The sequence below is a fragment of the Pseudomonas sp. YNh genome (assembly GCF_037993085.1).
Taxonomy (GTDB): domain Bacteria; phylum Pseudomonadota; class Gammaproteobacteria; order Pseudomonadales; family Pseudomonadaceae; genus Aquipseudomonas; species Aquipseudomonas putida.
This window is the reverse complement of sequence record NZ_JBBMRJ010000001.1, coordinates 170,742-228,412: the sequence shown is the minus strand read 5'-3', so window position 1 is coordinate 228,412 and position 57,671 is coordinate 170,742. Positions and strand designations below refer to the sequence as shown.

At 61.7% G+C, this 57,671-nt stretch carries 51 protein-coding genes (2 of these 51 cut by a window edge); 40 read left to right on the top strand and 11 right to left on the bottom strand.

The window, feature by feature from the left end; all coding sequences use genetic code 11:
- From WF331_RS01005 to WF331_RS00995, 3 genes are all read right to left on the bottom strand, one after another.
- A protein-coding gene (locus WF331_RS01005; RefSeq protein WP_080889181.1) for an amino acid permease crosses the window boundary here: on the bottom strand, positions 1–965 show its 5' portion. It extends 445 nt beyond the left edge of the window; the window shows 965 of its 1,410 coding nt (coding positions 1–965); its start codon is at positions 963–965; the stop codon falls past the left edge of the window.
- Between the two features lie 89 nt (positions 966–1,054).
- Positions 1,055–1,309, bottom strand: coding sequence for a hypothetical protein (locus WF331_RS01000; protein WP_041167645.1), 255 nt, complete (start codon positions 1,307–1,309; stop codon positions 1,055–1,057).
- On the bottom strand, positions 1,278–1,802 hold the full coding sequence (locus tag WF331_RS00995) for a hypothetical protein (protein WP_016498503.1): 525 nt from the start codon (positions 1,800–1,802) through the stop codon (positions 1,278–1,280). The genes WF331_RS01000 and WF331_RS00995 overlap by 32 nt, the downstream gene beginning before the upstream one ends.
- 215 nt (positions 1,803–2,017) lie before the next feature.
- Between WF331_RS00995 and WF331_RS00990 the strand changes: the two genes are divergently transcribed.
- Positions 2,018–3,016 carry a sensor domain-containing diguanylate cyclase gene (locus tag WF331_RS00990; protein WP_284359715.1) on the top strand — a complete coding sequence of 333 codons (999 nt, stop codon included), beginning with the start codon at positions 2,018–2,020 and terminating at the stop codon, positions 3,014–3,016.
- A gap of 115 nt (positions 3,017–3,131) precedes the next feature.
- On the opposite strand, the gene lpdA is transcribed toward WF331_RS00990, so the two are convergent.
- From lpdA to WF331_RS00970, 4 genes are read right to left on the bottom strand one after another with little or no spacing between them, the layout of a single operon-like run.
- Positions 3,132–4,511, bottom strand: a complete 1,380-nt coding sequence (gene lpdA, locus WF331_RS00985; RefSeq protein WP_084967278.1) for a dihydrolipoyl dehydrogenase — start codon at positions 4,509–4,511, stop codon at positions 3,132–3,134.
- A 2-nt stretch (positions 4,512–4,513) separates the two neighbouring features.
- Positions 4,514–5,785: a dihydrolipoamide acetyltransferase family protein gene (locus WF331_RS00980; protein ID WP_016498506.1), complete on the bottom strand. Its 1,272-nt coding sequence runs from the start codon at positions 5,783–5,785 to the stop codon at positions 4,514–4,516.
- Positions 5,786–6,844, bottom strand: a complete 1,059-nt coding sequence (locus WF331_RS00975) for an alpha-ketoacid dehydrogenase subunit beta (protein WP_016488476.1) — start codon at positions 6,842–6,844, stop codon at positions 5,786–5,788. It lies immediately after the preceding gene.
- A 1-nt stretch (position 6,845) separates the two neighbouring features.
- Positions 6,846–8,078, bottom strand: coding sequence for a 3-methyl-2-oxobutanoate dehydrogenase (2-methylpropanoyl-transferring) subunit alpha (locus WF331_RS00970; RefSeq protein ID WP_016498508.1), 1,233 nt, complete (start codon positions 8,076–8,078; stop codon positions 6,846–6,848).
- A gap of 198 nt (positions 8,079–8,276) precedes the next feature.
- Between WF331_RS00970 and bkdR the strand changes: the two genes are divergently transcribed.
- The 3 genes from bkdR (at position 8,277) to WF331_RS00955 (ending at position 11,670) form a co-directional block, all read left to right on the top strand.
- On the top strand, positions 8,277–8,762 hold the full coding sequence (gene bkdR, locus WF331_RS00965) for a Bkd operon transcriptional regulator BkdR (RefSeq protein WP_012273540.1): 486 nt from the start codon (positions 8,277–8,279) through the stop codon (positions 8,760–8,762).
- Positions 8,763–8,959: 197 nt separating this feature from the next.
- Positions 8,960–10,201, top strand: coding sequence for a glutamine synthetase family protein (locus WF331_RS00960; RefSeq protein ID WP_340622610.1), 1,242 nt, complete (start codon positions 8,960–8,962; stop codon positions 10,199–10,201).
- A gap of 128 nt (positions 10,202–10,329) precedes the next feature.
- Positions 10,330–11,670 (top strand): MFS transporter, encoded by a 1,341-nt coding sequence (locus WF331_RS00955; protein WP_016498510.1) that lies wholly within the window; start codon positions 10,330–10,332, stop codon positions 11,668–11,670.
- 168 nt (positions 11,671–11,838) lie between these two features.
- Here WF331_RS00955 and WF331_RS00950 read toward each other — a convergent pair whose 3' ends face one another.
- From WF331_RS00950 to flgA, 4 genes are all read right to left on the bottom strand, one after another.
- Complete coding sequence (locus WF331_RS00950) at positions 11,839–12,582, bottom strand: flagellar brake protein (protein WP_016498511.1); 744 nt, start codon at positions 12,580–12,582, stop codon at positions 11,839–11,841.
- 79 nt (positions 12,583–12,661) lie between these two features.
- Positions 12,662–13,129 carry a flagella synthesis protein FlgN gene (locus WF331_RS00945; protein ID WP_019471387.1) on the bottom strand — a complete coding sequence of 156 codons (468 nt, stop codon included), beginning with the start codon at positions 13,127–13,129 and terminating at the stop codon, positions 12,662–12,664.
- Between the two features lie 49 nt (positions 13,130–13,178).
- Positions 13,179–13,493 (bottom strand): flagellar biosynthesis anti-sigma factor FlgM, encoded by a 315-nt coding sequence (gene flgM / locus WF331_RS00940; RefSeq protein WP_016498513.1) that lies wholly within the window; start codon positions 13,491–13,493, stop codon positions 13,179–13,181.
- Between the two features lie 162 nt (positions 13,494–13,655).
- Positions 13,656–14,408: a flagellar basal body P-ring formation chaperone FlgA gene (gene flgA / locus WF331_RS00935; protein ID WP_041167646.1), complete on the bottom strand. Its 753-nt coding sequence runs from the start codon at positions 14,406–14,408 to the stop codon at positions 13,656–13,658.
- 77 nt (positions 14,409–14,485) lie between these two features.
- Here flgA and WF331_RS00930 point away from each other — a divergent pair, with 77 nt between their 5' ends.
- The 36 genes from WF331_RS00930 to WF331_RS00755 all read left to right on the top strand — a co-directional run.
- On the top strand, positions 14,486–15,415 hold the full coding sequence (locus WF331_RS00930) for a chemotaxis protein CheV (protein WP_016498515.1): 930 nt from the start codon (positions 14,486–14,488) through the stop codon (positions 15,413–15,415).
- A 49-nt stretch (positions 15,416–15,464) separates the two neighbouring features.
- On the top strand, positions 15,465–16,292 hold the full coding sequence (cheR, locus tag WF331_RS00925; RefSeq protein ID WP_016498516.1) for a protein-glutamate O-methyltransferase CheR: 828 nt from the start codon (positions 15,465–15,467) through the stop codon (positions 16,290–16,292).
- Positions 16,293–16,659: 367 nt separating this feature from the next.
- Positions 16,660–17,070, top strand: a complete 411-nt coding sequence (gene flgB / locus WF331_RS00920) for a flagellar basal body rod protein FlgB (RefSeq protein WP_016498517.1) — start codon at positions 16,660–16,662, stop codon at positions 17,068–17,070.
- A 2-nt stretch (positions 17,071–17,072) separates the two neighbouring features.
- Entirely contained in the window at positions 17,073–17,516 is a 444-nt protein-coding gene (flgC, locus tag WF331_RS00915) for a flagellar basal body rod protein FlgC (RefSeq protein ID WP_016498518.1), read from the top strand.
- Positions 17,517–17,528: 12 nt separating this feature from the next.
- Complete coding sequence (flgD, locus tag WF331_RS00910) at positions 17,529–18,230, top strand: flagellar hook assembly protein FlgD (RefSeq protein ID WP_016498519.1); 702 nt, start codon at positions 17,529–17,531, stop codon at positions 18,228–18,230.
- Positions 18,231–18,258: 28 nt separating this feature from the next.
- Positions 18,259–19,581 (top strand): flagellar hook protein FlgE, encoded by a 1,323-nt coding sequence (gene flgE, locus WF331_RS00905; RefSeq protein WP_174371044.1) that lies wholly within the window; start codon positions 18,259–18,261, stop codon positions 19,579–19,581.
- 155 nt (positions 19,582–19,736) lie between these two features.
- Positions 19,737–19,919 (top strand): hypothetical protein, encoded by a 183-nt coding sequence (locus tag WF331_RS00900; protein ID WP_016498521.1) that lies wholly within the window; start codon positions 19,737–19,739, stop codon positions 19,917–19,919.
- Positions 19,920–20,078: 159 nt separating this feature from the next.
- Entirely contained in the window at positions 20,079–20,819 is a 741-nt protein-coding gene (locus tag WF331_RS00895) for a flagellar basal body rod protein FlgF (protein WP_016498522.1), read from the top strand.
- Between the two features lie 47 nt (positions 20,820–20,866).
- A complete protein-coding gene (gene flgG, locus WF331_RS00890) occupies positions 20,867–21,652 on the top strand; it encodes a flagellar basal-body rod protein FlgG (protein WP_016498523.1) in 786 nt (261 codons plus the stop codon).
- 36 nt (positions 21,653–21,688) lie between these two features.
- Complete coding sequence (gene flgH / locus WF331_RS00885) at positions 21,689–22,384, top strand: flagellar basal body L-ring protein FlgH (protein ID WP_016488460.1); 696 nt, start codon at positions 21,689–21,691, stop codon at positions 22,382–22,384.
- 12 nt (positions 22,385–22,396) lie between these two features.
- On the top strand, positions 22,397–23,506 hold the full coding sequence (locus WF331_RS00880) for a flagellar basal body P-ring protein FlgI (protein WP_041167972.1): 1,110 nt from the start codon (positions 22,397–22,399) through the stop codon (positions 23,504–23,506).
- Between the two features lie 11 nt (positions 23,507–23,517).
- Positions 23,518–24,672, top strand: a complete 1,155-nt coding sequence (gene flgJ, locus WF331_RS00875) for a flagellar assembly peptidoglycan hydrolase FlgJ (protein WP_016498525.1) — start codon at positions 23,518–23,520, stop codon at positions 24,670–24,672.
- Between the two features lie 12 nt (positions 24,673–24,684).
- A complete protein-coding gene (flgK, locus tag WF331_RS00870; RefSeq protein WP_016498526.1) occupies positions 24,685–26,727 on the top strand; it encodes a flagellar hook-associated protein FlgK in 2,043 nt (680 codons plus the stop codon).
- Between the two features lie 13 nt (positions 26,728–26,740).
- Positions 26,741–28,303 (top strand): flagellar hook-associated protein 3, encoded by a 1,563-nt coding sequence (locus WF331_RS00865; RefSeq protein ID WP_016498527.1) that lies wholly within the window; start codon positions 26,741–26,743, stop codon positions 28,301–28,303.
- 379 nt (positions 28,304–28,682) lie between these two features.
- Positions 28,683–29,612 carry a ketoacyl-ACP synthase III gene (locus tag WF331_RS00860; RefSeq protein WP_012273519.1) on the top strand — a complete coding sequence of 310 codons (930 nt, stop codon included), beginning with the start codon at positions 28,683–28,685 and terminating at the stop codon, positions 29,610–29,612.
- A 400-nt stretch (positions 29,613–30,012) separates the two neighbouring features.
- Complete coding sequence (locus WF331_RS00855) at positions 30,013–31,455, top strand: flagellin N-terminal helical domain-containing protein (RefSeq protein WP_016498528.1); 1,443 nt, start codon at positions 30,013–30,015, stop codon at positions 31,453–31,455.
- Positions 31,456–31,531: 76 nt separating this feature from the next.
- Complete coding sequence (locus tag WF331_RS00850) at positions 31,532–31,888, top strand: flagellar protein FlaG (RefSeq protein ID WP_016498529.1); 357 nt, start codon at positions 31,532–31,534, stop codon at positions 31,886–31,888.
- 83 nt (positions 31,889–31,971) lie between these two features.
- Complete coding sequence (fliD, locus tag WF331_RS00845; protein WP_016498530.1) at positions 31,972–33,360, top strand: flagellar filament capping protein FliD; 1,389 nt, start codon at positions 31,972–31,974, stop codon at positions 33,358–33,360.
- 127 nt (positions 33,361–33,487) lie between these two features.
- The gene (fliS, locus tag WF331_RS00840) at positions 33,488–33,889 is read left to right on the top strand and encodes a flagellar export chaperone FliS (RefSeq protein ID WP_016498531.1); all 402 of its coding nucleotides are present in this window, start codon (positions 33,488–33,490) and stop codon (positions 33,887–33,889) included.
- A 16-nt stretch (positions 33,890–33,905) separates the two neighbouring features.
- Positions 33,906–34,199, top strand: a complete 294-nt coding sequence (locus tag WF331_RS00835; RefSeq protein WP_026034449.1) for a hypothetical protein — start codon at positions 33,906–33,908, stop codon at positions 34,197–34,199.
- 168 nt (positions 34,200–34,367) lie between these two features.
- Positions 34,368–35,843, top strand: a complete 1,476-nt coding sequence (fleQ, locus tag WF331_RS00830; RefSeq protein ID WP_340622578.1) for a transcriptional regulator FleQ — start codon at positions 34,368–34,370, stop codon at positions 35,841–35,843.
- 335 nt (positions 35,844–36,178) lie between these two features.
- Positions 36,179–36,949 (top strand): glucose-1-phosphate cytidylyltransferase, encoded by a 771-nt coding sequence (gene rfbF, locus WF331_RS00825; protein WP_016498534.1) that lies wholly within the window; start codon positions 36,179–36,181, stop codon positions 36,947–36,949.
- The gene (rfbG, locus tag WF331_RS00820) at positions 36,940–38,007 is read left to right on the top strand and encodes a CDP-glucose 4,6-dehydratase (RefSeq protein ID WP_340622609.1); all 1,068 of its coding nucleotides are present in this window, start codon (positions 36,940–36,942) and stop codon (positions 38,005–38,007) included. Before rfbF ends, rfbG begins: the two co-directional genes overlap by 10 nt.
- A complete protein-coding gene (rfbH, locus tag WF331_RS00815) occupies positions 38,000–39,325 on the top strand; it encodes a lipopolysaccharide biosynthesis protein RfbH (protein ID WP_016498536.1) in 1,326 nt (441 codons plus the stop codon). The genes rfbG and rfbH overlap by 8 nt, the downstream gene beginning before the upstream one ends.
- Positions 39,325–40,851 (top strand): N-acetylneuraminate synthase family protein, encoded by a 1,527-nt coding sequence (locus WF331_RS00810; protein WP_016498537.1) that lies wholly within the window; start codon positions 39,325–39,327, stop codon positions 40,849–40,851. Before rfbH ends, WF331_RS00810 begins: the two co-directional genes overlap by 1 nt.
- Position 40,852: 1 nt before the next feature.
- Positions 40,853–42,682: a thiamine pyrophosphate-binding protein gene (locus WF331_RS00805; protein ID WP_016498538.1), complete on the top strand. Its 1,830-nt coding sequence runs from the start codon at positions 40,853–40,855 to the stop codon at positions 42,680–42,682.
- Positions 42,682–43,317, top strand: coding sequence for an HAD family hydrolase (locus WF331_RS00800; RefSeq protein WP_016498539.1), 636 nt, complete (start codon positions 42,682–42,684; stop codon positions 43,315–43,317). Before WF331_RS00805 ends, WF331_RS00800 begins: the two co-directional genes overlap by 1 nt.
- Positions 43,318–43,364: 47 nt before the next feature.
- Positions 43,365–44,348 (top strand): class I SAM-dependent methyltransferase, encoded by a 984-nt coding sequence (locus WF331_RS00795; protein ID WP_229610047.1) that lies wholly within the window; start codon positions 43,365–43,367, stop codon positions 44,346–44,348.
- A complete protein-coding gene (locus tag WF331_RS00790) occupies positions 44,299–45,378 on the top strand; it encodes an NAD-dependent epimerase/dehydratase family protein (RefSeq protein WP_340622577.1) in 1,080 nt (359 codons plus the stop codon). Before WF331_RS00795 ends, WF331_RS00790 begins: the two co-directional genes overlap by 50 nt.
- Entirely contained in the window at positions 45,375–46,718 is a 1,344-nt protein-coding gene (locus WF331_RS00785; RefSeq protein WP_284359684.1) for a polysaccharide pyruvyl transferase family protein, read from the top strand. Before WF331_RS00790 ends, WF331_RS00785 begins: the two co-directional genes overlap by 4 nt.
- Positions 46,682–47,959 (top strand): class I SAM-dependent methyltransferase, encoded by a 1,278-nt coding sequence (locus tag WF331_RS00780; protein ID WP_340622576.1) that lies wholly within the window; start codon positions 46,682–46,684, stop codon positions 47,957–47,959. The genes WF331_RS00785 and WF331_RS00780 overlap by 37 nt, the downstream gene beginning before the upstream one ends.
- A 5-nt stretch (positions 47,960–47,964) precedes the next feature.
- Positions 47,965–48,906, top strand: coding sequence for an FkbM family methyltransferase (locus tag WF331_RS00775; RefSeq protein WP_340622575.1), 942 nt, complete (start codon positions 47,965–47,967; stop codon positions 48,904–48,906).
- A complete protein-coding gene (locus WF331_RS00770) occupies positions 48,903–50,309 on the top strand; it encodes a glycosyltransferase family 2 protein (protein ID WP_340622574.1) in 1,407 nt (468 codons plus the stop codon). The genes WF331_RS00775 and WF331_RS00770 overlap by 4 nt, the downstream gene beginning before the upstream one ends.
- An 81-nt stretch (positions 50,310–50,390) precedes the next feature.
- Complete coding sequence (locus tag WF331_RS00765; RefSeq protein WP_340622573.1) at positions 50,391–55,253, top strand: glycosyltransferase; 4,863 nt, start codon at positions 50,391–50,393, stop codon at positions 55,251–55,253.
- Positions 55,254–55,464: 211 nt separating this feature from the next.
- Complete coding sequence (locus WF331_RS00760; RefSeq protein ID WP_114941995.1) at positions 55,465–56,682, top strand: sensor histidine kinase; 1,218 nt, start codon at positions 55,465–55,467, stop codon at positions 56,680–56,682.
- Positions 56,682–57,671, top strand: the 5' portion of a protein-coding gene (locus WF331_RS00755) for a sigma-54-dependent transcriptional regulator (protein WP_241799795.1). Its footprint extends 366 nt past the window's final position; 990 of the gene's 1,356 nt are visible here — the first part of the coding sequence; it begins with the start codon at positions 56,682–56,684; the stop codon falls past the right edge of the window. Before WF331_RS00760 ends, WF331_RS00755 begins: the two co-directional genes overlap by 1 nt.

Below are 57,671 nucleotides of genomic sequence, written 5' to 3'. Positions count from 1 at the left end.
CGCGAGAACAGCTTGGGCGCGTGCCCGCGCTGGCTCAGCGAGAACAGCATGCGCGAGTTGGAGAACATGAACGAGTTCATCACCGACATGAACGAGACGAACAACACCAGCTTCATGGCCACCGCCGCACCACCGAACCCGGCCAGGCTGAACAGCGAAACATAGGGCGAGGCCAGGTTGGCCTTGTCGGTCCATGGCAGGCACAGGATCAGGATCGACACCGAGCCGACGTAGAACAGCATCACGCGCAGGATCACGCTCTTGATCGCGCGGATCACGTTCTGCCGCGGGTTCTCCGACTCACCTGCGGCCACGGCGGCGATTTCGCTGCCGCCCAGCGAGAAGATCACCACGATGACACCCGCCATTACCGGCGACAGGCCGTTGGGCATGAAGCCGTCGTGGGCGGTGAGGTTGACCAGGCCAGGCGACGGGATGTCGTGGTGCAGGCCAAGCAGGATCGAGATGCCCAGCAGCATGAAGATGAGGATGGTGGCGACCTTCATCGCCGCCAGCCAGTACTCCACTTCGGCAAACGAACGCACCGAGTAGGCGTTGCTGGCCATCAGTGTCACCAGCATCAGGAAGGCGCCTGCCCAGATCGGCAGCCAGGGTAGGAAGTCATGCAGGATGGCGCCCAGCAGGACTGCTTCAAGGGTGATGGTCATCATCGACTTGAACCAGTACAGCCAGCCGACTGCAAACCCGGCCCAGTCGCCGAGCCAGGTGTTGGCGTAGGTTGAGAACGACCCGGCATCCGGGTTGCGGCAGGCCATTTCACCCAGCATGAACATGACCAGGGTGACCACCAGGCCACCAATGAAATACGACAGGATGGCCGCAGGCCCTGCCGATGCGATCAGTGAGCCCGAGCCCATGAACAGGCCTGCACCGATCACCCCGCCCAGTGCGATCATGGTGATGTGCCGCTGCTTGAGGCTTTGCTTCAAACTGTTGGATTGCATTTCCTTGTCCTCTCTTATTGTTGGGGGGACCCGACAACGTCCCCCAACGCAGGCATCGTCATGCGCCTGCGTCCACGCGTGGCAAATAGCTACCAGCCTGCCACCCTGGACAATAAGGCCAAGGACCTCAAACGAATTCTCTGCACAACATCCTGCCGATTTTTCCTGAGACCGGTGATGGCGCCGGTAGCGGTGCAGTTGACCACGCCATGCACCACCTGAACATCGACACCGCCGGGCGCCTTCAAACGGGTCAGGTTGGGGAGCCTTTCACGAACCGCGGCACTTTTCTTGCCGACCGCCGCCACTGCCTCATGCCGTGCCGGCCGCTTGTTGCTCTTCATCCAGGCCGTCCGCCTTGGCGACCTGCTCCTGCGCTTTCTCCTCGATCTTGCGCTCGATGTCCTCTTTCATGCGCTGGGCGATCAACTCGTCGACCTTTGCTTTCATTTCCGGCGGCAGGGCGTCGTACTCTTCTTCGGTCAGGCCAATTTCACGCAGCAGTTTTTCCTTGATCATCTCGCCGGGCGACTTGGACATGAAGTCGTGAAACTCCTGCCGGGCAGTCTTGGCTGGCAGTGGTTCTCCGATCACCGGCTCGGTGGTCTCAGAGCCCAGGTTTTGCAGCATCACCTTGAATTTGGCAAAGGCTTCTTCGCGCGCATCCTCGGCGTTTTGCTGAGCGGTATTGCCTTGGCGCTGATCTTGGGTCGCCGTGTTGGCGGTGGTTATTGGGGTGCTGGCTGGCGCAATCTCGGCCACTGTCTGCTCATCGCTGGCGTGCCGGGGCTGATGGAGCGTGGGCTGCCAGCTGACGCCGTTAGGGGCGATTATCATGTTTCCTCCTTGGAAATATCGTTGGCAGCTATCCAGCGCAAAAGCCATGCCAGCGCTGTGCCGGTCGAAATCAGGCCTTTGGCGCTATTTCGGTTGCGCGCTGGCGGGCATATGCTTGCCTGTCCAAGGCATGATCTTGCCGCCTGCGGCAATTACCACCACTGTCGGCAGCCCCTTGACCGGAGCGCAGTTGCTGGGCATCAGGGAGAGCGTCCATGAATCAGGAAACCAGGCCGGCACCGGCCAGCTTCAGTGAACAGCAATTGCACACCTTGTTCGAGTTGATCAGCGATGGCATCTGGGACTGGAATGCCAACACCGGCTACGTCTATCGCAACCCCGGCTGGTACGCCATGCTCGGTTACGCCAGCCACTCCATGGCCAACTCGGTACTGACCTGGGAGAGCGTGATCCACCCCGAGGACTACCCGCGGGTAATGGCGCATTTCGAGGCCTACATCAACCAGCGCAACGAGCGCTACCTCATCGAATACCGCTGCCGTTGCCAGGATGGCAACTACATCTGGATCGAAGACAGCGGCTACATCATCGGCCAGAACGCAGACGGTTCGGTGGCGCGCATGCTCGGGGCGCACCGCAACATCGACGCCGGCAAGCGCCTGGTGGCGCAGCTGGAACAGAAGAACCAGTCGCTGGAGTGCCAGGTGGCCGAGCGTACCCGCGAGCTGTCCTGGGTGAACCAGCAGTTGCAGCGGCAACTGGACGAAAACCTCGAGTTGGCCGAGCGCGATGCGTTGACCCGCATTGCCAATCGCTACCGGCTGGAAAAGTCGTTGCAGACGGAGTGCGAACGCGCCCAGCGATTCCGTCAGCCGTTGTCGCTGATCGCCATGGACATGGACGATTTCAAACCGATCAACGACCGCTACGGCCACGCCCGTGGCGATGCGGCGCTGGTGTTGGTGGCCGATAACTTGCGTACCTGCCTGCGCGAGCTCGACGTGTTGGCGCGCTGGGGGGGCGATGAGTTCGTCATCGTGCTGCCGCAGGCCACGCTGGGCGAGGCGCTGGAGGTGGCGGCGGGCTTGCGCCAGGTGATGGATCAGCTGGAGCCGGTGGGCGATTGCCGGCTGACCATGAGCTATGGCGTGGTGCAATGGCAGGAAGGGGAGGACCAGCATGCGCTGCTGGCGCGTGCCGACAAGGCGCTGTACCGGGCCAAGGCGGCCGGCAAGAATGCCATAGCCCCATAGCCTGACGCGGTCCGCACAAGGGATCGCGCAGGTGACGAGGATCAGTACCTGGATGAAAAAAGACCCGCGGCGCCTCTCGGCGCAGCGGGCCAAATCGGCCTTGGCCGCTTCAGTGTCAGATATGCAGGGCGTGGCCCAGGGCGCGCAATGCCGCTTCCTGTACCGCCTCACCCAGCGTCGGGTGAGCATGGATGGTGCCGGCCACATCCTCCAGGCAGGCGCCCATCTCCAGCGATTGGGCAAACGCCGTGGACAGTTCGGAAACCGCCACGCCAACGGCTTGCCAACCCAGGATCAGGTGGTTGTCCCGCCGTGCCACCACGCGCACGAATCCGCTCTTCGCTTCCAGGCTCATGGCCCGGCCATTGGCGGCAAACGGGAACTGCGCGACGATGCAGTCCAACCCTTGCTGGCTGGCCTGCTCCGGGGTTTTACCGACGACCACCACTTCTGGGTCGGTAAAGCACACCGCAGCAATCGCGGCAGGCTCGAAGCGGCGCGCCTTGCCAGCGATGATCTCGGCGACCATTTCGCCCTGGGCCATGGCCCGGTGCGCCAGCATCGGTTCGCCGGCCACGTCGCCGATGGCCCAGACGTTGTGCATGCTGGTCTGGCAGCGCGCGTCGATGGCAATGGCGGCGCCGTTCATTTTCAGGTCCAGGCACTCCAGGTTGAAACCTTTGGTGCGCGGCCGGCGGCCGACGGCCACCAGCACCTGGTCGGACTCCAGGCGCAGTTGCCCGCCCTTGCCGTCGTTGGCCAGCAGGCAACCGTTTTCGTAACCTTCGACGCTGTGGCCCAGGTGCAGGGCGATGCCCAGCTTTTTCAACGACTCGGCCACCGGGGCAGTCAATTCGCTGTCGTAGGTCGGCAGGATGCGCTCACGCGCTTCCACCACGCTTACTTGCGCGCCCAGCTTGCGGTAGGCAATGCCCAGTTCCAGGCCGATATAGCCACCGCCCACCACCACCAGGTGCTGCGGCAGGGCTTTCGGCGCCAGGGCTTCGGTCGAGGAAATCACCGGCCCGCCCAGCGGCAGCATCGGCAGTTCGACGCTGCTGGAGCCGGTGGCCAGCAACAGGTGTTCACACTGGATACGCTGGCCATCAACTTCGACCTGCTTGCCGTCGAGCACCTTCGCCCAGCCATGAATCACCTTGACCCCGTGCTTTTTCAGCAGGGCGGCCACACCAGTGGTCAGGCGGTCGACGATGCCGTCCTTCCAGGCCACGCTCTGGCCGATGTCCAGGCGCGGCGAGGCAACGCTGATGCCCAGTTCCGACGGCCCGGCGAAGCGCGAGGTCTGGTGGAACTGCTCGGCCACATGGATCAGCGCCTTGGACGGAATGCAGCCGATATTCAGGCAGGTACCGCCCAGTGCCTGGCCTTCCACCAGCACGGTAGGGATGCCCAGTTGCCCGGCACGGATGGCGGCCACATAGCCGCCAGGGCCGCCGCCGATGATCAACAGGGTAGTCTGGATAGTCTGTTGCATGCTTACTCCACGAACAGGCAGGCAGGTTGTTCGAGCAGGCCACGCACGGCCTGGATGAACAGCGCGGCGTCCATGCCATCAACCACGCGGTGGTCGAACGAGCTGGACAGGTTCATCATCTTGCGCACGACGATCTGGCCGTCGATCACCACCGGCCGCTCAACCATGCGGTTGACGCCGACAATCGCCACTTCCGGGGTGTTGACCACCGGCGTGCTGACGATGCCACCGAGGGCGCCCAGGCTGGTCAGGGTAATGGTCGAGCCCGACAATTCTTCGCGGTTGGCCTTGTTGCTGCGTGCCGCGTTGGCCAGGCGGGAAATCTCGCCAGCATTGGCCCACAGGCTGCCGGCTTCGGCATGGCGCAGCACGGGCACCATCAGGCCGTTGTCACCCTGGGTGGCGATGCCCACATGCACCGCGCCATGGCGGGTGATGATCTGCGCTTCGTCGTCATAGGTGGCGTTGATCTGCGGGAAGTCACGCAGCGCCACGACCAGTGCACGCACCAGGAACGGCAGCAGCGTCAGCTTGCCGCGGCTGTCGCCGTACTTGCTGTTGAGCTGCTGGCGCAGGGCTTCCAGGGCGGTGACGTCGATTTCTTCCACATAGCTGAAGTGCGCGACCCGGCGCTTGGCGTCCTGCATGCGCTGGGCGATCTTGCGGCGCAGGCCGATCACCGGCACCTGCTCGCTGTCGCTGCGCTTGGCATAGCCATTGGGGGCTTGCCCGGCGGCGCTCTGCGGCTTGCTCATGAAGGCGTCGAGGTCTTCGTGCAGGATGCGCCCGGCCGGGCCGCTGCCGTGCACATAGCGCAGTTCGATGCCGGTATCCAGCGCACGCTTGCGCACCGCCGGTGAGGCCAGCGGCTTGTCGCCCGGCTGGCGCGGCACGATGGGCGCAGCCTCGTGGTTGGCGGGTGCCTGGTACGCAACGGGTTTTACGTCTTTCTGCGGTTCTGGCTTCTCTGCCACAGGGGCGGCGGGCGTTTCTACCTGTTTGGCCTGAGGCACATCCACATGGTTGCCGCTGCCTTCCACTTCGATGCGGATCAGCTCGCTGCCGACCGCCATCACTTCACCTGGCTGGCCACCCAGGGCCAGCACCTTGCCGCTGACCGGCGAAGGGATTTCCACGGTAGCCTTGTCGGTCATGACGTCGGCCACCACCTGGTCCTCGGCGATCATGTCGCCGACTTTGACGAACCATTCCACCAACTCGACCTGCGCGATGCCTTCGCCAATGTCCGGCATCTTGATGACGTGCGTGCCCATTCAGACCTCCATGACCTTTTTCAATGCCGCACCTACCCGCGAAGGCCCTGGGAAATACGCCCATTCCTGCGCGTGAGGGTAGGGGGTGTCCCAGCCGGTGACGCGCTCGATCGGCGCCTCCAGGTGGTGGAAGCAGTGCTCCTGCACCAGCGACACCAGTTCGGCACCGAAGCCGCAGGTACGGGTGGCTTCATGCACCACCACGCAGCGGCCGGTCTTTTTCACCGACTCGACGATGGTGTCCAGGTCCAGCGGCCACAGGCTGCGCAGGTCGATCACTTCGGCATCGACGCCGCTTTCTTCGGCGGCCACCTGGGCCACGTACACCGTGGTGCCGTAGGTGAGCACGGTCACGTCATTGCCGGGGCGGGTAATGGCGGCCTTGTCCAGCGGCACGGTGTAGTAACCGTCGGGCACGGCGCTGTGCGGGTGCTTCGACCACGGCGTTACCGGGCGGTCGTGGTGGCCGTCGAACGGGCCGTTGTACAGGCGCTTGGGCTCCAGGAAGATCACCGGATCGTCGCATTCGATCGAGGCAATCAGCAGGCCTTTGGCGTCGTACGGGTTGGACGGCATGACGGTGCGCAGGCCGCACACCTGGGTGAACATCGCTTCCGGGCTCTGGCTGTGCGTCTGGCCGCCATAGATGCCACCGCCGCACGGCATGCGCAGGGTCAGCGGGGCGATGAACTCGCCGGCCGAACGGTAACGCAGGCGCGCCATTTCCGAGACGATCTGGTCGGAGGCGGGGTAGAAGTAGTCGGCGAACTGGATCTCCACCACCGGGCGCAGGCCGTAGGCGCCCATGCCCACGGCGGTACCGACGATGCCGCTTTCGGAGATTGGCGCGTCGAACACGCGGGATTTGCCGTACTTGTTCTGCAGGCCTTCGGTGCAGCGGAACACGCCGCCGAAGTAGCCGACGTCCTGGCCGTAGACAACCACATTGTCGTCGCGCTCAAGCATGACATCCATGGCCGAGCGCAGGGCCTGGATCATGGTCATGGTAGTGGTGGCCATGGCGGTTTCCGGGTTGATGCTGTTGTTGTGATCGTTCATCTCAAACCCCCAGTTCCTGGCGTTGACGGCGCAGGTGGTCGGGCATTTCCTTGTACACGTCCTCGAACATCGAGGCGGCGCTCGGGATGTGACCGTTGGCCAGGGTGCCGTACTGCTCGGCTTCTTTCTGCGCGGCAATCACAGCAGCCTCGAACTCGGCCGTGGTGGCCTGGTGTTCTTCCTCGGACCAGTGGCCGATCTTGATCAGGTGCTGCTTCAGGCGGACGATCGGGTCGCCCAGCGGGAAGTGGCTCCAGTCATCGGCGGGGCGGTACTTGGACGGGTCGTCCGAGGTCGAGTGCGGGCCGGCGCGGTAGGTGACCCACTCGATCAGGCTAGGGCCCAGGCCGCGGCGGGCGCGTTCGGCGGCCCAGCGCGAGGCGGCGTACACGGCGACGAAGTCGTTGCCGTCAACCCGCAGCGAGGCAATGCCGCAGCCCACGCCACGGCCGGCGAAGGTGGTCGACTCGCCACCGGCAATGGCCTGGAAGGTAGAAATCGCCCACTGGTTGTTGACCACATTGAGGATCACCGGGGCGCGGTAAACGTGGGCAAAGGTCAGGGCTGTGTGGAAGTCCGACTCGGCGGTGGCGCCGTCACCGATCCACGCCGAAGCAATCTTGGTGTCGCCCTTGATTGCCGACGCCATGGCCCAGCCGACTGCCTGCACGAACTGGGTCGCCAGGTTGCCACTGATGGTGAAGAAGCCGGCCTCGCGTACCGAATACATGATCGGCAGCTGGCGGCCTTTGAGCGGGTCGCGCTCGTTGGACAGCAACTGGCAGATCATCTCTACCAGCGACACGTCGCGGGCCATCAGGATGCTTTGCTGGCGGTAGGTCGGGAAGCACATGTCGGTGCGGTTCAGCGCCAGCGCCTGGCCGCTGCCGATGGCTTCTTCGCCCAGGCTCTGCATGTAGAAGGACATCTTCTTCTGGCGCTGGGCAACCACCATGCGGCTGTCGAAGATCCGCGTCTTGAGCATGGCGCGCATGCCTTGGCGGAGGATTTGCGGGTCAATGTCTTCAGCCCACGGGCCTTGGGCGTCGCCTTGCTCGTCGAGCACGCGGACCAGGCTGTAGGACAGGTCGGCGGTGTCGGCAGCATCGACATCCACAGGGGGTTTACGGGCTTGACCTGCATCGTTGAGGCGCAGGTAGGAAAAATCGGTCTGGCAGCCTGGCCGGCCGGTGGGCTCGGGCACATGCAAACGCAGGGGGGCGTACTCGTTCATGCTTTTTACGCTCGCTCGGGTATTTGTTTTTGTGAGCTCTGAAGCGGCCGCCGCTGAATACCGGCTTGTGACTGGTAGGTCAGCGTCATCTACATCTTAGTGGCCCGGCAGGAGAATTTTTCTCTCAAGTTGATTGCCTTTGCCGAGCGGTGCAGATAAACATTCCGCATAAACACAAAAAACCGGTGATTTTGTCTCATGCGCAAACTCGATCGTACCGATATCGGCATTCTCAACAGCCTGCAGGAAAACGCCCGCATCACCAACGCCGAGCTGGCACGCTCGGTCAACCTGTCGCCCACGCCCTGTTTCAACCGGGTGCGGGCCATGGAGGAACTGGGGGTAATCCGCCAGCAGGTGACCTTGTTATCACCCGAGGCGCTGGGGTTGGATGTAAACGTGTTCATCCATGTCAGCCTGGAAAAGCAGGTGGAGCAGTCGCTGCACCGTTTCGAGGAAGAAATTGCCGAACGGCCCGAGGTGATGGAGTGCTACCTGATGACCGGGGACCCGGATTACCTGTTGCGGGTACTGCTGCCGAGCATCCAGGCGCTGGAGCGGTTTCTTGACTACCTGACGCGGTTGCCGGGGGTGGCCAATATTCGCTCGAGTTTTGCCTTGAAGCAGGTGCGGTACAAGACGGCCTTGCCACTGCCGGCCAATGGCATGACCTTGCGCGAGTAGCCCATCGTCGAGACTTGCGCTGACCCTACGGATCCCGGGGTGCCTCGTAGGTGCTTGATATTTTAAACACCCCCAGCCTATGTTGTTGTCAGCGTACAACAACAAGGACAAGCGTCATGAGCACCGCTCCGCTTCAGGGCATCGATGAAATCGAATGCGTCACCCCCGACCTCAACGGCGTCCCGCGCGGCAAGGTGATGACCGCCGAAGGCTTTCTGGAAGGCCGCCGCCTGCAGATGGCCCGGGGGGTGTTGCTGCAATGCATCATGGGCGGCTACCCGCCGGCGAAATTCTACGGCAGCGACGACGGCGACCTGGCGCTGGTGGCCGAACCCAGCCAGGTCCATCGCCTGCCCTGGAGCAACGACGGTCGCGCCCTGGCCATCTGCGATGCCATTGAACTGGATGGCCGGCCCTCGGCACTGTCCACCCGTGGCCAGCTCAAGGCGGTCATCGCCCGCTACGCGGCCCTGGGGCTGGCGCCCGTGGTGGCGACCGAACTCGAATTCTTTGTTTTTGCCCCCAACAGCGACCCGCAGCAGCCGTTCCAGCCACCCGTAGGCAGCGATGGCCGTCGCGAGCTCGGCCATTCGGCGTTCAGTGTCAGTTCCAACAATGGCCTGCGCCCGTTCTTCAAAGAGGTGTACCACTGCATGGCCGCGCTCGGCCTGCCGCGCGACACGTTCATGCACGAAATGGGCGTCAGCCAGTTCGAGATCAACCTGCTGCACGGCGACCCGCTGGTGCTGGCTGACCAGACCTTCCTGTTCAAGCACCTGCTCAAGGAAGTGGCGCTCAAGCATGGGCTGACCGTGGTGTGCATGGCCAAGCCGCTGGCGCGCACGCCCGGCAGCTCCATGCATATTCACCAGAGCCTGGTCGAAGCCGGCAGCGGGCGTAACGTGTTCAGCGACGAGCAGGGCCAGCCGACCCACACCTTCTACCATTTCATCGGCGGCCTGCAGGCGTGCATGGCCGACTTCACCGCGCTGTTCGCGCCCAACGTCAATTCCTATCAGCGCCTGTGCCACCCCTATGCCTCGCCAAACAATGCCTGCTGGTCTGAGGACAACCGCGCCGCTGGCCTGCGCATTCCGGCCAGTGCGCCGGCAGCGCGGCGGGTCGAAAACCGTTTGCCCGGTGCCGACACCAACCCATACCTGGCCATCGCCGCCAGCCTGGCTGCCGGGCTGCACGGTATCGAGCAGCGCCTGCAACCTGCGCCGGCCATTCAGGGCGAGTTTGAAGTGCCCGAGCACCTGAGCCTGCCGTGTACCCTGCATGCCGCCCTCGAACGGCTCAAGCGCAGTGCGCTGGCACGGGAACTGTTCGGCAGCGAGTTCATCGAAGGCTACATCGCCAGCAAGACCCTGGAGCTGACTGATTTCTTCGACGAGATCACCCCGTGGGAGCGCCGGGTGCTGGCGGCACAGGCCTGATCGCGACACGACCTGCACCGGACACGTCCCCGCCACGGCATTTTGCTGGCGGGGGCCTGCACTGACCGGCATTTGCCCTTATGCTGCTAGCACCTACCGCCACCTGACCAGGGAGCTTCTCGGTACGTATGCGAAATGTATGGAAGCCGTTTCAGTCGTTGTATTTCGCCGCGCTGATGATGTTGATCGGTTCGGGCCTGCTCAGTACCTACCTGGCCCTGCGCCTGGCGGCCGACCATGTCGACAGCCTGTGGGTGGGTGCGTTGATGGCGGCCAACTACTTTGGCCTGGCTGTCGGCGGCAAGGTCGGCCACCGGCTGATTGGCCGGGTCGGGCACATTCGCGCCTATGCCACTTGCGCCGGTATCGTCGGTGCGGCGGTGCTGGGGCATGGGCTGACCAATTGGCTACCGGCCTGGGTCGGGCTGCGGATGATCGTCGGCCTGGGCATGATGTGCCAGTACATGGTCATCGAGAGCTGGCTCAACGAGCAGGCCGATGTGAAACACCGCGGGGCGGTGTTCAGCGGCTACATGATCGCCTCGTACCTGGGGCTGGTGCTCGGCCAGTTGATCCTTGTGGTGCACCCTGAGCTTGGCCCGGAGCTGCTGATGCTGGTGGCGATGTGCTTTGCCCTGTGCCTGGTGCCGGTGGCAATGACCCGGCGGATTCACCCGGCGCCCTTGCGCCCGGCACCGATGGAGCCGAAGTTCTTCATCAAGCGCGTGCCGCAGTCGCTCAGTACGGTATTGGGCTCGGGGTTGATCGTCGGCTCGTTCTACGGCCTGGCGCCTTTGTACGCCTCAAGCCAGGGGATGGCGACCGAGCAGATCGGTCTGTTCATGGGTAGCTGTATTTTTGCCGGCCTGCTGGTGCAGTGGCCGCTGGGCTGGTTGTCTGACCGTTACGACCGGGCGGTGCTGATCCGTAGCGTGGCAATAGGGCTGGCGCTGGCGGCTGCGCCATTGGCGATACTGCCCAGTGTGCCGCTGGAGATGCTGTTCGGTATCGGCTTCCTGATTTCGTTGCTGCAGTTTTGCCTGTACCCGCTGGCGGTGGCGTTTTCCAACGACCACGTGGAAAGCGAGCGGCGGGTGTCGCTGACGGCCATGCTGCTGGTGACCTATGGCGTGGGCGCGTGTATCGGGCCATTGGCGGCGGGCGTGCTGATGAAAGTGCTGGGCCCGCAGATGCTCTATGCGTTCTTCGTGTTCTTCGCCCTGGTGCTGGTGTGGCGCATTCGGCCGAAAGCGGTTACCGGTCTGCACCAGGTGCAGGATGCACCACTGGGCCACGTGGCGATGCCGGCGGCAGGTTCGCCCTTGTCGGCAGCGCTGGACCCTCGGGTGGATGAGCAGACGGTGCAGGACGTGATGCAGGCGCCGGTGGCGGCGGAAGATACCGAGGATGAAGATAAAGGGGCTGAGCAACCAGCAGCTGAACCGGAGGAGGTCAGCAAGTCGGTGTAAGCCTGTACCGGCCTCTTCGCGGGCTTGCCCGCTCCCACAGGTACCGCACAGTGCCTGAAATCTGTGCATTACCTGTGGGAGCGGGCAAGCCCGCGAAGAGGCCGGTACTGGAAGAACACAAATGAAAACGCCACCTCGATAGGTGGCGTTTTTGCATTTGGCCGACGATCAATAATCGTCCTTGTCGAACCGCCGCGCCTCGCGTTGCAGCTGGTACACAAAACTCTCGATCTTGCGCTGTGCCTGCCCGCTCAGGTTATGGAAGCGCACGCCAGCGAAGGTGGTGTTGATGTGCTCTTCATAGTGCAGGTGACGCAGTTCGACCATGGTGTCCACCAGGCCCAGCGGGTTACCCGCCTTGAAGCGCTCGTACACCTGGCCCAGTTGCAGGCGGCTTTCTACATCACCTTCAAACCGCAGTTTGCAGCCGGTGGCCGAGATATCCAGCAGCTTGCCACGCAGGGCGCCGTTACCCTTCAGGTGGGTGCCATCGAGGATGATGTCGACCAGTTGCGACAGCTTCAGCGCGGCGCGGAAGGCGTTGCGGCGCTGGTGGTAGGTCATCTCTTGAGGCATGGCGCCGCTGTAGCAGCGGTGGCCGTCGACTTCGCTGATCTTCAGCGCGTGGTTGCATTCCCAGGCGATGCGCACGCCATCGTGGAAGCCCTCAACGCGGAAGTGCTCGCCGTTTTCGATGAATTTTTCACCGTCGCGCGGGATCATCTCGTCCAGTGCCAGGGTGTTGCTTTCACGGTCCACGTGCACCACGTAGCTTTGGAAGCGCTGGCTGCGGTCATGGAACGTGATGATCAGGGGGTCGTGGCTTTCCTGCAGTTGCCGCAAGTTGGCCGCAATCTCCAAGGGGGTGTTCAGCACCTTTGGCGGTTGCGGGGCTTCGGTTTCATTGAACACGGCTTATCGTTCTCCAGGCAAAAGCGACACACGCAAGTAACGGCATTTTGCCAGTATGTTCCGTGCCTTGATAGAAAAATCACACTTGGCTGAGGGCCCGTGGCTTGGCCAGCAGCGAGGTGCTGCCGCGGCTGTCGTAAAGCGACGGCGAGTCGCCGCCCATGAGGATTCTGATCTGGTTGTTGGTGACGTGTTGCTGCACCTGGATGATCCGGCCGTTGGTCTGGTTGACCTGCTGGCAGTCGTCCATCAGTTTCGACAGCATGTCGAGCCGCTGCAGCATCGCCTCGCCATGGGGCGATTGGGCGGCCACTGCTTGCACGCCAGTGCGATCGGCACTCAGGCCCAGGCTGCCGAGCAACTGGCTGCGGCGCTGGCCATGCTGCTCGAGCAAGATGATCAGCGACTGCTTGCGCGCCAGAATCTGTTCCAGCAGCGGCATGTCGCGGCCATGCAGGGCGATCGCTTCTTTATTCAGAAGGTCGAGCAGTTCCTGCATCGGGGCAATGTCATCTTCGATCAGTTGCAGCAATGTGGTGTCGTGCATGGCTAACTCTTGGCTTTTCTAGCGTCCGTGAAGTCAGCGCGCCGAACGGTCAGCGCTGGGCTTCGAAATCGAGCAGTTTGCTGGCGATCTTGCCGGCATCGACCTGATAGCTGCCGTCGGCGATCGCCTGTTTCAACTGGGCCACACGGGCACTGTTGACGACTGGCTCGTCGCGCAGCTTGTCGCTGATCTTCTGCAACTGCTGTGCCTCTTGGCTGAGGTGTACCGCTTCTCCGCTGGCGCTGGTGCTGGTGGCCGCTTCCTGGCTGGCGGCCGGTTTTTCGGCGCTGCCGGACGCGGTATTGCCGCGCACGCCGCCCGTGACGGACGGAGAGTTATTCAAACGACTGAAGTCGATGACCATGATCAGGAACCTCTGGGTATTTGGACGCTTGCCTTGTTTTCGGCCAACCCGAAAGAAACTTTAGGCACAAATGCATAGCCGCCTGTCAGCAAGCTCGCGAACCCGTTCTCTGACACAGTTTAGGAAATGCGGTTCCTCACTGCCAGCGCAATCTGTGGCTGGCTACATACTGACCTCGACCTGGCCCGGGCCAGTAACCCGGGCCTTGACCACCCGTTTGGAATTCAGGTTGCGTACCCGTATCTGTTCGCTCAGGCCGCCCTTGCTCAGGGCCTCGCCCGGCATGCGCACGCTGAGGCTGCCGCTGCGGGCGATGATCACCACCTGGTCGCCCTTGCGCACCACCTCGGCCTGCTCCAGATGCTGCGGGGTGAGCACCTGGTCGATCACCGTGGGGCGCAGCATCTTCATGCCCACCGCCTGGTCCAGTTCGGTCAGAAAACCCTGGCCAAGGGTGCCGACATCGCGCTCGCGCAGGGCCACGTCGCCTTCGCCCACCGTGTTATCGCGCTTGAGTGGGCGGGTGACCACCACCACGTCGCGGAACAGCCGTACCGTGGCCGGAACAAACACCGTCCACGGGGCCGCACTGTCGCAGCGCACCCGTACCGTCACCCGGCCAAGTGGCAGGGAAGGGCTTTCCAGCGAGGCGTCCAGCTGCTGGCTGCACAATGGCATGCGCAGGCGTGGGTCCAGCGGGTTCACCTGGATTTCATAGCGGCCGGGGGTCTGGGTGGTGGCCAGGTAATCTTCTACCGTGAATTCAAGAAACCCTTGGGTGACACCGATAAGCTGTTCAGGCAAGGTAAGCGCGTCCGCTACCGTGCGAACGCCGGGCGCCAGCAGGCACAGCGTGGCCAGCGAGCCAGTCAGCAGGCGCGTCAATCGTCGGAAAAATGTCGTTTTCGTATGCATGACGCTCAAAAAAGCAAAGCCCGTGCCGACTCGTAACTTGAGTTGCAACGAAAGGCTGAAAGATTAAGGAGTCTGGCATGGCGGGTGTTATGGATTCGGTCAACCAGCGCACGCAGCTGGTGGGTCAGAATCGCCTGGAATTGCTGCTGTTCCGCCTCAATGGCGAACAGCTTTATGGCATCAACGTGTTCAAGGTCAGGGAAGTGCTGCAATGCCCTGCGCTGACCCTGCTGCCCAAGGCGCACCCTGTGGTGCGTGGCGTTGCCAACATCCGCGGGGCGACCATCCCGATCCTCGACTTGTCGATGGCCACCGGGTTGCGGCCGCTGCAGGAAGAAACACGCAACAGCTTCGTGATCATCACCGAGTACAACACCAAGACCCAGGGCTTCCTGGTGCACTCGGTGGAGCGCATCGTCAACATGAACTGGGAAGAGATCCATCCGCCACCCAAGGGCACCGGCCGTGACCACTACCTGACCGCAGTCACCCGGGTGGACAACCGCATGGTCGAAATCATCGACGTGGAGAAGGTGCTGGCCGAGGTTTCGCCGTCGTCCGAATCGGTGTCGGCCGGGGTGATCGATGCCGAGGTGCAGGACAAGGCCGTGCTGATGCGGGTGCTGACCGTCGATGATTCGTCGGTGGCGCGCAAACAGGTCAGCCGCTGCCTGCAGACCGTGGGGGTGGAAGTCGTGGCACTCAATGATGGTCGTCAGGCCCTGAACTACCTGCGTCAGCTGGTGGATGAGGGCAAAAAGCCGGAAGAAGAGTTCCTTATGATGATCTCGGACATTGAAATGCCGGAAATGGACGGCTATACGCTAACGGCTGAGATCCGCAGCGACCCGCGCATGCAAAAATTGCACATCTGCCTGCATACTTCGCTTTCCGGGGTGTTCAACCAGGCAATGGTCAAGAAGGTCGGCGCCGATGACTTCCTGGCCAAGTTCAAGCCGGACGACCTGGCCCAGCGGGTGGTCGACCGGATCAAGGCAGCGCATTGAAGCAGCCGGGGCAAGCCCCGGCACCAGTGATTGAAAAGAGGCGGCAGTAGTGTCTACGGGTAATTTGGATTTCGAACAGTTCCGGGTATTCCTGGAGAAAGCCTGTGGCATCCTGCTGGGCGAAAATAAGCAGTACCTGGTTTCCAGCCGTCTCAACAAGCTGATGGAACAACAGGGCATCAAGAGCCTGGGCGAGCTGGTGCAGCGCATCCAGGCCCAGCCGCGCAGTGGTTTGCGCGAGCAGGTGGTCGATGCCATGACCACCAACGAGACCCTGTGGTTTCGCGATACCTACCCGTTCGAAGTGCTGAAGAACAAGGTGATCCCCGAGTTCATCCGCAACAACCCCGGCCAGCGCCTGCGCATGTGGTCGGCGGCCTGTTCGTCGGGGCAGGAGCCGTATTCCATTTCGATGGCCATCGACGAGTTCGAGCGCAGCAACCTTGGCCAGTTGAAGATGGGGGCGCAGATCGTTGCCACCGACCTGTCCGGCACCATGCTCACCAACTGCAAGACCGGTGAGTACGACAGCCTGGCCATTGCCCGCGGCTTGTCCCAGGAACGCCTGCAACGCTACTTCGACCCCAAGGGGGCGGGGCGCTGGGCGGTCAAGCCGGCGATTCGCAGTCGCGTCGAGTTCCGCTCGTTCAACCTGCTTGACAGCTATGCCAGCCTGGGCAAGTTCGACATCGTGTTCTGCCGCAACGTGCTGATCTACTTCTCGGCACAGGTGAAGCGCGACATCCTGCTGCGCATTCACAGCACACTGAAGCCTGGTGGCTACCTGTTCCTTGGCGCCTCGGAGGCGCTGAACGGGTTGCCGGACCATTACCAGATGGTCCAGTGCAGCCCGGGGATCATCTACCAGGCCAAGTAATCAAGAAGGCCGGCAGCGAAAACTGCCGGCCTTTTTGCTGTATGTGCCGGCCTCTTCGCGGGTAAACCCGCTCCCACAGGTTCGGTGCCGCCCTCGGGTCTTGCACAGGTCCTTGTGGGAGCGGGTTTACCCGCGAAGGGGCCGGTGCAGGAAAAACACTGACGTCAATTTTTTGGTTTGCCGCTTTTGCCGCCCGGCAATTGCCGCTTTCGCCGCCCAAGGCGGAAGGCCTTTGCCGCTTTTCTGGCATCACCCTGACACCACCCCACCTCGAAAGCCCATGTTTCCGGGCTTTGCACTGATTGGCACAGCCCTTGCTATACCTTGCTCAACGATATTCCGGTCAACCTCCGAAGGTTTCCCCGACATGAGCATCAGCTTCGACAAGGCGCTTGGTATTCACGAAAAGGCCATGGGCTTCCGCGCCCAGCGCGCCGAAGTGCTGGCCAACAACATCGCCAACGCCGACACGCCTAACTACAAAGCGCGTGACATGGACTTCGCCTCTGTGCTGGCCGCCGAAAGCGACAAGCAGCAGAGCGGCCGCTTCGCCATGGACCGCACCAATAGCCGCCACATCGAAGCCGAAGGCCTCGCCATCGCGGCCGACGATACCCTCAAGTACCGCACGCCGCTGCAGCCATCGATTGACCAGAACACCGTGGACGCGCAGATCGAGCAATCGAACTACACCGAAAACGCCATTGGCTTCCAGGCCAGCTTCACCTTGCTCAACAGCAAATTCAAGGGGCTGGTATCGGCCCTGCGGGGAGAATGACCATGTCCCTTTCCAGCGTCTTCAATATTGCCGGTAGCGGCATGAGCGCGCAGAACACGCGCCTGAACACCGTGGCTTCCAACATTGCCAACGCCGAAACCGTCTCGTCGAGCATCGATCAGACCTACCGCGCTCGCCACCCGGTGTTCGCCACCACCTTCCAGGATGCGCAGGCTGGCACCAGCCAGTCGCTGTTCGACGACCAGGGTGAAGCAGGGCAGGGCGTGCAGGTCAAAGGCATCGTCGAAGACCAGAGCACCCTGGAGGCTCGCTACGAGCCAAACCACCCGGCGGCGAACAAGGACGGCTACGTCTACTACCCGAACGTCAATGTGGTCGAGGAAATGGCTGACATGATCTCCGCCAGCCGTGCGTTCCAGACCAACGCCGAGCTGATGAACACGGCCAAGAGCATGATGCAGAAAGTCCTGACCCTGGGGCAGTGATAGGAAGCCGACATGACCACTACCAATTCCACCTCTGACGTCAGCAGCGCGTACCTGACATCGCTGCAGAAGCAGACGTCGAAGACCGACAGCAGCACCGGTGCTGCCGGCAGCGCGCTGGGCAAAGATGCTTTCCTGCAGTTGCTGGTTACCCAGATGAAGAACCAGAACCCGCTCGATCCGCAGGAAAACGGCGAGTTCGTGGCGCAGCTGGCGCAGTTCAGCAGCCTTGAGAGCATGCAGTCGCTCAATGACTCGGTGACCTACATCGCGGCTGGGCTGCAATCCTCCCAGGCGCTGCAGGCTTCGTCGCTGGTCGGGCGCAATGTGATTGTCCAGACCGACAAGGCCGTGGTCGACACCAGCAAGGATATGAAAGGCACTGTCAACCTGACGTCGTCGAGCACCGCCACCTCGGTGGGCATCTACGACAAGGACGACAAGCTGGTGCGCACGCTCGACCTGGGTACTCAGAAAGCCGGCAAGATCGACTTTACCTGGGATGGCCTGAACGACGACGGCGAAGCAGCGCCAGCCGGTACCTACACCTTCAAGGCTACTGCCTCGATCGACGGCAAGGCCACGGCCATGACCACCAACCTGCCGGCCTCGGTCACCAGCGTGACCATGGGTACCAACGGTTCGGAGATGACACTCAACCTGGCCGGGTTGGGCAGTGTTGCGCTTTCCAAAATCCAAAGCATCGGCATCTAGGGCCTGAGCAAAACGACAGGAGTTACACATGTCTTTCAATATCGGCCTTAGCGGCCTCTATGCAGCAAACAAGGCCCTGAACGTTACCGGCAACAACATTGCCAACGTTGCCACCACCGGCTTCAAGTCGTCGCGCGCCGAGTTCGCCGACCAGTACTCCAACTCCATTCGCGGCACCAGTGCCGGCAAGAACGTGGTGGGCACTGGCGTGAAGACTGCCGCCGTGTCGCAGATGTTCACCCCGGGCAACATCAATGGCACCGGCCAGGCGCTGGACATGGCCATCGATGGCAACGGCTTCTTCGTGATGAACGACAACGGCTCGAAGATCTACACCCGTGCCGGTGCCTTCTACAGCGACAAGGACGGCTACGTGGTCAGCTCGTCGGGCGCCAACCTGCAAGGTTATGCAGTGGATGCCAACGGCAAGATCATCCAGGGTGTGCTGACCAACCTGCAGATCGACACCTCGAACCTGACGCCGAACCCGACCGGTCGCATCTCCGAGAACGTCAACCTCAACTCCACCGCGACTGCACCCACCCAGGCGCCGTTCGATCCGACCAATACCGGCACCTACAACTACACGTTCAATACCGACGTGTACGACAGCCAGGGTAACGCGCACCAACTGAACCAGTACTTCGTCAAGGACGCCACCAGCAACTCCTGGACCATGTACACCACTATCGACGGGCGCAACCCGGCCGACCCGACCTCGACCACGCCGCTGGCCAACAAGCTGCCGTTCAAGTCTGACGGCACCCTGGACACCGCCTCGATGACGGAAGGTCCGGTAGCCGGCGGCATGACCATAGCCGCCAACAAGACCTTCACCCTCAGCAACTGGATCCCGGCACAGAAGAACGCCGCCGGTGTATGGGGTGCCAACGGCGCTACCGCCAACGTTGCCGGGGTGAACCTGGACATGCTCGGTACCACCCAGTACAACGCCGCCTCCGCCACCACCGCGAAGAGCCAGGACGGCTTTGCCACCGGTGAGCTGTCGGGCCTGACCATCGACGAAAGCGGCAACATGTTCGCCAACTTCACCAATGGCCAGGACAAGGTGATCGGCCAGGTGGCTATCGCCAACTTTGCCAACCTGCAGGGCCTGACCCCGATTGGTGGCACCAGCTGGAAAGAGTCCTACGCCTCGGGCGTGCCGGTGATCGGCGCGCCGGACACCGGTACCTTGGGCCAGATTACCGGCGGCGCACTGGAAGACTCCAACGTCGACCTGACCGGCGAACTGGTCAACCTGATCAAGGCGCAGAGCAACTACCAGGCGAACGCCAAGACCATTTCCACCGAAAGCACCATCATGCAGACCATCATCCAGATGACCTGATGGCCGCCTGTTAGTGTGGTTTTGTCTGTAATTGGGGCTGCCTTGCAGCCCATCGCCGGCAAGCCAGCTCCCACAGGAGGTTGCAATCCCCTGTGGGAGCTGGCTTGCCGGCAATGGGCCGCAAAGCGGCCCCAGGTTCTTCAAGGTTCACGCCCATGAAACGGCTAATGCTTACCGCCCTCCTGGCCATGGCCTTGCCGCTCTCGGCCGCTCCCGCCCCGTTCTACCAATGGCAAAGCCTGGCCACCGGCCGCTACCTGTGCTCGGCCAGCAACCCGGGCGAGGGTTGGGTGCGCCATTCCGGCCCCTACAACAACGCCGCTTGCCGCACCTTCTGACACGCGCTTGCCGCAGGCGGCAAACATCCGCCGACAAACTGACGTTTGTTGCCCCTTGCCGCGCTGAAACCCCCGGAAACAGGCGGTTTCAGACTTGGTTCGATTATTGCTTCGAACCTGCCCAGTGACAGCGCGGCAGCGACGCGCAGAGGAGATACTGTGGACAAGTTGCTTTATGTGGCCATGACCGGCGCCAGCCAGAACGCGCTGGCGCAAAAGGCCCACGCCAACAACCTGGCGAACATTTCCACCAACGGCTTTCAGCGTGACCTGGAACAGGCGCGTTCGATGCCGGTGTTCGGCGACAGCTTTCCGGCGCGCGCCTTTGCCATGACCGAGCGCCCGGCCACCGACTTCAGTGAAGGCCCGTTGGTCGAGACCGGTCGTGACCTGGATGTTGCCGTGACCGGCAAGGGCTTCATCGCCGTGCAGGCGCCGGACGGCAGCGAAGCCTACGTGCGTACCGGCAGCCTGAACATCGACGCCCTCGGCGTGCTGCGTGCCGGCAACGGCATGCCGGTGATCGGCAACGGTGGCCCTATTGCCATCCCGCCGGAGCAGAAGGTTGAGGTCGGCGCCGACGGCACCCTCAGCATTCGCTCCATGGGTGAAGACCCGCGGGTGATGGCTGAGGTCGACCGCATCAAGCTGGTCAACCCGGACACCAAAGGCCTGACCAAAGGCGTGGACGGTCTGATCCACACCACCTCTGGCCAGCCGGCCGACGCCGACGTCAACGTGCGGGTGGTGGCGGGCTTCCTGGAAGGCAGCAACGTCAACGCTGTCGAGGAAATGACCTCGGTGCTGGCGCTGTCCCGCCAGTTCGAACTGCACGTCAAGATGATGAACACGGCCAAGGAAGGCGACGAAGCCATGGCTCGGGTTTTGCAAATCGGCTAATCACTTTTGAACGGGTGCCGTAAAACAGGCGCACGAGGAGAAACTACATGCTTCCGGCTCTTTGGGTCGCTAAAACCGGCCTGTCCGCCCAGGACACCAACCTGACGGTCATTTCCAACAACCTGGCCAACGTCTCCACTACCGGCTTCAAGCGTGACCGTGCCGAGTTCGCTGACCTGCTGTACCAGATCCGTCGCCAGCCCGGCGCCCAGTCCACCCAGGACAGCGAGCTGCCTTCGGGCCTGCAGGTCGGTACCGGTGTGCGCATTGTCGGCACCCAGAAGAGCTTCGTCGCCGGCAGCCTGCAGACCACCGAAAACCCGCTGGACATGGCCGTCAACGGCCGTGGTTTCTTCCAGATCCTGCAGCCGGATGGCACGGTGTCGTACACCCGTGACGGCACCTTCCACCTGAACTCCGACGGCCAGATCGTCACCGCCAACGGCTACGCCCTGGAGCCTGCCGTTGTCGTGCCGAACGACGCGCAAACCTTCACCGTCGGCCAGGACGGCACCGTGTCGATCACCACGGCCGGCAACCCTGCAGCGCAGGTGATCGGCAACATCCAGACTGCCGACTTCATCAACCCGGCTGGCCTGCAGGCCATCGGCGACAACCTGTTCCTGGAAACTGCCGCAAGTGGCGCGCCGCAAGTGGGCACCCCGGGCCTGAACGGTTTCGGTACCACCCAGCAGCAGACCCTGGAAAACTCCAACGTCAGCACCGTGGAAGAGCTGGTGAACATGATCACCACCCAGCGCGCCTACGAGATGAACTCCAAGGTCATCTCCACCGCCGACCAGATGCTGTCGTTCGTGACCCAACAGCTCTAAGCCCTGTCGCTTCGTTACACCCGTGAGGTATGCACCATGAATCGTCTGTTGTCCGTGTTCGCCCTGGGGGGGGCGGTGTTGCTGGCAGGTTGCGTCGGCCCGACGCCCAAGCCCAACGACCCGTACTACGCGCCGGTACTGCCGCGCACCCCGTTGCCGGCAGCGGCCAACAACGGTTCCATCTACCAGGCCGGTTTCGAGCAGAACCTGTACAGCGACCGCAAGGCGTTCCGGGTGGGTGACATCATCACCATCACCCTCAACGAGAAAACGTCGGCCAGCAAGAACGCAGGTTCGCAGATCCAGAAGAACAGCAAGGCCGACATCGGCCTGACCTCGCTGTTCGGCAGCACACCGAACACCAATAACCCGTTCGGTGGCGGTGACCTGTCGCTGGAGGCCGGCTACAACGGCGAACGCGCCACCAAGGGCGACAGCAAGGCCACCCAGGGCAACACCCTGACCGGTTCGATTACCGTGACCGTGGCCGAAGTGCTGCCCAACGGCATCATCGCCGTGCGCGGCGAGAAGTGGCTGACCCTGAACACCGGCGAAGAGCTGGTGCGCATTGCCGGTATGATCCGCGCCGACGACATCGCCACCGACAACACCGTGCCGTCCACTCGTGTGGCCGACGCGCGCATCACCTATTCCGGTACCGGCTCGTTCGCCGATGCCAGCCAGCCCGGGTGGCTGGACCGCTTCTTCATCAGCCCGCTTTGGCCTTTCTGAGTACGGATGACCATGTTCAACGTGAGGCAGCTGATTGCCGCAACCCTGCTCCTGTCCTGTGCCTTCGGTGCGCACGCAGAGCGCCTGAAGGACATCGCCAGCATTTCTGGCGTGCGTTCCAACCAGTTGATCGGTTACGGCTTGGTGGTGGGGCTGAACGGCACGGGTGACCAGACCACCCAGACGCCGTTCACCCTGCAAACCTTCAACAACATGCTGTCGCAGTTCGGCATCAAGGTGCCGGCCGGCTCCGGCAACGTGCAACTGAAGAACGTCGCGGCGGTGTCGGTGCATGCCGACCTGCCGGCGTTCGCCAAGCCCGGCCAGGTGGTGGACATTACCGTGTCGTCGATCGGTAACTCCAAGAGCCTGCGTGGCGGCAGCCTGCTGATGACCCCGCTCAAGGGTATCGACGGCAACGTCTACGCCATCGCCCAGGGCAACCTGGTGGTGGGGGGCTTTGACGCCGAAGGCCGTGACGGCTCGAAGATCACCGTCAACGTTCCGTCGGCCGGTCGCATCCCCGGGGGTGCCAGTGTCGAGCGGGCAGTGCCGAGCGGCTTCAACCAGGGCAACACCTTGACCCTGAACCTCAACCGCCCCGACTTCACAACCGCCAAGCGCATCGTCGACAAGGTCAACGACCTGCTCGGCCCCGGCGTGGCCCAGGCGGTGGATGGTGGTTCGGTGCGGGTCAGTGCGCCGATGGACCCCAGCCAGCGCGTAGATTACCTGTCGATCCTCGAAAACCTCGAAATCGACCCGGGCCAGGCGGTGGCCAAGGTCATCATCAACTCGCGTACCGGTACCATCGTCATCGGCCAGAACGTCAAGGTGTCGCCGGCGGCGGTAACCCACGGCAGCCTGACCGTGACCATTACCGAAGACCCGATCGTCAGCCAGCCGGGGGCGTTCTCCAATGGCCAGACGGCCGTGGTGCCACGCTCGCGGGTAAACGCCGAGCAGGAAGCCAAGCCGATGTTCAAGTTCGGCCCGGGCACCACGCTGGATGAGATCGTCCGCGCGGTGAACCAGGTGGGCGCAGCGCCCGGCGACCTGATGGCCATTCTCGAAGCCCTGAAACAGGCCGGCGCCTTGCAGGCCGACCTGATCGTGATCTGAGGACGGCTCGGATGAACATCAAAAGCCAGGTTTCCGGCAGTGCCGACAGCGGCGCCTACACCGACCTCAACCGCCTGAGTGCGCTCAAGCACGGTGACCGCGACAGCGACGCCAACGTGCGCAAGGTGGCCCAGGAGTTCGAGTCGCTGTTCATCAGTGAAATGCTCAAGGCCTCGCGCAAGGCCAGCGACGTGCTGGCTGATGACAACCCGATGAACACCGAAACGGTCAAGCAGTACCGCGACATGTACGACCAGCAGCTGGCCGTGAGCATGTCCCGCGAAGGTGGTGGTATCGGTCTGCAGGATGTGCTGGTGCGCCAGCTGACCAAGGGCCGCAGTGCGTCGATCAACACCAGCCCGTTCCCGCGTGCAGATGGCAGTGGCCCGGCGCTGTGGGGCAACAAGGTGGCGGAGCCGGTGCATGCCACGGACTCGGCCACCACCCGCAACGACGTCGCCGCGCTCAACTCGCGGCGCCTGGCCTTGCCGAGCAAGCTTACCGACCGCCTGCTGGCAGGCATCGTGCCATCGGCCGCCACGGCCAATAACGCCGCCGTGCCGGCCCGTGACGGCCAGCAAGTGGCCAAGGCCTTCGCCGTACCGGACAACGGCCTGCGCATTGTCGGCCGCGCCGTGGCCCAGCCGCCGCTGGCGCCGAACAAGGCGTTTACCGACAGTGACGAATTCGTCGCCACCATGTTGCCGATGGCCGAGCAAGCGGCCAAGCGCATTGGTATCGACCCACGCTACCTGGTGGCCCAGGCCGCGCTGGAAACCGGCTGGGGCAAATCGGTGATGCGCAATACCGATGGCAGCAGCAGCCACAACCTGTTCGGCATCAAGGCCACCGGCAACTGGCAGGGTGAGCAGGCACGGGCGATCACCAGCGAGTTCCGCGATGGCCAGTTCGTCAAGGAAACCGCAGCGTTCCGCAGCTATGACTCGTACCAGGACAGCTTCCACGACCTGGTGAACCTGCTGCAGGGCAATTCTCGCTATCAAGATGCGCTGGACTCGGCCGATAACCCTGAGCAGTTTGCAAGAGAGCTGCAGAAGGCAGGTTATGCGACCGACCCGGGCTATGCGAAGAAGATCATCAGCATCGCCCAGCAAATGCAGTCAACCCCGCAATACGCCATGGCTGGCAGAACCACGAATCTATAAAAGGACTAAATCATGTCGAGCCTGATTTCCATCGGCCTGAGTGGCCTGAGTGCCAGCCAGGCGGCCTTGTCGGTAACCAGTAACAACATCGCCAACGCCGCGACCAGTGGCTACTCGCGCCAGCAGACGGTTCAGGCGGCAGGGCCCTCGCACAACATCGGCGCGGGGTTCCTGGGCACTGGTACCACGCTGGCGGACGTGCGCCGCATCTACAGCTCGTATCTGGACAACCAGCTGCAGACCGCTACGTCGCTGCAAGCGGACTCGGTTGCCTTCCAGGACCAGATCACCAGCATCGACAAGCTGCTGGCCGACCGTGATACCGGCATCAGCTCGGTCCTTACCGCGTTCTTCTCGGCCCTGCAGACGGCAGCGGCCAAGCCCGGTGACGTTGCCTCCCGGCAGCTGTTGCTGACCCAGGCGCAAACCCTGAGCAACCGTTTCAACGCGGTGAGCACTCAGCTGACCCAGCAGAACGAAACGATCAACTCCCAGCTCGACACCATGGCTGGCCAGGTCAACAAGCTCACCGCCAGTATCGCCGAGTACAACAAGCAGATCGCGGCGGCCTCGGGCACCGGCAACACGCCCAACAGCCTGCTGGATGCGCGCAGCGAAGCAGTGCGCCAGCTCAACGAGCTGGTTGGCGTGACCGTGCAGGAACGTGACGGCAACTACGACGTGTACCTGGGCAGCGGCCAGTCGCTGGTGACCGGCAACAAAGCCAACACCTTGTCGGTGCAGCCGGGTACTGCCGACAAGAGCCAGGCGAGCCTGCGCATCAACTATGAGTCGTTCAGCTCCGACGTGACCTCGGTGGTGACCGGTGGCGCGATCGGCGGCCTGGTGCGTTACCGCCAGGACGTGCTGATACCGTCCATGAACGAGCTGGGCCGTGTTGCCCTGGTGGTGTCGGACAGCATCAACAGCCAGCTGGGGCAGGGCCTGGATGCCAATGGCCAGTTTGGCAGCTCGCTGTTCTCCAGCATCAACAGCGCCACTGCCGTTGCCCAGCGCAGCCTGGCTTCGTCGAACAACAGCACCGGCTCCGGTAACCTGGACGTGACCATCGCCAACAGTGGTGCGCTGACCACCTACGACTACGAGGTGAAGTTCACCAGCGCCAACCAGTACAGCGTGCGCCGCTCCGACGGCACCGACATGGGCAGCTTCGACCTCAACACCGACCCGGCGCCGGTGATCGACGGCTTCAGCCTGTCGCTGAAAGGCGGTGGCCTGGCGGCCGGCGACAGCTTCAAGGTGATCCCTACCCGTGCGGCGGCCGGCAGCATCACCACTACCCTGACCGATGCCAACAAACTGGCCTTTGCCGGGCCGATCAGTGCTGCGGCAGGCAGTGGCAACAGCGGTACCGGCACCATCACCCAACCTACGCTGGGCGAATCGCTGGATATCTATGGCGGTACCGATACCGCACTGATCCAGCAGTCGATTCGCGACTCGATGCCGGTGCGCGTAGTGTTCGACGCCGCCAGTGGTGGCTCCCAGGGCTACAAGCTGTTCGATGCCAAGGGCACCCAGATTGGCACCGGCAGCGTGGTCCCGGGTACCGACAACAAGCTGTCGGTGGCTGTGCCAATGCTGGATGCTGCCGGGCAGCCGATTCTCGATGGCAGCGGCAACCCGCGCACGTTCAGCGTCGAGACCACCATCGGTGGCAGCCCGGCGGCCAATGACAGCTTTACCCTGTCGTTCAATGCCGACGGCAAGGCCGACAACCGCAACGCCACGGCGCTGCTGGGCCTGCAGACCAAGTCGACGGTGAACACCGGTTCCGGCGGTGGCACCAGCTTCACGTCGGCCTATGCCTCGCTGGTCGAGCGCGTGGGTGCCAAGGCCAACCAGGCGACCATCGACACCACGGCGACCGAGGCGGTACTCAAGTCCGCCAGCGAAAGCCGCAGCGCGGTGTCTGGCGTCAACCTCGATGACGAGGCGGCCAGCCTGGTGAAATTCCAGCACTACTACACGGCTTCGTCGCAGATCATCAAGGCGGCGCAAGAAACCTTCAGCACCCTGATCAATGCCTTGTAAGGAGTAGACTCTCGTGCGTATTTCCACTGCTCAGTTCTATGAGGCCAGCGCCAGTAGCTACTCCAAGAACTTCTCCACCATGAACAAGACCAACGATCAGGTCACGTCGGGTATTCGCATCCAGACCGCGGCTGATGACCCGGTCGGCGCGGCGCGTCTGCTGCTGCTGCAACAGCAGCAGTCGCTGCTGGACCAGTACAGCGGCAACATCAACACGGTGAGCAACGCCCTGCTGCAGGAGGAGAGCGTACTCTCCACCATCAACGACGCCATGCAGCGCGCCAGTGAGCTGGCGATCCGTGCTGGCGGCCCTGGGGTTACCGACTCTGACCGTGTGGCCATCAGTACCGAGCTGAAAGAGATCGAGGCGAACATCTTCGGCCTGCTCAATTCGCGCGATGCCAACGGCGACTACATGTTCGGCGGCTCCAAGAGCACCACGCCACCCTATGTGCGCAACTCCGACGGCACCTACAGCTACAACGGTGACCAGACCCAGCTGAGTCTGCAGGTGTCCGACACCCTGAATCTGGCCACCAACGACACCGGCTTCACCATCTTCGATTCCGCCAGCAACAAGAGCCGCACGCAGTCGACCCTGGTGGTGCCCGCCACTGACGATGGCGTGGTCGGGGTATCGTCTGGCCTGATGACCTCGAGTACCAGCTACAACAACAGCTTTACTGCCGGCCAGCCGTACAAGCTGACCTTCACCAGCGCGACCCAGTACACCATCACCGATGCAAGTGGCAGGGACATCACCTCTGAAACTGCCACCAACGGTACCTTCGACAGCAAGACCGAAGGCGCCAACAGCATTGCCCTGCGTGGCGTCGAGTTTGAAATCACCGTTACCGTGGAGGAGGGCGCCGATGCCGACGCCGCGGTGGCAGGGCGCGAGTTTTCGCTGGCGGCCCGCCCGGACTCGTTCAACACCACCCGCAACGCCGGCAACACCTCCAGCGCCCAGGTCACCAGCGGCAGCGTGACCGACGAAGCGGCTTATCGCAGCACTTTCCCCAGCAACGGGGCTGTGATCAAGTTCACCGGGCCTGGCGCCTACGAGCTCTACGCCCAGCCGCTGACGGCTGACAGCAAGGCAGTGGCCACGGGTACTTACACCGCACCAGCCTTGACGGTGGCGGGTGTCACGTATCAGGTGAGCGGTTCGCCGGAGGCGGGTGACCAGTTCGCGGTTACCGCCAATACGCACCAGAACCAGAATGTCCTGGAAACCCTCAGCCAGTTGCGTGCTGCGCTGGATACGCCGGTAACGGGTGTAGGCCAGGCCAATGCGCTGAAGGATGCGGCGGCCTCGGCAATCGCCAACCTGGCCAGTGCCCGTGAGCAGGTCGATATCACCCGTGGTTCGATCGGCGCCCGGGGCAATTCGCTGGAGATCCAGCGCCAGGAGAACACCAGCCTGGGCCTGGCCAACAAGACCACCCAGAACGCCATCGGCAACACCGACATGTCGCAGGCGGCCATCACTTTGACCTTGCAGCAGGCCATGCTGGAGGCCTCACAGCTGGCCTTTTCGCGCATTTCGCAGCTGAGCCTGTTCAACAAGCTCTGATCTGTCTTGCTGAAGCCGGGGCCGCTTTGCGCCCCTTCGCGGGCTTGCCCGCTCCCACAGCGATTGCGCGGGCCTCAGGCGCACGCAAAACCTGTGGAAGCGGGCAAGCCCGCGAAGGGGCGCAAAGCGGCCCCGGCTTTTTCATGCCCGCGAAAATTCTGGTTTCTCACGCCCTCGGCACGGCTTTCGTAGCATTTCAATGTGACCAATGAGTCAAAACGATCATCTTCCCTGTATTCTATGCAGCAGCTGTTGCAGCATTTTGTTACCGGTGCGCAGGTGAGCCCTGCCTTCAACCTCTGGCGGTGACGCGCCCCGGTATTTGGCGCCCTCAATTCATCGAGTGGTGGTCTTTGGCTGTTTTCATTGGGAAGCCAGAATGATTGGCATCAAAAGCATTGCGAGTTACGTGCCTACCGCTGGCCTGGACAACTACGTCCAGGGTGCGAAGTTCGGCAAGGACGAAGAGTTCATGTTCGGCAAGATCGGCGCGTCGTTCCTGCCGCGCAAGGCCGAAGAGCAGGAAACTTCCGACCTGTGCGTAGAAGCCGCCCGGGCCCTGTTTGCCAGCAACCCTGACCTTGATCCGCAGTCGATCGATGCGCTGATCGTGGTCACCCAGAACGGTGACGAAGAAGGCTTGCCGCACACCGCAGCCATCGTCCAGAGCAAGCTCGGCCTGTCTACCCGCGTGGCGGCGTTCGATGTGTCGCTGGGTTGCTCCGGTTATGTGTATGGCCTGTACGCGATCAAAGGCTTCATGGAAGCGGCAGGGCTGAAAAACGGCCTGCTGATCACGGCCGACCCGTATTCGAAGATCGTCGACCCGGAAGACCGCAACACCACCATGCTGTTCGGCGATGCCGCCACAGCCACCTGGATGGGTGAAGACGCGGTCTGGAACCTGGGCCAGGCGCGTTTTGGCACTGACGGCTCCGGTGCCGAGCACCTGAAAGTAACTGACGGCAAGTTCTTCATGAACGGCCGCCAAGTGTTCAACTTCGCCCTGGTCAAGGTGCCGGCGCACCTGCACGAGCTGCTGGATGCCAGTGGCCTGAAGTCTTCGGATATCGACGCGTTCTGCATCCACCAGGGCAGTGCGGCGATTGTCGACGCCGTGGCGCGGCGCTTCGAAGAGCAGCACCCGGAGAAGTTCGTCAAGGACATGCTGGAAACCGGCAATACCGTGTCCTCCAGTGTGCCGCTGCTGCTGCAGAAGCACATGCTCGACGGCAGCTGGAAGCGCGTGGCGATCAGCGGCTTTGGCGTAGGCCTGTCGTGGGGCTCGGCCATCCTGTACCGCGACTGATCCCCCAGCAGTCCCAAAAGCGCCCGGCGGCCACCGCCCGGCGCTTTTTTTTGCCTGCAAGATTCTGTGGCGTGGCGCCGCTTTCTGTGGGAGCGAGCATGCCCGCGAAGAAGGCGACTCGGTGGATGGCACCGGCTTTGCCGGTGTTCGCGGGCGCGCCCGCTCCCACAGATGGAGTGGCTGGCTGGTGAGCTTAAGCTGGATTTTGAGTGGTTTTTGACGCCAATAAACCGCCTTAACCCCTTGATTTATCGGGGCTGGCCCCATGCCAGCATTTTTTTTTCGAAAAACCCCTCAAGCATCCCGCGCACCCGACGATAACTATTACGAAGGTTCTCTAGGCCAGTCCGGCGGTTGCCAAGGCCGGAAGCCGCAGTACCCATCCAACGAGGATTTCGTCATGGCTTTAACTGTAAACACCAACATTGCGTCGATCACTACTCAGGGCAACCTGACCAAGGCTAGCAACGCTCAGACCACTTCGATGCAGCGTCTGTCCTCGGGTCTGCGTATCAACAGCGCTAAAGACGACGCTGCCGGCCTGCAGATCGCCAACCGTCTGACCAGCCAGATCAATGGCCTGGGCCAGGCTGTCAAGAACGCCAACGACGGTATCTCGATCGCTCAGACCGCTGAAGGTGCAATGCAGGCTTCGACCGACATCCTGCAAAAAATGCGTACCCTGGCCCTGTCCTCGGCTACTGGCTCGCTGAGCAACGACGACCGTAAGTCGAACAACGACGAATACCAGGCTCTGACCGCTGAGCTGAACCGTATCTCGGAAACCACCACCTTCGGTGGCCAGAAGCTGCTGGACGGTTCGTACGGCACCAAGGCCATCCAGGTCGGCGCCAACGCCAACGAAACCATCAACCTGGCGCTGGACAACGTTTCGGCCAAGAGCATCGGCTCGCAGCAGATCAAGTCGGGCACTATCGCGCCTAGCGCCAGCGGTGTGGCCGCAGCTGATCTGGTTGTCACTGGCAACGGTCAGAGCAAAACCGTCAGCTATGATGCGGGCTCCTCGGCCAAAGACATCGCTGCCAAACTCAATGGCTCCATCGGTGGCCTGACTGCTTCTGCCAGCACCGAAGTCAAACTGGCTGTTGCCAGTGGCGCTGCAGCTACTCCAGCCAACTTTGACCTGACTGTAGGCGGTAGCACCGTCAGCTTCATCGGTGTTACTGACACCGCAAGCCTGGCTGATCAGCTGAAGTCCAACGCCGCCAAGCTGGGTATCAGCGTTAACTACGACGAATCGACCAAGAGCCTGTCGGTGAAGTCGGACACTGGCGAGAACCTGGCCTTCACCTCCAAGGCCGGCGCAGACGCCATCTCGGTGGGTGCACGCGACGGCAACGGTGATTTCCCAGGTACTCTGACCACGCTTTCCGCTACCGTTAACGACAAATCGACCGTTACTGGCCAGATTTCTCTGGACTCTGCCAAAGGTTACTCGGTAGCTAACGGCGCCACCGGTACTGGCGCTACCGACCTGTTCGGTGCAGCTTCCAAGTCCTCGGCCAAGACCACCATCGCCGATACCGATGTTACCGAGGCCGTCAACGCCCAGAACGCCCTGGCCGTTATCGACAAGGCCATCGGTTCGATCGACAGCGTCCGTTCGGGCCTGGGTGCTACCCAGAACCGTCTGCAAACCACCGTCGACAACCTGCAGAACATCCAGAAGAACTCCACCGCTGCCCGCTCCACCGTGCAGGACGTGGACTTCGCTTCGGAAACTGCCGAGCTGACCAAGCAGCAGACTCTGCAGCAGGCTTCGACTGCGATCCTGTCGCAGGCTAACCAGCTGCCATCTTCGGTCCTGAAACTGCTCCAGTAATTCAGGCGCCTGAGTAAAGGGTGAAAGGGCGCGTTTACGTGCCCTTTCACCCTTTTTGACATGAGGAGTTCGAAACATGGACATGAGTGTCAAGCTGAGCCAGGTGTATCCGTCGGTGTTACCCCAGGCGCCAGTCGCTGATCGGGATCGGGACCCGGCAGTGCCTGCCAAGGTGCAGGACGCTGCGGCCCCCGATAACCAGCCGCACTCGCGCGAAGACCTGGAAAAAGCGGTTGGCGAGATCCGTGATTTCGTCCAGTCAAGCCAGCGTCAGCTGGATTTTTCCATTGATGATTCCACTGGTCGGGTCGTGGTCAAGGTAATTGCCACCCAGTCCGGTGAGGTGATCCGGCAGCTTCCGTCGGAAACTGCGCTGAAATTGGCGCAGAGCCTCAGTGAAGCCAGCAGCCTGCTGTTCGATGATCAGGCATAGGCTGGCATGATTTTTGTTGCTGTCGGCCGATTGATGGATTTATCCGCCAAGGATCCGGCAGCTACTGAACAAGGAGAGCAATGATGGCAGGTACAACAGTCAGCGGTATTGGCTCGGGCATTGATACCCAGGCGATCGTCGATTCCCTGGTGGCCGCGCAGAAGGCGCCGAAGCAGGCGCAGATCAATACCCAAACGCTGAAGGCAACCACCACGTTGTCCTCTATCGGCAAGATTCAGTCGGCGCTGGATGCCTTCCGCGGCGCCTTGACCAACATGACCGACACCAACAGTTTCGGTGGCCTTAGCCTGAAGTCTTCGGATGAGAAGGTGGCCACCGTCACCATGGGTACCGGGGCTGCCAACGGTTCGTTCAAGTTGATTGTCGACAAGCTGGCGACTGCGTCGAAGGTGTCAACGAAGGTCTACGCAAATGGCGCCGGCTCTGTAGTCAACGCCACTGGCAGTCCGACCACGTTGACCATGACCCAGAATGGCAAGGCCTACGATTTGAGCGTTCCTGCCGGCGCAACGCTGCAGCAGGTGCGCGATAGCATCAACAGCCAGTTCAGTACAGCAGGCCTGAGTGCCAACGTACTGACCGACGCCACGGGTTCGCGTCTGATCATCACCTCGACCAAGATGGGTGACGGCTCCGACATCACCCTTTCGGGCAATTCGGGCATTGATACTGGCTATACCGTTGTCGATCCGCCGGCGGACGCTGAGTACACGCTGGACGGCATTGCCATGAAGTCCAAGACCAACGACATCACCGATGCCGTCAGTGGTCTCAACATCAAGCTGGTGGGTACGTCGCCTAAAAACGCGACAAGTGGCGAGGTAACAGCGACGGTTCTTTCGCTGACTACCAGCTCTACTACGTTGAAGTCGGGCCTCAAGGGTTTCATTGATACCTACAACGCCCTGCTCAAAGTCATGAATGCTGAAACCAAGGTCACCAAAAACGCTGATGGCACCATGACGTCTGCGGCGCTGACCGGTGATGCCACGATGCGTACGTTGATGTCCTCCATTCGTGAGGAGCTCAATGCGGTGTCGGGCAACGGCACCTTGAAATCGCTCGCTGCGTTTGGTGTCACTTCTGCCCAGGATGGCGGTGCGCTGAGCCTGGATGACAAGAAATGGGACAAGGTTGCCTCCACCAATGCGGCGGACCTGACCAGCATCTTCAATGGCAAGGATGGCCTGCTGGCGCGCCTGCAAAAGGTGACCGAGCCGTTTGCCAAAGCCAGTACCGGTACCCTGGCCGAGCGCTCCAAGGTCCTGAGTGAAAGCCTGACCAAGCTCAAGAGCGAGCAGGATACCCTGGACACCCGGATGGAAGCCCTGCAGAAGAGCCTGCAGGACAAGTACAACAACATGGATACCCTGGTCACCCAGCTGCGCCAACAGCAGAGTTCCGTGCTGAGTACGCTAAACGCGCTGAACAAGTCGAGCAGTGACGATTAAACCGTGAACATTGCATGAAGTACGGGCATGATGCCCGGCTTCATGTCATCGGCCGGTAAAGTTTTTCAGCGTCTGCCCGATACAAGGAATATCTCTCCCTTAAGCCTGCCCGTCACGAGGTCGCAAGATGAATCCCATGAGAGCCCTTCGTCAGTACCAGAAGGTCAATTCCCATGCCCAGATTTCCGAAGCCACGCCGCACCGCCTGGTGCAGATGCTGATGGAAGGTGGCCTCGATCGCATGGCCCAGGCCAAGGGTGCCATGGCGCGTGGCGATATCGCGGAAAAGGGCCTGATGCTCGGCAAGGCGATCGACATCATCATCGGCCTTCGCGACGGCCTGCAGCCCGAAAAAAGCGAAAACCCGGAGACTGTCGAGAAGCTCGACGCGCTTTATGTCTACATGACCAACCGGCTTATGCAGGCCAATGTCGACAACGATGCCGGCATTATCGACGAAGTTGCCCAGCTGCTGATTACCGTGAAAAGCGGTTGGGACGGCATTGCCGACGCCCAGCCTGCCAGCTGACGGCAAGGAGATTACCGTGACCGCACTGCAACGCCTCGATGACACCTGTGATGCCTTGGTCGGCGCCCTGAGCGAGCGTGACTGGGAAGCCATTGCCAAGCTGGATGTGGCGTGCCGCGCCTGCATCGACGAGGTGCTGGAAACCCACGCGGTGGACCAGGCGTTGCTGCGCGAGAAGCTGGAAGGGGTGCTGCTGGTCTACCGCAACCTGATCGACGTGACAACCGGTGAACGCCAGGCAATTGCCGAAGAGATGATGCAGATCAACCAAGCGAAAAATGCTTCGAAGGTTTACCATCTGTTCAGTTAAGATGCGCACAACTTGACAAAAGGCGCCATAAATTTGACTGTGTGGGCCTTTTTGACTTTACTAGTGTCTGTTCTCGAATTCCAGACGTCCGAACACTGACCATTCAGTCGGAATGATGTCGAGCATGCCCCTGCAGGGCGGCGATATGACTAGGGAAGTTGCTATTGCATGTGGCGTGAAACCAAGATTCTGCTGATCGATGACGATAGCGCGCGCCGCCGCGATCTGGCGGTGGTGCTGAATTTCCTCGGTGAAGAAAACCTCGCTTGCTCGAGCCATGACTGGCAGCAAGTGGTTGAGTCGTTGTCTTCGAGCCGTGAAATATTGTGCGTGCTCATCGGCAGCGTAGACGTTCCGGGCAATCTCCTTGGGCTCGTTAAGACAGTGGCCGGGTGGGATGAGTTCCTTCCGGTGCTGCTATTAGGTGAAATTTCTTCTGCGGAGTTCCCGGAAGACCTTCGCCGCCGGGTGCTTTCCAACCTGGAAATGCCACCAAGCTACAGCCAGTTGCTGGATTCACTGCACCGTGCCCAGGTCTATCGCGAGATGTACGACCAGGCGCGCGAGCGCGGCCGCCAGCGCGAGCCTAACCTGTTCCGCAGCCTGGTCGGCACCAGCCGTGCCATCCAGCACGTGCGGCAGATGATGCAGCAGGTGGCCGATACCGACGCCAGCGTGCTGATCCTGGGTGAGTCGGGCACCGGCAAGGAGGTGGTGGCGCGCAACCTGCACTACCATTCCAAGCGCCGCGAAGCGCCGTTTGTACCCGTCAACTGTGGCGCGATCCCGGCCGAGCTGCTGGAAAGCGAACTGTTCGGCCACGAGAAGGGTGCCTTTACCGGGGCAATCACTAGCCGTGCCGGGCGTTTTGAACTGGCCAACGGCGGTACGCTGTTCCTCGACGAAATTGGCGACATGCCGTTGCCGATGCAGGTCAAGCTGCTGCGTGTGCTGCAGGAGCGTACCTTCGAGCGTGTGGGTAGCAACAAGACCCAGAGCATCGACGTGCGCATCATCGCCGCAACGCACAAGAACCTCGAAACCATGATCGAGGACGGCACCTTCCGCGAAGACCTGTACTACCGCCTGAACGTGTTCCCCATCGAGATGGCGCCGCTGCGTGAGCGGGTGGAAGATATTCCGTTGCTGATGAACGAGCTTATCTCGCGCATGGAGCACGAGAAGCGCGGGTCCATCCGCTTCAACTCCGCCTCGATCATGTCGCTGTGCCGTCACGGCTGGCCGGGCAACGTGCGCGAGCTGGCCAACCTGGTCGAGCGCATGGCGATCATGCACCCGTACGGGGTGATCGGCGTGTCCGAGCTGCCGAAGAAATTCCGCTACGTCGATGACGAAGACGAGCAGATGGTCGACAGCCTGCGCAGCGATCTGGAAGAACGCGTGGCCATCAACGGCCACACGCCAAACTTCAGCAACCCTGCGATGCTGCCACCTGAAGGCCTGGACCTGAAGGACTACCTCGGTAGCCTGGAGCAGGGCCTGATCCAGCAGGCGCTGGACGATGCCAACGGTATCGTTGCCCGCGCGGCTGAACGTTTGCGTATTCGCCGTACCACCCTGGTCGAGAAGATGCGCAAGTACGGCATGAGCCGCCAAGGTGGCGAGGACCAGGCGGAGGATTGACGCCTGGTGGCGCCCCTGAAATGACCGCTTCGCGGGTAAACCCGCTCCCGCAGCAATGGCGCAAGTTTTAAGTATTGCGCGACAGCTGTGGGAGCGGGTTTACCCGCGAAGAGGCCGGCACAATTTTCCCACTATTCTTTCTTCTTCCCCGCTCGTTAGTCGGTCAGGGCCGGCCCCGGCATCGGTTGAGCCTTCTCGGAAACCCCCCAGTAACAAAACCGATTTCGCAGCCAGTGCGATCCTAAAGCAGGCATGCGTTTTGCTTTGCCTAGCATAAAGGGCCAAGGGCCAGTTTTTTGTCGCCGCCCCTCCGACCAATGCGGACCAACAGTACAATGAAAGCAGTCATTCTGGCCGGTGGGCTGGGCACACGCATCAGCGAAGAATCTCACCTGCGCCCCAAGCCGATGATCGAGATAGGCGGCAAGCCGATCATCTGGCACATCATGAAGATCTACTCGCACTACGGTATCAACGACTTCGTCATTTGCCTGGGCTACAAGGGCTATGTGATCAAGGAGTACTTCGCCAACTACTTCTTGCACATGTCGGACGTGACCTTCGACATGGCAGAAAACCGCATGGATATCCATAACCGCCACGCCGAGCCATGGCGGGTGACGCTGGTGGATACCGGTGAAAACACCGCCACCGGTGGCCGCCTGAAGCGTGTTCGCGATTACGTGGGCGATGAAACCTTCTGCCTCACTTACGGCGACGGTGTGTCCGACGTCGATATTCCGCGCCTGATCGAATTCCACCGTCAGCACGGCAAGATGGCCACGGTTACCGCCGTACAACCGCCGGGCCGTTACGGCGCCCTGGATGTGCACGGCGAGCAGGTGCGCGGCTTTCAGGAAAAGCCGGCAGGCGACGGTGGCTGGATCAATGGTGGCTTCTTCGTGCTCGAACCTGCCGCGCTCGAATACATCCAGGGTGATGCCACTACCTGGGAAGACGAGCCCATGCGCCGCCTGGCCGAAGACGGCCAGTTGATGAGCCACCTGCACCGTGGCTTCTGGCAGCCGATGGATACCCTGCGTGATCGCACGCTGCTTGAAACACACTGGAAGAACGGCGACGCAGCATGGCAGCTATGGCGTTGAGCCCGGCATTCTGGGCAGGGCGCCGCGTCCTGCTGACCGGGCATACCGGTTTCAAGGGCGGCTGGCTGGCCGTGTGGCTGCGCCAGCTTGGCGCCGAGCTGCGCGGTTTCGCCTTGCCTGCCGCCACCACACCATCGCTGTGGCAGGTCGCGCAACTGCAACAGCAGATTCCAGGTGATTTCGCCGATATCCGTGATGCCTCGGCCCTGGTCCGTGGCCTGCAGGATTTCCAACCCGAACTGGTGCTGCACCTGGCGGCTCAGCCGCTGGTGCGCGAGTCGTACCGGGCGCCGGCTGACACCTACGCTACCAACGTCATGGGTACGCTGAACCTGCTGGAGGCCGTGCGTGCCACGCCCTCGGTACGTGCGGTGCTGGTGGTGACCACTGACAAGTGCTACGACAACCGCGAGTGGCCCTGGCCCTACCGCGAGCAGGATGCCCTGGGCGGCTTCGACCCCTATAGCAGCAGCAAGGCCTGCGTCGAACTGCTGTGCGCAAGCTACCGCGACTCTTTCCTGCGTTCCGCCGGCGTGGCCTTGGCCACGGCACGTGCTGGCAATGTTCTGGGTGGCGGGGACTGGTCTGCCGAGCGCTTGCTGCCGGATATCTTCCGCGCCTGGCAAGACGGTGAAGAAGTGGTCTTGCGCTATCCCCATGCGACCCGCCCCTGGCAGCACGTGCTCGACCCGCTGATGGGCTACCTGCAGCTGGCGCAGGGCTTGCTCACAGACGCTGAGCGATACGCAACTGCCTGGAACTTCGGCCCGGACAGCGCAGGCCTGGCTACCGTCGGCGAAATCGTCCGTCGTCTTGCCCTGCGCTGGCCGGGCGAGGCGCGCTGGTCGGTCGCCGGCGATGCCCAGCCGCATGAAGCCGGTTTGCTGGCACTGGATTCCAGCAAGGCGCGGCAAGTGCTTGGCTGGGCACCGCGCTGGTCGCTGGATGAAACCCTGAAACATACCCTGGACTGGCACCTGGCCTGGCGCGCAGGGCGTGACATGAACATCGTTACCCGCGAGCAGATCGCGGCTCACCAAGGCGGAACCCATGAGTGACAGTACGGCGCAGCAGTTGCGCCAACAGATTGCCGAACTGGTCGGGCGCTATGCCGAGCTGCAGATGGCACCCAAACCTTTTGTCGCAGGGCAGAGCAGCGTGCCGCCCTCCGGCAAGGTGATCGGCGCCGGCGAGTTGCAGTCCATGACCGAGGCCGTGCTGGATGGCTGGTTGACCACCGGCCGCTTCAACGAGGCGTTCGAGAAGCGCCTGGCCAAGTACCTGGGGCGTCGTTGTGTACTCACCACCAACTCCGGCTCGTCGGCCAACCTGCTGGCGTTTTCCGCACTGACCTCGCCACGCCTCGGCGACCGGGCGATCAAGCCGGGTGACGAGGTGATCGGCGTTGCTGCCGGCTTCCCCACCACCGTCAACCCGATCCTGCAGTTCGGCGCTGTACCGGTGTTCGTCGATGTCGAGATGGGCACCTACAACATCGACCCGGCGCTGATCGAAGCGGCCATCGGCCCGAAGACCAAGGCCATCATGTTGGCCCACACCCTGGGCAACCCCTTCGACCTGGGCGTTGTGCGCGCCCTGTGCGACAAGTACGGCCTGTGGCTGATCGAAGACTGCTGCGATGCCCTGGGTTCCACTTACCAGGGCCGTATGGTTGGCGGCTTTGGCGATATCGGCACCCTCAGCTTCTACCCGGCGCACCACATCACCATGGGCGAGGGCGGTGCGGTGTTTACCGACTCGCCGTTGCTCAAGCGCATCATCGAGTCGTACCGCGACTGGGGCCGCGATTGCTACTGCGCGCCGGGCGAGGACAACACCTGCAGCAAGCGCTTCTGCTGGCAAATGGGTGACCTGCCGCAAGGCTACGACCACAAGTACACCTACTCGCACCTGGGCTACAACCTGAAGATCACCGACATGCAGGCCGCCTGCGCCCTGGCGCAGATGGACCGGGTTGATGATTTCGTTGCCGCCCGTAAGCGCAACTTCGCCTGGCTGAGCGACCGGCTGGCCGGTTGTGCGGACCAACTGATCCTGCCGCAGGCCACCCGCGACAGCGACCCGTCCTGGTTCGGGTATCCGATCACCCTGCGCGATGGCTGCGGCATCAATCGCGTCGAGCTGGTGCGCTACCTGGATGAACAGGGCGTGGGCACGCGCTTGCTGTTTGCCGGCAACCTGACCCGCCAGCCCTACATGCAGGGGCTGAACTACCGGGTTTCCGGCGAGTTGCCGGTAACCGACAAGATCATGAACGACACGTTCTGGATCGGCCTGTGGCCGGGCTTGAGCGACGCCCACCTGGAACATGCGGCCAGTCACATCGAAGCCTGGCTCAACCGAGGATCCCAATGATGAGCACCCCTACCGCCAGCGCGGGTACCTTGTTCGACAAACCGCTGTTCATCCTGGAAATGGCGAACAACCACATGGGCGATGTGGCGCATGGCGTGGCGCTGATCCGCGCCTTTGCCGAGGTGTGCAAGGCATTTCCGTTCCGCTTCGCTTTCAAGCTGCAATACCGTGATCTGGACACCTTCATTCACCCGGCGATGCGTGGCCGTGACGATGTGAAGTACATCAAGCGCTTCAGCGAGACGCGCCTGTCTCGTGAGCAGTTCGATAGCCTGGTGGCGGAAATCCGTGCCAACGGTTTCCTCTGCCTGTCCACGCCGTTCGATGAGGCATCGGTGGAGGTGATCGAAGAGCAGCAGCTGGATGCGATCAAGATCGCCAGTTGCTCCATGAGCGACTGGCCATTGCTGGAACGCGTGGTACAGACTCAGCATCCGCTGATCGTTTCCACTGCCGGATCGACCCTGGAAGAGCTCGATCGCCTGGTCAGTTTCCTTGCCCATCGGGAAAAGAACTTCGCCATCCTGCATTGTGTAGGCGAGTACCCGACCGCCGATGCCAACATGCATCTGTCGCAGGTGGATTTTCTGCGCCGGCGTTATCCGGGTGTGCGCGTGGGCTTTTCAACGCATGAAAATCCGGACAATACCGATATCGTCAAGATTGCACTCGCCAAGGGCGCGCGCATTTTCGAAAAGCACGTCGGCTTGCCCACCGAGCAGTTCCCGCTCAACGCCTATTCGGCAAGCCCGGAGCAGGTTCGACGCTGGCTGGAAGCCGCGCAATATGCCTTGCTGCTCTGCGGTGAAGGCGAGCAGCGTTTGCCGGTAAACGAGAGTGAAGTCGCCAGCCTGCGCTCCCTGCGTCGTGGCGTATTTGCGCGCAGGGCCATTGCCGCGGGCGAGGTGGTACAGGCAGACGATGTGTATTTTGCTTTCCCGCCGCAGGATGGGCAGATCACTGCCAATGACTGGTCGAAATACGCCACCTTCACAGCCCAGGCGGATATTCCCGAGCATGCAGCGCTGAGCACGCAGAACAGCACGCGGCGCGATGTGCGTGACAAGGTCTGGGAGATTGTCCAGCGCGTTCGGGCGCAGCTGAGCAGCAGCCACGTGGTGGTACCGGGCCGGGTGGACCTGGAAATATCCCACCACTATGGCCTGGAGCATTTCGACGAGGTCGGTTTGACCATGCTCACAGTGGTCAACAGGGGTTACTGCAAGAAGCTGCTGATGCTCCTGCCGGGTCAGCAGCACCCGGAGCAATATCACCAGCGCAAGGAAGAGACCTTCCACGTCCTGCATGGCGAGCTGACGCTGCAGCTGGACGGTGTAAGTCGTGCCTGCCGCCCGGGCGATGTGGTCACTGTCGAGCCAGGTGTTCGCCATGCCTTCCACAGTCAGGAAGGGGCAATCATCGAAGAGCTGTCTTCCACGCATTTCAGCAATGATTCGTTCTATACCGACGAAGCGATCAATGCCAATCGCGACCGTAAAACCCTCTTGAGCTATTGGATGGACTGACGTGCCTACCCCCTATCGTGTTGCTGACTACATTGCTGACTTCATCGCCGATCTGGGGGTGGAGCACGTCTTCCTGTTGCCGGGCGGAGGTGCCATGCACCTCAACGACGCGGTCGGCAAGCACCCCAACCTGGATGTAGTGGCCTGCCACCATGAGCAGGCCGCCGCGATTGCTGCCGAAGCCTATTGCCGTATCAATGAGAATATCGGTGTGGCCATGGTCACCACCGGCCCGGGTGCGACCAACGCCGTGACTGCCGTTGCGGGCGCGTGGATCGAGTCGGTGCCGTTGCTGGTCATCTCCGGCCAGGTCAAGCGTGCCGACCTGCTGCGTGGCGCGCCCCTGCGGCAGAAAGGCGTGCAGGAAGTGGACATCGTCAGTGTGGTCGAGCCGATCACCAAGTACGCGGTAACCATCCAGCAGCCAGAAGACATTCGCCGGGAGCTGGAGCGCGCGGTCTTTGTGGCACGAGATGGCCGTGCCGGCCCGGTGTGGATCGACGTACCGCTGGACGTGCAGGGCGCGCCGATCGACCCCGACAACCTGGTGGGGTGGGACGAGGCCGCTGCACCCGTTGCAGCGCTGGAGGCGCAAACGCTGGCGCAGATCCGCAGCTTGCTTGAGGGTGCCGAGAGACCGCTGATCCTCGCCGGCCATGGTGTTCGCTTGAGCGGCGCGGCCGCAGCCTTTCGTGATCTGATCGAGTCCATGGGCGTGCCGCTGGTGACGACCTGGAATGCAATGGACCTGCTGCCGCATGAGCACCCATTGTATGTGGGGCGGCCAGGTGTGGTAGCGCTGCGTGCACCGAACTTCGCGGTACAGAATGCCGACCTGCTGATCACCCTCGGCTGTCGTCTGGACAACATCATCACCGCCTATGCACCACGAGACTTTGCGCGCAATGCACGCAAGATCGTCGTTGATGTGGATGCCAACGAGATCGCCAAGCTCGACATGGATATCGATGTCGCCGTTACCTGCGACGCCGCCAGCTTCGTCGACACACTGGCTGCTTCTCTGAAAGGTGTTTCGTTCAGCCGGCCACAATGGTTGGAACGTTGCCGCGACTGGAAGTCACGCTATGGCGTCAACGACGGCAAGCCCTTCGCCGCCAGCGGGCCGATCAGCCACTTCCAGTTTGCTGACTCGCTTTCCAATGCAGTGCCGGAAAATACCCTGGTCAGCACCGGCAGCTCCGGGCTGGCGGTCGAAGTGTTCTACACCGTATTCCGCAATCGTCCAGGCCAGCGTGTATTCCTGACCTCGGGTCTGGGTGCGATGGGTTACGGCCTGCCAGCTGCGATTGGCGCTTGCTTCGCCAACGGCTGCAAGCCGATGGTGGCGGTGGAGAGTGATGGCAGCCTGCAACTTAATATTCAGGAGCTGGCCACGCTACGCGGTTTCAACCTGCCGATCTGCCTGGTGGTGATGAACAACGGCGGTTATGCCTCGATCCGCAACACCCAGCGCAACTACTTCGAAAGCCGCTATGTCGGCACAGGCCCTGAAGCAGGCTTGTGGATGCCGGACCTTGAAGAACTGGCGCGTGCCTACCATTTGCCGTTCAAGCGTATCAGCGATGCCGCCGAATTGGATCAGGGCCTGGCCGAGGCGATGCAAATGCCGCGGCCGATGATTCTGGAAGTCCTGTTGATGAAGGATGAGGCATTGAGCCCGAAAGTCGCCGCGATTCCGCAGGCCGATGGTTCGATGACCTCCATGCCGCTGGAGGATATGTCGCCCTTGCTGCCGCTGGCGGTACTGGAGGAAGAAATGGCTGGCAACATCGCCCCGGTATCGCGTCAGGTTCGGCAGCAGGTCAAGTGATGAAGCGCCACGTCCTGTTCGACTTCGACGGCACCTTGGTTGACTCCGCGCCGGCCATTCTGGCCTGCTTTGCCCGTGTGCTGAAAGCACACGGCCTGCAGGCCATGTGCCCCATAGACGCCAGCCTGATCGGGCCACCCTTGCGCCAGACGCTGGCGACACTCAGCGGTAGTAGCGACGCAGCATTGCTGGATGCCCTGAGCGCTTCGTTCAAGGACATCTACGACGCCGAAGCCTGCCTGGAAACGGCCGCCTATGCCGGGTGCCAGGTGGCCTTGGAACAGCTGCACCAGCAGGGCTTCAATCTGTCCATCGCGACCAATAAGCGGTTGCTGCCAACCCAGCGCATCATTGCGGCATTAGGTTGGCAAGGGCTGTTCAGCGAAGTGTATGCCAGTGACTCCTACCCTGATCGCTATTCGGACAAGGCCGGCATGATCGCTGCCTTGCTGGAGGATGGCGGCATTGCAGCGCAATCGGCTCTCTACATTGGCGATACCGTCGCAGACGGTCGTGCAGCGGCTGCCAATGGTGTCGAGTTCTGGCCCGTCGCTTGGGGTTATGGTCAATTTGCCAGTCATGAGCAGCCATTGCCTTCGCCGCAACAATTGCTGGAACGCCTGGTGCGCGCATGATGACAACCACGACAGCCAGTGCATGCCCCTGCTGCGGATCCATGGAGATGCTGTTGCCCAGCCCGGAGTACACACCCTGCCAGCTGTGTGGGCATCGTTGGCGGCTGCCGATGGACCAGGCGGGCTACTATGAGACGCTGGTTGCACGTAACGATCTGAACACACCTTGGTTCAAGCGCAAGATGCGTGAGCGCGTCGCTGCGGTTACTGACATGCTGCAGACGGGCAGGGAGCGTGTGCTCGAAGTCGGCTGTGCGGAAGGTGAACTCGGGCGTGAGATCAAGGCGCGCTTTGCCGTCACCTATGAGGGTGTGGAGTTGTCGCGAGACGGAGTGCTGGCCCAGCAGAAGCTTGACCGCGTATTCCAGACGCCGACCAGCCAGATCGAGGCAACGCCGTACCAGTTGATCGTGTCCTTTCATGTGCTGGAGCACATCGCCCGACCCGAGCAGGAGCTTGCGGCCTGGTCGAGTCTTCTTGGTGCAGACGGGCGTGTGCTGATCGAGGTGCCGAACCAGGCGGGGCATCCGCTGCTGGCCAGTGATCGCAATCTCGAGCACCTGCACCAGTTCACCCCGGCGTCGCTGACCCTGCTGCTTGCACGTTGCGGCTTTAGTTGTGATGGGGTGTCCGTGGGGCATTACGAATCACCGGTCTACCCGGACTCGATCCGCATCGTCGCCCGCCTGCAACTTGGGGCAGAGCGCCGCGAGCAGCTTCTGCTGCAGCGTTTTCGTGAAAGAACCGGCGGCCCGTTCCTGGTGTACGGAATTGGCGGCGACTACCTCAATTACCTGGCACCGTTAGCCGAGTCGCTGGATATCCACGCCTTGCTGGACTCATCCGAAGCAAAATGGGGGCAACGCCTGGGTAAACACGTGGTGTGTGCCTACGACCCGCAAGTGCATGCGGAGTTACCCATCGTCATCTGCTCCATCCGCTTCGCCGCAGAAATCCGTCAGCACCTGCTCAACCTCGGGATTGCAGCGCAGCGTATCATCGGTCTGGATAGCATCTATGAAGACGCCTGATTCCATTCTCGCCGGGGATTTGAGCGGTATTCTCGCCGCCTCGTTGCCTTGGGAGGCCCTGTACGGTCGTCACATCCTGGTCACTGGGGCCTCGGGTTTTATCGGTGGGCACGTAGTCGAGGCCCTGGCCTGGCTCAATCGCCTTCAGCCCCAGGCGAACCTGCATGTGTATGCCCTGGCTCGTGACCTGGAAAAACTGCGTCAACGCATGCCTTGGCTGGATATGCCTGGTGAAGTGACGCCCCTGATCCAGGATGTCACCCAGCCCTGCGGCCTTGCTGCGCCGCTGGACTTCATCATCCATGCCGCCAGCCCTGCCAGCCCCAAGGACTATCTGCAGCGGCCGGTCGATACGATTCGCGCCAATACCGATGGCACCGGGGCACTGCTTGAGCTGGCCCTGGAACAGCAGGCACGTTTCCTGTTCCTCAGCAGCGGTGCGGTATACGGCGACAATCCCTGGCAAACCGATGCGATCGCGGAAGGTGATTTTGGCCGTGAAGACCCGTTGGCTCCACGGGCCTGCTATGGCGAGAGCAAGCGCCTGGCCGAAACCCTGTGCCGGGCCTACCAGACCCAGTACGGCGTGGATGCCAGGATTGCGCGAATTTCCCATTGCTATGGGCCGGGTATGCGTCTGGATGATGGCCGGGCGATTTCCGATCTGCTTGCCGATGTACTTCACAATCGGGATATCCAGCTGGATTCCGATGGAAGCGCCTCGCGTCCGTTCTGCTATGTCTCGGACACCGTGCTTGGGCTGTTCCACATCCTGTTTCGGGGTGAAGCAGGCCATGCCTATAACGTTGGTGAAACGCAGGAAACCAGCATCCTGGAATTGGCCGAGAAGATGATTGCTTCAGCCGGTAAGGCAGGGCAGCTCATGGTGAGGCCGAAGGCGCGCAGTGGTCCGGCGCCCGCCGTGAGAAGCGCCGGGCATTTCAATATCGACAAGATCCGCGCATTGGGGTGGGCGCCACTCACATCTCTGGATGTGGGTTTAACCAGACTCTTGCAGGCCAACACATGAACGCTCCCGATTCGCGTCCGACTCTGATTGGTTACCTTCCCCCGCCTGAGGGGATTAAAAAGACAGGGGCCAATTACCAGTATCATTCCCAATTTATCAACATTGGGGATATTGTTTACGCCCATGCCGGCGCGCTGTTGACTTCGGGGCGCAATTTTGAGGCCTGGAACTTTCGGATGACCGCAGAAGAGGTCAATGAACGATTCTCCAAGGTGATATTTTTCATCCCTTGCAGGATCGCGCCGCCTCCGTATGACCAGGATGGTTATCCTTACGCCTACGTTACGGACTTTATCGAAAAACTGAAGATTCCTTTTTTCAGCCTTGGCGAATCCATTCAAGCCAGGGGGTACGATTATCAGCCTGGGTTCCACAAGCAGCTTTCGCCTGCGGTGGTCCGCTATCTGAATGTGATCGCTGATAGGTCGCCGGTGGTGGGGACGCGCGGTTATTATTCAGCGGATGTGCTGAATAGCCTCGGGATCAAGAATGCCGTTCCCTTAGGCTGCCCATCCCTCTACTTGAATGGCCCTGCGCTGCGCACGTCCTTGCTGGAGGTGCCGAGCAACCCTGAAAAGGTTGCGGTGTGCTACTCGAATTATCAGGGCAATCGGCATAGCCGGATCGACGACTTTCTTCGCCTGGCGAGTGAGCAGAATTATTACTATGTCGAGCAGGTCTTTGGCCTGCTTACGCAGGCACTCTATTACCCCGGGAAGGTCAGCGGGGCCGATATCCATGCGGCGCGGCGGTTCTATAAAGACTTGGCGCCTGTGCTTGCCTTGTTGAAACAAAAGCGCGTTCGCTACTTTACAAACTACAGCCTGTGGAAGGAATTCCTCGGGTCGATGGATTTTGTGTTCGGGGCCAGAATGCACGGTTTGACGCCGGCGATCCATGCCGGAAAACCTGCCGTTTTCATTGCGCACGATTCAAGGGTGCGGGAAATGTGCGAGTTCTTTTCACTGCCGTTTGTGGCGGAACATGAACTGCCCGCGTCAATGGATATCAACTTCTTCTTGTCACGCTGTGACTACACCACAACGCTTTCGCAGTATCAGGACGCGTATGCGCGATTCGTTCAGACGCTACGCGCGCTTGGGCTGGACGGCAATATCGATGCAGCGGGTTCGATTATTGACTGCTGGGAGCCCGCGCCTGACGTGCAGGTGGCCGGCGAGGAGCGAGTCCCCCGTTACTCACCCGAAGAAATGTTTAACCTGGAACAGCAACTTGCCATTTGCGCCGGGATTCCGGACGAGGCCTTTGTGAGGCTTGCCCAGATCCGTGATATTTCTCAAAGTTGGTATCGTTCTCGCCTCAATACACAGGCGGGCTAAGACCGCTCTTTTGGCCAGTTATTGTTGCGTCTTCTGTTTTGGCAAGGCCGTTCGTAAAGTTCAGGGTAGGCGATATGAGAGCGTGTGAAATTTGTGGCGCAAGCCATCTAGAGCAACTGCACCGTCAGCATTTTCTGTTCCCGGGGCTTCCCCAGGCAGTCCATTACGATGTGGTGGCCTGTCGCAACTGCGGTTTTGCCTACGCCAGCGACATTCCGGATCAGTCGGCGCTCGATCAGTTCTATCAGAACGTCGAGCATCACCTGCATACCGACCTGCCGCCCGGGTTGGCACGTATTCATGGCGATTTCTTCCACTTCGTCCAGCAACATGCAGACTTGGCAAGCGACGCTCGCATTCTCGATATCGGTTCGGGCATGGGTCATTTCCTTGCACATTTCAAACAGGCAGGCTTCCAGCGCTTACTAGGCATGGAGCCCAGCCCAGCTGCAGCCAAGCTGGCGCACGAAATCTACGGAGTAGAGATCAGAAGCGCGACCGTGGATGCTTTCGTCACTGAAGAGCGCTTCCAGTTAATCAGTCTTTGCGGCGTGCTGGAGCATATTGCCGACCTGCGCAACAGCCTGGCGAAGATTGCGGCGCTGCTGGCGGATGACGGCTATCTGTTCATCGCTGTTCCCGATGCCGAAGCCTTCGGCAAGACGCCGCCGGCTGAACCCTTCCTCGAATTTGCACTGGAACACATCAACTTCTTCAGTGCTGCCAGCCTCGACAACCTGCTGGCGGCTAACGGCTTCGAGAAAGTGACGGTGATCTCCCAGCACAACGATTTCTACGACAACCATTACCTGCTGGCCATGTACCGCAAGACCAGCCCGGCAGCGAAGCGTTTCACGGTTGATGCTGTGGCGGCTGCCAGCCTGCTCAGTTATATCGAGCTTTCACGGCAGGTATTGCGCCCGGTGGAAGCGTTGGCCGAGCAACTGGAGGCCAGTGCTGAGCCGGTGCTGATCTGGGGCGCAGGCGCGCTTACCAGCCGGTTGCTCTGCGATACCCGGCTGGGCAAGGCCAATATCTGCGGCATCATCGACCGGAACAGGAACCTGCAGGGCAAATCCCTGCTCGGTGTGACCATTACCGGCCCCGATGAGCTGGCGCAGCACCAGGGGGCCACGGTCTTCATTGCCAGTACCACTTACGCTGCAGAAATCCGCGACACACTGACCCAGCAACATCACTGGCGCGGCAGAATCCTCAGCCTCGCAACCGGAGCCCGGTAATGCCGATGAACACGCTCAACCACATCCGTACGGCCTATGAGGCAGGGGGCTCTGCCAAGCAGGATTACATCGAGGCCATTCACGCGCGGCACGCCAGCCTGTTCGAGTACCCCGAGTTTATCGCCGGTACCGATGTGGAGTCTTTGCGCATTCTGCCAGAGGGCATCTTCGTGCGTTCCCGCTCGCAGCAGATCGAGTTGTTTCTGGACCCCCAGGACCAGCATCTGGTGCCCTGTACCCTGATGAACTTCCGTGCCTATGAAACACAGGAAACCGAGTTCCTCAAAGCCATCACCCAGGAAAACGCGGTGATTCTGGACATCGGCGCCAATTGCGGCTGGTATGCCCTGGCGCTGGCTCGGCATTGCCCGTCGGCGCGGATTCACGCCTTCGAACCGATCCCCCATACCCATGAGATTCTCGAGCGCAACATCCGCCACAACGGCCTGTTCAACATAGAGGCGCACCGGCTGGCCTTTTCAAACCAGCAGGCGACGCTGGAGTTTCTCTACACGCCCAACTGCTCCGGCGCCACTTCCCAGGTCCTGGCCGGGCAACCGGGCCGACAGGAAAGCCTGCAGAAGGTGTGCTGCCCGGCCACGACGCTGGATAGCTTCTGCGCGCAGCATGAGCTGGCGCCCCAGATCATCAAGTGCGATGTGGAAGGGGCGGAGTTGATGGTGATCCAGGGTGGCGAGGCGATGCTCGCCCAACACAAACCGGTGATTCTGATCGAGCTGTTGAGAAAGTGGGCCAGGAAGTTCGACTACCACCCTAACGAGGTGGTGGAGCGGCTCGGTGGTCTTGGCTACCAGGCTTACACCCTGAGCGAAGAGGGGCTACGCCCGTGCCCTGGCATTGACGAGGAAACCCAGGAAACCAACTTTGTCTTTATCCACGGGCAGAAGCATCGTGAAATCCCTGATCTGGTGCGGTCGTTGCCATGAACCCAGCCATTCCGTCGCTGACCGTTGCACTGCTGACCTACAATCGACTGCACTACCTCGAGCAGTCCATCGCTGCCGTCCTGGCCCAGAGCTATGAGGATTTCGAGCTGCTGGTACTCGACAATGGCAGCAGTGACGGGACTGCGGAGTTTATCCTGCGCTTGCAGGACCCGCGAATCCGCTACGTCAGGAATTCCCGCAACATTTCCAGCGTGGAGTTCAACTGCCGTTCGGCTTATCACCTTGCCCTTGGGCGACGGGTGATCGTGACCCATGACGATGATGTCATGGAGCGAGACATGCTTGAACGGCAGATGCGTTTCATGGATTGCCATCCAGAAGTGCGGCTGGTGTGGACTCGCGTCAGTGATATTGATCAGGATGGGGATGCGCTAGTCGGCGAACGCACCCTGCCTGAATCGGAGCGAGTCTTCGCGCCCGGGGAATACATCAGCAGTTTTCTCAAGGAGCGGTTGTGGCCTATGCCCAGCGGCGTGATGCTGGAGCGGGCCGTACTGCCCAGCTTCTATGCGGTACACGCGTGCCTCGGCGACGCGGCTGCCCACAAGAAAACATTGGAGACGGCAGGCATCGAGGACGTGTTGATGCCGGCGCGCATCAACCGCCGGCATGCTATCGGCTTCCTCGATCAGCCGTTGCTGCGCCGTCGGCTGCACACCAGGCAGTTCTCCCATGTGGCAAGCCTGTCGCTACCAGGGGTCGCTCTCTATCGAGACCTGAAGCAGATTGCCAGGGGCGTGCCTGGTCTGGAGGTAGAGGCCCTTCATTTTGATGCCTACGTGGCGCGCTTTGAGATCCAGGAAGCCATTACCACCCAGGTGGGGCAGGCGATCGACAAGCACATTCTGAAGAAGATTGGTAAAACGGCCGACAGCCTGCAGCGCAACTTGGAACGGGCCCCCGACGCCTTTCTGGCGGGCTTGCCGGTCTTCCAGCTCGCCCAGCTTCTGTTGCTGGGCGACCAGGTGTGCCCGCTGGACAAGTTGTCGGTTTCCGGGCATGCCAGCGCTACCCGGCAACTTCTGAAATGGACGCGCAAAACCGTTGAAAACCCGGGCGCGAGCATTCTGGCTGGCCTGGAAGGGCGCAGGATCATCATCTTTGGTAGCGCCTTCATCGCCGCATTGCTGATTCTTGAAGCCAGAAACAAAGGTGGACAGGTCGTCGCCTGTGTCGACTCCAACCTCAATCGCCAGGGCACGCAAATGCTGGGCGTGCTCATCCAGCCCTTGGCCTGGATGAGTGAGCAAGTGGGACAGGACGATGTCGTGATCATCAGCTCCGAGCGGGACCATGAACATTACATCGAAGCGCTTGTCCGCCAACATCTCACGGCGCCGGCACGCATCGTGTCGTGGAAAGAGCTGACGGAATCTGCGTGACTCAGGGCATACAGGCTTCGTGCCGACAGGCGCCATGTCGCTTGACGCAAGCGAGCAACATTTTTTGGGGGAAGTGACAGCATGACGAATTGGGCTTTGATCGCAGGTGGACGTTGTACCGGGCAACCTTGGCGAGTGCTGGTTGCCGGGTTTTGCCTGGACGATGAGCAGGCCTTCCTGCTGTCCGATACGGACTGGCAAGAACTGCAACGACAATTGCCGCTGCAGCCCCTGGCGGCCTATGGCTTGGGCAATGGGCTGGTGTTCGAGCGAGCTACCGAAGCCGCCGCAGAGTGCGATGGCGTCTTTCTGATTGCCCACCCTCGTCAAGCCAATGCCTTGTTCGCGTTGCCGTCACAGGCGCGGCGTTATCTGCTGCTACGTTCTTCCGAGCAATTTGCGGCGCTACGGGACGAAACCTGCTTCAGCAAGGTTCTGATTCCGGCAAAGGGAGAGCCTGTCAGTACTTCGAGGGTGCACATCGATTACTTGAAACTTCCCGATGCGCCCGGATCCGATGCGCAAGCGTGGCCACTGACGCGAGAAGCTGAAGACCGCGACCATTCCAGGAATTACCATTGTTCGGCGGACTTCTGGCTCTATAAAGTCACCACTGCAATCGCTGATGATGCTGCTGCCGTACGGCAGTTCGAGCCGCTGCTGAGTGTCGTTATTCCGACGTACAACTATGGGCGCTATCTTGCCCAGTGTGTTCAGTCGGTGCTCGATCAGGGTGTGGACAATATCGAGATCCTGGTGCTGGACAACGCTTCCACGGACGATACCGCCGAGGTAATGGCGGCATTCGCGGGCAACCCGAAAGTGCGTTACATACGCAACCGATACAATTACGGCCCGGGTTACAACTGGCGAAATGGCCTGCGTATCGCGCAGGGGCGTTACTTCACGTTCCTTTCCGCCGACGACTATTTCAATCCGGGCCATCTGTCGCGGCTGTTGCCTACGCTGGAGAGCCAGCCCAACGTGGCGGTTGGCTATACCGGCATTCGCTGGGTCGATGGTTCGGGGCAAGCATTGAACCAGCCTCGTCACCCCGGCTACCGCAATGGCGACTATGTCGGCGGGCGTAATGAAGTCGCTGATCTGCTCATCTACGACAGCTACATGACGCCTTCGGCCGTCATCTACCGGCGTGAGGTTTTTTGCCGGGTCTGGAATCCAGGCAACAGCTACGGTGCCGGCGACTGGGAAATGGTCGTGCAGATGGCGGAGCGTTACCCCGATTTCGCCTACGTCGATATGCCGGGTGTCAGCTATCGCTGGCATGGTGCGCAGTATTCGAGCGGGTTTTATGCCTCCAGCGAGCCATTGATGGGGCACCTTGCCATTGTCGAGGGGGTATTCGAGCGCAATGCGCAGCACCACCTTCACGGGCGTGAGCGCGAGGTGGCGGGGCACCTCAAGCGGCGTCTGGATCTGTATCCTGACGAGCAGGGTTCCGAGCTGGGGGCCCGGGCACGCTGGCTTTGCCAGCGCCTGGAAGAACAGGCGCGGCAGCAAGAACAGACGTTGTTCTCTGTTATCCTGACTACATTCAACCGCCCGCAATTGCTCAAGGATGCGCTGAACAGCATTGCTCATCAGTCCTTCAAGGACCTTGACGTCATTCTGGTCAACGACAATGGCGACCCGGTCGAGTCGCTGCTTGCTGAGTACGATTTCCCGATCACGTACATCCGCCAAGGCCGCAATCGCGGCCCTGCTGCGGCCCGTAATACCGCTTTGCATCTGTCCCGTGGTCGGTATGTCGTGTATCTGGACGACGACGACCTGTACCTGCCTGACCACCTTGAAACACTGGCCAAAGCGCTGGATACCCACCCTGACAGTGTGGTGTACACGGATGCAGTGTTCATTCAGGAAACGATTGCGGCGGGCAAGCGGACCGAGGTGGCGCGTGAACAACGTTATCCACACGAGGCCTACTCTCGGGAGCGCTTGCTGGTAAACAACTACATCCCGATCAACACCTTTGCCTGCCCACGCGCGCTTGCACTTGCCGTGGGGGACTTCGACGAGTCGCTGGCAGGCTTGGAGGATTGGGATTTCCTCATGCGACTGAGCGCGCGAAGCGCCTTCCATCATGTGCGCAGCGAGACGGTGGAAGTCCGTATGCGCCTGGATGACAGTGCGCCTGCACGACGTTCCGAGCAGGCACTGAAAGATTACCCAGCGCTTTATCGCGAGTTGTATGCGCGCCATGGCGACTTTGGCAGCGCAGAAGTACAGCGCGGGCGCCAGCAAATGCTGGAGCATCTCGGCGACAAGCCCAAGGCGTTGACGCTGCAAACCTGGCTGGCCGAACGCGTTCCGGATGCCATGCAGAGCCGCTTGATCGCACAGCGTCTGCACGCGAATCAGGGTGGCCCTGTGATCGGGGTAATCGTGGTGGACGCTGACGGGCGCGCCGATGCATTGAAAGCTTCTCTGCAAAGCCTGGGTAGCGATCACTGCCTTTATTCCACGCTGAAAATTGTGGCGCTGACGTCGGGCGAGGCGCCCGCGACTTCGGCGCAGGACAAGCTGCATTTCATGCGTCTGACCGATGCCAGCCTGAGCGATCAGCTGAACCAGGCAGTTCAGGCGGGTGAGTTCGACTGGTTCATGCTGGTAGAGGCGGGGAGTGAGTTCACTGCAAGTGGCTTGCTGATTGCCGCGCTTGACCTGTTGGCGGCGCCTGGCTGTCGGGCCGTTTATGGTGATGAAGGGTTGCGGTCCGATGGAGCGGAAATGGGCGCTGCGCTGCGCCCTGATCTCAACCTTGATCTGCTGCTCAGTTTGCCGGCGAGCCTGTCACGCCACTGGCTGTTCAACCGGCAGGTGTGGCTGGAAATGGGCGGCTTCCGCCAGGAGGCGGGCCAGGCATTCGAGCTGGATTACATCCTGCGCCTGATCGAGTCCGCTGGCTTCCAGGGGCTGGGGCATATCAGCGAGCCGTTATTGGTCTGTGATGCCCCGTCGCTGCGCGACTGCCCGGACGAACGCGGGGTCATTCAGCGCCATCTGCATGCACGCGGTTTTGCCCAGGCGCGCGTCGGGTCTCGTCTGCCAGGGCGTTATGATCTCGACTATGGCGCCCCCGGCGACGCACCGGTCAGTATCCTCATCCTGCTCCAGGGCAACAGCACTGAGCGGGTGCAGCGTTGCATGGAAACCATTCTGGAGAAGACCACCTATCGAAACTACGAGGTGCTGCTGCTGGCGCGTGATGATGCCGGCCCGGCAGTAAACGGCTGGCTCGACAACGTTGCCCGGCTTGGCACCGATGCCATTCGTTGCCTGCGATTCCCTGCCGGCATGGCGCCTGTGCAAATGCGCAACCAGGCCGCCGGGCAGGCCCGTGGTGATTTCCTGCTGTGGCTGGACGAAGGCGCTGCGGTGCTCGATAACGATTGGTTGCAGCAGATGCTCAACCACGGCATGCGCCAGGAAGTCGGCGTGGTGGGGGCCAAACTGGTGGCGGGGGACGCTACCATCAGCCATGCCGGTTTCGTGCTCGGCCTGAATGGCCCTGTTGGCGAAGCTTTTGCCGGTCAGCCGATGGACGCGTCCGGCTATCTGCAGCGCCTGCAAGTGGACCAGAACTATGTCGCCGTGAGCGGCAAGTGCCTGCTGGTGAACAAAAGCCTGTTCCTGGAGGCGGGCGGTTTCGACGAGTCCCCCGAGTTGCAGCGCTGGACGGATGTTGATCTGTGCCTGCGCCTGCACCGTGGCGGCTACCTGAACGTGTGGACGCCGCGTGTTCAGTTGCTGCTAAGTGAGGATGCTGTAACGCCGGCCACCGCAGCAGAAGAAGATGCCTTGTATGACCGCTGGCTGCCTGTACTGGCACGCGACCCGCTCCATAACCCGAACTTCTCGCTGTCTTCCAGCAATGGCCTCGGCCTGGCGCCCTCCGGTCTGAGCTGGCGACCGTTGTCGTCCTGGAAACCGCTGCCGACCATCCTCGCCCATGCGGCGGACAGAGGTGGGTGTGGTAACTACCGGGTCATCCAGCCGCTGGATACGCTCAACCGCGAGGGGCTGGCCGAGGGGGTGGTGGCGTGGAATTATCTGGCGCCTGCGGAGCTTGAGCGTTATCAGCCCGACAGCATCATCCTGCAGCGCCAGGTTGGCGACGAGCAGATCGAGCATATACGCCGGATGCATGCGTTTTCGCGGGCCTTCAAGGTCTTCGAGCTGGACGACTACCTGCCCAACCTGCCGCTCAAGAGCGTGCACAGGGCGCACATGCCCAAGGACATTCTGCGGTCCATACGTCGCGGTCTTTCCCATGTGGACCGCTTTGTCGTCTCCACGCAGCCGCTGGCCGAGGCCTTCGCCGGCGTACATGGCGATATCCGCGTGGTACCCAACACGCTGGATACCCGCTACTGGAGCGGCCTCAAGGCCCTGCGCCGGCAGTCGCGCAAACCGCGCGTCGGCTGGGCGGGTGGGGCGAGCCATACGGGCGACCTGGAAGTGATCGCGGACGTGGTCAAGGAATTGGCCAACGAGGTGGAGTGGGTGTTCTTCGGCATGTGCCCGGACAAGCTGCGGCCTTATGTTCATGAGTTCCACCCGAGTGTCTCGATTGAGCAATACCCCGCGACGCTGGCCAGGATGAACCTGGACCTGGCCCTGGCGCCGGTCGAGCAGAACCTGTTCAACGAGTGCAAGAGCAACCTGCGTTTGCTGGAGTACGGCGCCTGTGGTTTCCCGGTGATCGCCAGCGACCTGCGTTGCTACCAGGGCTACAGCGATTTGCCGGTCACACTGGTAAAGAACCGTTTCCGAGGCTGGGTAGATGCCATTCGCATGCACATTTCTGATCTGGATGCCACGGCGAAGGCGGGCGATGCACTGCGCAATGCAGTGCTGGGCGGCTGGATGCTCGAAGGCGACAACCTGAGCAACTGGCGCAAGGCCTGGCTGCCGGACTGATACACGGCGGTCGCCTGTGCGGGCCTCTTCGCGGGTAAACCCGCTCCCACAGGTACAGCGCAGGCCCTGAGCTTTGCGCAGTCCCTGTGGGAGCGGGTTTACCCGCGAGGAGGCCCGCACAGGCAATAAAAACCCTCATCTCCGGCACGGCTATTGCTACACCGCTGGCAACACACCGTTTTTATGACGGTCAGCCACGCGAGAGAGCACGATGCCCCAGGCCGCCCACGTAACCCGAGCCCCCGATCATCAGGGGCAGACCCCGATCGAGCAGGATAGCCACCAGGGTATCGAGCAGGCCTTCGCCCTGTTCAATCAGGTCTCCAGCCAACTCAGCCAGTCCTACAGCCTGCTCGAAGCCCGGGTCAGTGAGCTCAAGGGCGAGCTGGCCGTGGTCAGTGCCCAGCGCATCGAGGAACTGAGCGAAAAGGAACGCCTGGCCAACCGCCTGCAGAACCTGCTGGACCTGCTGCCTGGCGGGGTGATCGTGATCGATGGCCATGGCCTTGTACGTGAAGCCAACCCGGCTGCCTGCGAACTGCTCGGCGAACCGCTGATCGGCGAGTTATGGCGTCAGGTGATCGCCCGCAGCTTTGCGCCACGCAAGGACGATGGCCATGAAATCTCGCTGCGCGACGGCCGCCGGCTGTCCATCGCCACCCGCTCGCTGGATGCCGAACCCGGCCAGCTGGTGCTGCTCAACGACCTGACTGAAACCCGTCGCCTGCAAGACCAGCTGGCCCGCCACGAGCGCCTGTCGTCGCTGGGGCGCATGGTCGCCTCGCTGGCGCACCAGATCCGCACGCCGCTGTCGGCCGCCATGCTCTACGCCAGCCACCTCGCTGACAGCGAGCAACAACTGAGCCCGGAAACCCGCCAGCGTTTCGCCGGTACCTTGAAGGAGCGCCTGCACGAGCTGGAGCACCAGGTGCGTGACATGCTGGTGTTCGCCCGTGGCGAGTTGCCGCTGGGTGATCGTGTTACCCCAAAAGCCCTTTTCCAGGCCCTGCAGCAGGCGGCTCAGGCGCATGTGCAGGGGCACGCCGTGCGCTGGCAGTGTGACAGCCATCTCGGTGAGCTGCTGTGCAATCGTGACACCCTGGTCGGCGCCTTGCTCAACCTGATCGAAAATGCCCTGCAGGCCAGCGACGGCCCAGCGCGCCTGAAGGTGCACCTGTTCCGTCGCGAGCGCACCCTGCATCTGTGTGTCAGTGACGCCGGCAGCGGTATCGCCGCCGAGTTGTTGGCGCGCCTTGGCGAGCCGTTTCTCACCACCAAGGCCACTGGCACCGGCCTCGGCCTGGCGGTGGTCAAGGCTGTGGTGCGTGCACACCAGGGCGCTATCAGCCTGCGTTCGAAGGTGGGCCGAGGCACCTGCGTGCGGGTAGAGCTGCCGTTGATCGACGGGCAATTGGCGGAGGGGGTGTAATGGCAATCAAGGTGCTGCTGGTCGAGGACGACCGCGTATTGCGCCAAGCGCTGGGCGATACCCTGGAAATCGGCGGTTTCGCCTACCAGGCAGTGGGCAGTGCCGAAGAGGCGCTGGAGGCGGTGGTGGATGATGCCTTCAGCCTGGTGGTCAGCGATGTGAACATGCCCGGTATGGACGGGCATCAGTTGTTGAGCCAGTTGCGCCGCCAGCAACCTCAGCTGCCGGTGCTGTTGATGACGGCGCACGCCGCTGTCGAGCGTGCCGTCGAAGCAATGCGCCAAGGTGCTGCCGACTATCTGGTCAAACCGTTCGAGCCCAAGGCGCTGCTCAGCCTGGTCGAGCGGCATGCCGCCGGGCGGGTGTCCGCTGACGAGGGGCCGGTGGCCTGTGAGCCGGCCAGCCGCCAGTTGCTGGAGTTGGCCGCACGCGTGGCGCGCAGTGACTCGACCGTGCTGATTTCTGGTGAGTCCGGCACCGGGAAGGAAGTGCTGGCGCGCTACATTCACCAGCAGTCGCCGAGGGCGGCGCAGCCCTTCGTGGCCATCAACTGCGCGGCCATCCCCGACAACATGCTCGAAGCCACCCTGTTCGGCCATGAAAAGGGGGCGTTCACCGGTGCCATCGCCGCCCAGGCCGGCAAGTTCGAGCAGGCCGAAGGCGGCACCCTGCTGCTCGACGAAATCTCGGAAATGCCAATGGCCTTGCAGGCCAAGCTGCTGCGCGTGCTACAGGAGCGCGAAGTGGAACGGGTGGGCGGGCGCAAGCCGATCAGCCTGGACATCCGCGTGCTGGCCACCACCAACCGTGACCTGGCCGGGGAAGTGGCAGCCGGTCGCTTCCGTGAAGACCTGTTCTACCGCCTGTCAGTGTTCCCCCTGGCCTGGTGCCCGCTGCGTGAGCGCCCGGGCGACATCCTGCAACTGGCCGAGCGCCTGCTGGCCCGCCACGCGGTCAAGATGAAACACGCCCCGGTGCGCCTGTCGCCG

Bases quoted from the DNA above. Each gene is read 5' to 3' on its own strand.
- WF331_RS01000 (WP_041167645.1), bottom strand. From the start codon at position 1,309: ATGAAGAGCAACAAGCGGCCGGCACGGCATGAGGCAGTGGCGGCGGTC.
- WF331_RS00995 (WP_016498503.1), bottom strand. From the start codon at position 1,802: ATGATAATCGCCCCTAACGGCGTCAGCTGGCAGCCCACGCTCCATCAG.
- WF331_RS00990 (WP_284359715.1), top strand. From the start codon at position 2,018: ATGAATCAGGAAACCAGGCCGGCACCGGCCAGCTTCAGTGAACAGCAA.
- lpdA (WP_084967278.1), bottom strand. From the start codon at position 4,511: ATGCAACAGACTATCCAGACTACCCTGTTGATCATCGGCGGCGGCCCT.
- WF331_RS00980 (WP_016498506.1), bottom strand. From the start codon at position 5,785: ATGGGCACGCACGTCATCAAGATGCCGGACATTGGCGAAGGCATCGCG.
- WF331_RS00975 (WP_016488476.1), bottom strand. From the start codon at position 6,844: ATGAACGATCACAACAACAGCATCAACCCGGAAACCGCCATGGCCACC.
- WF331_RS00970 (WP_016498508.1), bottom strand. From the start codon at position 8,078: ATGAACGAGTACGCCCCCCTGCGTTTGCATGTGCCCGAGCCCACCGGC.
- bkdR (WP_012273540.1), top strand. From the start codon at position 8,277: ATGCGCAAACTCGATCGTACCGATATCGGCATTCTCAACAGCCTGCAG.
- WF331_RS00960 (WP_340622610.1), top strand. From the start codon at position 8,960: ATGACCGCCGAAGGCTTTCTGGAAGGCCGCCGCCTGCAGATGGCCCGG.
- WF331_RS00955 (WP_016498510.1), top strand. From the start codon at position 10,330: ATGCGAAATGTATGGAAGCCGTTTCAGTCGTTGTATTTCGCCGCGCTG.
- WF331_RS00945 (WP_019471387.1), bottom strand. From the start codon at position 13,129: ATGCACGACACCACATTGCTGCAACTGATCGAAGATGACATTGCCCCG.
- flgM (WP_016498513.1), bottom strand. From the start codon at position 13,493: ATGGTCATCGACTTCAGTCGTTTGAATAACTCTCCGTCCGTCACGGGC.
- flgA (WP_041167646.1), bottom strand. From the start codon at position 14,408: ATGCATACGAAAACGACATTTTTCCGACGATTGACGCGCCTGCTGACT.
- WF331_RS00930 (WP_016498515.1), top strand. From the start codon at position 14,486: ATGGCGGGTGTTATGGATTCGGTCAACCAGCGCACGCAGCTGGTGGGT.
- flgB (WP_016498517.1), top strand. From the start codon at position 16,660: ATGAGCATCAGCTTCGACAAGGCGCTTGGTATTCACGAAAAGGCCATG.
- flgC (WP_016498518.1), top strand. From the start codon at position 17,073: ATGTCCCTTTCCAGCGTCTTCAATATTGCCGGTAGCGGCATGAGCGCG.
- flgD (WP_016498519.1), top strand. From the start codon at position 17,529: ATGACCACTACCAATTCCACCTCTGACGTCAGCAGCGCGTACCTGACA.
- flgE (WP_174371044.1), top strand. From the start codon at position 18,259: ATGTCTTTCAATATCGGCCTTAGCGGCCTCTATGCAGCAAACAAGGCC.
- WF331_RS00900 (WP_016498521.1), top strand. From the start codon at position 19,737: ATGAAACGGCTAATGCTTACCGCCCTCCTGGCCATGGCCTTGCCGCTC.
- flgG (WP_016498523.1), top strand. From the start codon at position 20,867: ATGCTTCCGGCTCTTTGGGTCGCTAAAACCGGCCTGTCCGCCCAGGAC.
- flgH (WP_016488460.1), top strand. From the start codon at position 21,689: ATGAATCGTCTGTTGTCCGTGTTCGCCCTGGGGGGGGCGGTGTTGCTG.
- WF331_RS00880 (WP_041167972.1), top strand. From the start codon at position 22,397: ATGTTCAACGTGAGGCAGCTGATTGCCGCAACCCTGCTCCTGTCCTGT.
- flgJ (WP_016498525.1), top strand. From the start codon at position 23,518: ATGAACATCAAAAGCCAGGTTTCCGGCAGTGCCGACAGCGGCGCCTAC.
- flgK (WP_016498526.1), top strand. From the start codon at position 24,685: ATGTCGAGCCTGATTTCCATCGGCCTGAGTGGCCTGAGTGCCAGCCAG.
- WF331_RS00860 (WP_012273519.1), top strand. From the start codon at position 28,683: ATGATTGGCATCAAAAGCATTGCGAGTTACGTGCCTACCGCTGGCCTG.
- WF331_RS00855 (WP_016498528.1), top strand. From the start codon at position 30,013: ATGGCTTTAACTGTAAACACCAACATTGCGTCGATCACTACTCAGGGC.
- WF331_RS00850 (WP_016498529.1), top strand. From the start codon at position 31,532: ATGGACATGAGTGTCAAGCTGAGCCAGGTGTATCCGTCGGTGTTACCC.
- fliD (WP_016498530.1), top strand. From the start codon at position 31,972: ATGGCAGGTACAACAGTCAGCGGTATTGGCTCGGGCATTGATACCCAG.
- fliS (WP_016498531.1), top strand. From the start codon at position 33,488: ATGAATCCCATGAGAGCCCTTCGTCAGTACCAGAAGGTCAATTCCCAT.
- fleQ (WP_340622578.1), top strand. From the start codon at position 34,368: ATGTGGCGTGAAACCAAGATTCTGCTGATCGATGACGATAGCGCGCGC.
- rfbF (WP_016498534.1), top strand. From the start codon at position 36,179: ATGAAAGCAGTCATTCTGGCCGGTGGGCTGGGCACACGCATCAGCGAA.
- rfbG (WP_340622609.1), top strand. From the start codon at position 36,940: ATGGCGTTGAGCCCGGCATTCTGGGCAGGGCGCCGCGTCCTGCTGACC.
- rfbH (WP_016498536.1), top strand. From the start codon at position 38,000: ATGAGTGACAGTACGGCGCAGCAGTTGCGCCAACAGATTGCCGAACTG.
- WF331_RS00810 (WP_016498537.1), top strand. From the start codon at position 39,325: ATGAGCACCCCTACCGCCAGCGCGGGTACCTTGTTCGACAAACCGCTG.
- WF331_RS00800 (WP_016498539.1), top strand. From the start codon at position 42,682: ATGAAGCGCCACGTCCTGTTCGACTTCGACGGCACCTTGGTTGACTCC.
- WF331_RS00795 (WP_229610047.1), top strand. From the start codon at position 43,365: ATGCTGTTGCCCAGCCCGGAGTACACACCCTGCCAGCTGTGTGGGCAT.
- WF331_RS00785 (WP_284359684.1), top strand. From the start codon at position 45,375: ATGAACGCTCCCGATTCGCGTCCGACTCTGATTGGTTACCTTCCCCCG.
- WF331_RS00775 (WP_340622575.1), top strand. From the start codon at position 47,965: ATGAACACGCTCAACCACATCCGTACGGCCTATGAGGCAGGGGGCTCT.
- WF331_RS00770 (WP_340622574.1), top strand. From the start codon at position 48,903: ATGAACCCAGCCATTCCGTCGCTGACCGTTGCACTGCTGACCTACAAT.
- WF331_RS00765 (WP_340622573.1), top strand. From the start codon at position 50,391: ATGACGAATTGGGCTTTGATCGCAGGTGGACGTTGTACCGGGCAACCT.
- WF331_RS00760 (WP_114941995.1), top strand. From the start codon at position 55,465: ATGCCCCAGGCCGCCCACGTAACCCGAGCCCCCGATCATCAGGGGCAG.